The organism is Sphingobacterium sp. GW821-FHT03E03 (genome assembly GCF_059420745.1).
This window is the reverse complement of the sequence record NZ_JBWKUH010000024.1, coordinates 1-57671: the sequence shown is the minus strand read 5'-3', so window position 1 is coordinate 57671 and position 57671 is coordinate 1. Positions and strand designations below refer to the sequence as shown.

The 57671-nt window shown below is 40.6% G+C and carries 47 protein-coding genes and 1 tRNA gene; 30 read left to right on the top strand and 18 right to left on the bottom strand.

Annotated elements, in window-relative coordinates; all coding sequences use genetic code 11:
- Positions 1-245 precede the first annotated feature (245 nt).
- Together AC07UV_RS20540 and AC07UV_RS20535 are read right to left on the bottom strand one after the other, a co-directional pair.
- On the bottom strand, positions 246-896 hold the full coding sequence (locus AC07UV_RS20540) for a hypothetical protein (protein ID WP_495185099.1): 651 nt from the start codon (positions 894-896) through the stop codon (positions 246-248).
- Between the two features lie 94 nt (positions 897-990).
- Complete coding sequence (locus AC07UV_RS20535; RefSeq protein WP_282254771.1) at positions 991-3912, bottom strand: FAD-binding and (Fe-S)-binding domain-containing protein; 2922 nt, start codon at positions 3910-3912, stop codon at positions 991-993.
- 272 nt (positions 3913-4184) lie between these two features.
- Between AC07UV_RS20535 and AC07UV_RS20530 the strand changes: the two genes are divergently transcribed.
- The 6 genes from AC07UV_RS20530 to AC07UV_RS20505 all read left to right on the top strand — a co-directional run bounded on the left by AC07UV_RS20530 (position 4185) and on the right by AC07UV_RS20505 (position 9598).
- Entirely contained in the window at positions 4185-4628 is a 444-nt protein-coding gene (locus AC07UV_RS20530) for an FUSC family protein (RefSeq protein ID WP_282254772.1), read from the top strand.
- Positions 4629-4810: 182 nt separating this feature from the next.
- Positions 4811-5284 (top strand): Lrp/AsnC family transcriptional regulator, encoded by a 474-nt coding sequence (locus tag AC07UV_RS20525; RefSeq protein ID WP_223585270.1) that lies wholly within the window; start codon positions 4811-4813, stop codon positions 5282-5284.
- Between the two features lie 19 nt (positions 5285-5303).
- Positions 5304-6371, top strand: coding sequence for an EamA family transporter (locus AC07UV_RS20520; protein WP_282254774.1), 1068 nt, complete (start codon positions 5304-5306; stop codon positions 6369-6371).
- Positions 6372-6526: 155 nt separating this feature from the next.
- Complete coding sequence (locus AC07UV_RS20515) at positions 6527-7288, top strand: 5'-nucleotidase C-terminal domain-containing protein (RefSeq protein ID WP_282254775.1); 762 nt, start codon at positions 6527-6529, stop codon at positions 7286-7288.
- Positions 7266-8225, top strand: coding sequence for a bifunctional metallophosphatase/5'-nucleotidase (locus AC07UV_RS20510; RefSeq protein WP_282254776.1), 960 nt, complete (start codon positions 7266-7268; stop codon positions 8223-8225). Before AC07UV_RS20515 ends, AC07UV_RS20510 begins: the two co-directional genes overlap by 23 nt.
- Before the next feature lie 155 nt (positions 8226-8380).
- The gene (locus AC07UV_RS20505) at positions 8381-9598 is read left to right on the top strand and encodes an MFS transporter (protein WP_120257846.1); all 1218 of its coding nucleotides are present in this window, start codon (positions 8381-8383) and stop codon (positions 9596-9598) included.
- A gap of 65 nt (positions 9599-9663) precedes the next feature.
- Here the strand turns inward: AC07UV_RS20505 and AC07UV_RS20500 are convergent, their stop codons facing one another.
- The 4 genes from AC07UV_RS20500 to AC07UV_RS20485 form a co-directional block, all read right to left on the bottom strand.
- On the bottom strand, positions 9664-11667 hold the full coding sequence (locus AC07UV_RS20500) for a M13 family metallopeptidase (RefSeq protein ID WP_495185098.1): 2004 nt from the start codon (positions 11665-11667) through the stop codon (positions 9664-9666).
- A gap of 105 nt (positions 11668-11772) precedes the next feature.
- Positions 11773-11982, bottom strand: coding sequence for a hypothetical protein (locus AC07UV_RS20495; RefSeq protein WP_257090206.1), 210 nt, complete (start codon positions 11980-11982; stop codon positions 11773-11775).
- Between the two features lie 67 nt (positions 11983-12049).
- The gene (gene metA / locus AC07UV_RS20490; RefSeq protein WP_259179007.1) at positions 12050-12994 is read right to left on the bottom strand and encodes a homoserine O-acetyltransferase MetA; all 945 of its coding nucleotides are present in this window, start codon (positions 12992-12994) and stop codon (positions 12050-12052) included.
- 114 nt (positions 12995-13108) lie between these two features.
- Positions 13109-13642: a TlpA family protein disulfide reductase gene (locus AC07UV_RS20485; RefSeq protein WP_282254779.1), complete on the bottom strand. Its 534-nt coding sequence runs from the start codon at positions 13640-13642 to the stop codon at positions 13109-13111.
- A gap of 374 nt (positions 13643-14016) precedes the next feature.
- Here AC07UV_RS20485 and acnA point away from each other — a divergent pair, with 374 nt between their 5' ends.
- From acnA to AC07UV_RS20470, 3 genes are all read left to right on the top strand, one after another.
- The gene (gene acnA / locus AC07UV_RS20480) at positions 14017-16785 is read left to right on the top strand and encodes an aconitate hydratase AcnA (RefSeq protein WP_282254781.1); all 2769 of its coding nucleotides are present in this window, start codon (positions 14017-14019) and stop codon (positions 16783-16785) included.
- A 278-nt stretch (positions 16786-17063) separates the two neighbouring features.
- Entirely contained in the window at positions 17064-17630 is a 567-nt protein-coding gene (locus AC07UV_RS20475; protein ID WP_120257851.1) for a pentapeptide repeat-containing protein, read from the top strand.
- A gap of 209 nt (positions 17631-17839) precedes the next feature.
- Complete coding sequence (locus AC07UV_RS20470) at positions 17840-19225, top strand: WG repeat-containing protein (RefSeq protein ID WP_282254782.1); 1386 nt, start codon at positions 17840-17842, stop codon at positions 19223-19225.
- A 74-nt stretch (positions 19226-19299) separates the two neighbouring features.
- Here AC07UV_RS20470 and AC07UV_RS20465 read toward each other — a convergent pair whose 3' ends face one another.
- On the bottom strand, positions 19300-20184 hold the full coding sequence (locus AC07UV_RS20465) for a DUF808 domain-containing protein (protein ID WP_282254783.1): 885 nt from the start codon (positions 20182-20184) through the stop codon (positions 19300-19302).
- A 132-nt stretch (positions 20185-20316) separates the two neighbouring features.
- On the opposite strand from AC07UV_RS20465, the gene AC07UV_RS20460 reads away from it, so the two are divergent.
- From AC07UV_RS20460 to AC07UV_RS20445, 4 genes are all read left to right on the top strand, one after another.
- Entirely contained in the window at positions 20317-20874 is a 558-nt protein-coding gene (locus tag AC07UV_RS20460) for a DUF4256 domain-containing protein (protein ID WP_282254784.1), read from the top strand.
- Positions 20875-20918: 44 nt separating this feature from the next.
- Positions 20919-21779, top strand: coding sequence for a DUF6265 family protein (locus AC07UV_RS20455; protein WP_495185097.1), 861 nt, complete (start codon positions 20919-20921; stop codon positions 21777-21779).
- Between the two features lie 121 nt (positions 21780-21900).
- Positions 21901-22359: a GyrI-like domain-containing protein gene (locus tag AC07UV_RS20450; RefSeq protein ID WP_282254786.1), complete on the top strand. Its 459-nt coding sequence runs from the start codon at positions 21901-21903 to the stop codon at positions 22357-22359.
- Positions 22360-22525: 166 nt separating this feature from the next.
- Positions 22526-23812, top strand: a complete 1287-nt coding sequence (locus AC07UV_RS20445; protein WP_495185096.1) for a chloride channel protein — start codon at positions 22526-22528, stop codon at positions 23810-23812.
- A 122-nt stretch (positions 23813-23934) separates the two neighbouring features.
- Here the strand turns inward: AC07UV_RS20445 and AC07UV_RS20440 are convergent, their stop codons facing one another.
- The 3 genes from AC07UV_RS20440 to AC07UV_RS20430 all read right to left on the bottom strand — a co-directional run bounded on the left by AC07UV_RS20440 (position 23935) and on the right by AC07UV_RS20430 (position 27031).
- On the bottom strand, positions 23935-25356 hold the full coding sequence (locus AC07UV_RS20440) for an RtcB family protein (protein ID WP_282254788.1): 1422 nt from the start codon (positions 25354-25356) through the stop codon (positions 23935-23937).
- A 113-nt stretch (positions 25357-25469) separates the two neighbouring features.
- The gene (locus tag AC07UV_RS20435; protein WP_495185095.1) at positions 25470-26567 is read right to left on the bottom strand and encodes a slipin family protein; all 1098 of its coding nucleotides are present in this window, start codon (positions 26565-26567) and stop codon (positions 25470-25472) included.
- A 401-nt stretch (positions 26568-26968) separates the two neighbouring features.
- Positions 26969-27031, bottom strand: a tRNA-Thr gene (locus tag AC07UV_RS20430).
- Positions 27032-27557: 526 nt separating this feature from the next.
- Between AC07UV_RS20430 and AC07UV_RS20425 the strand changes: the two genes are divergently transcribed.
- The gene (locus tag AC07UV_RS20425; RefSeq protein WP_495185094.1) at positions 27558-28154 is read left to right on the top strand and encodes a hypothetical protein; all 597 of its coding nucleotides are present in this window, start codon (positions 27558-27560) and stop codon (positions 28152-28154) included.
- A 160-nt stretch (positions 28155-28314) separates the two neighbouring features.
- On the opposite strand, the gene AC07UV_RS20420 is transcribed toward AC07UV_RS20425, so the two are convergent.
- On the bottom strand, positions 28315-29568 hold the full coding sequence (locus tag AC07UV_RS20420; protein ID WP_495185093.1) for an amidohydrolase: 1254 nt from the start codon (positions 29566-29568) through the stop codon (positions 28315-28317).
- A gap of 187 nt (positions 29569-29755) precedes the next feature.
- Here AC07UV_RS20420 and AC07UV_RS20415 point away from each other — a divergent pair, with 187 nt between their 5' ends.
- The 3 genes from AC07UV_RS20415 (at position 29756) to AC07UV_RS20405 (ending at position 31979) form a co-directional block, all read left to right on the top strand.
- Positions 29756-30376 (top strand): hypothetical protein, encoded by a 621-nt coding sequence (locus AC07UV_RS20415; RefSeq protein WP_495185092.1) that lies wholly within the window; start codon positions 29756-29758, stop codon positions 30374-30376.
- A gap of 3 nt (positions 30377-30379) precedes the next feature.
- Positions 30380-30742, top strand: coding sequence for a hypothetical protein (locus AC07UV_RS20410; RefSeq protein WP_495185091.1), 363 nt, complete (start codon positions 30380-30382; stop codon positions 30740-30742).
- A gap of 61 nt (positions 30743-30803) precedes the next feature.
- Positions 30804-31979: an oxygenase MpaB family protein gene (locus AC07UV_RS20405; RefSeq protein ID WP_495185090.1), complete on the top strand. Its 1176-nt coding sequence runs from the start codon at positions 30804-30806 to the stop codon at positions 31977-31979.
- Here the strand turns inward: AC07UV_RS20405 and recR are convergent.
- Complete coding sequence (gene recR / locus AC07UV_RS20400; RefSeq protein ID WP_120257865.1) at positions 31976-32590, bottom strand: recombination mediator RecR; 615 nt, start codon at positions 32588-32590, stop codon at positions 31976-31978. The two genes, AC07UV_RS20405 and recR, sit on opposite strands and share 4 nt — an antisense overlap.
- Before the next feature lie 116 nt (positions 32591-32706).
- On the opposite strand from recR, the gene AC07UV_RS20395 reads away from it, so the two are divergent.
- The 6 genes from AC07UV_RS20395 (at position 32707) to AC07UV_RS20370 (ending at position 41973) form a co-directional block, all read left to right on the top strand.
- Entirely contained in the window at positions 32707-33411 is a 705-nt protein-coding gene (locus AC07UV_RS20395; RefSeq protein ID WP_167457254.1) for an LOG family protein, read from the top strand.
- A 736-nt stretch (positions 33412-34147) separates the two neighbouring features.
- A complete protein-coding gene (locus tag AC07UV_RS20390) occupies positions 34148-34705 on the top strand; it encodes an RNA polymerase sigma-70 factor (RefSeq protein WP_495185089.1) in 558 nt (185 codons plus the stop codon).
- A gap of 66 nt (positions 34706-34771) precedes the next feature.
- Complete coding sequence (locus AC07UV_RS20385) at positions 34772-35911, top strand: FecR family protein (RefSeq protein ID WP_495185088.1); 1140 nt, start codon at positions 34772-34774, stop codon at positions 35909-35911.
- A gap of 36 nt (positions 35912-35947) precedes the next feature.
- Positions 35948-39217 carry a TonB-dependent receptor gene (locus AC07UV_RS20380; RefSeq protein ID WP_495185087.1) on the top strand — a complete coding sequence of 1090 codons (3270 nt, stop codon included), beginning with the start codon at positions 35948-35950 and terminating at the stop codon, positions 39215-39217.
- Between the two features lie 18 nt (positions 39218-39235).
- Positions 39236-40786 (top strand): RagB/SusD family nutrient uptake outer membrane protein, encoded by a 1551-nt coding sequence (locus tag AC07UV_RS20375; protein WP_495185086.1) that lies wholly within the window; start codon positions 39236-39238, stop codon positions 40784-40786.
- Positions 40787-40851: 65 nt separating this feature from the next.
- Positions 40852-41973: an acyltransferase family protein gene (locus tag AC07UV_RS20370; protein ID WP_495185085.1), complete on the top strand. Its 1122-nt coding sequence runs from the start codon at positions 40852-40854 to the stop codon at positions 41971-41973.
- 619 nt (positions 41974-42592) lie between these two features.
- Here the strand turns inward: AC07UV_RS20370 and AC07UV_RS20365 are convergent.
- Positions 42593-44038, bottom strand: a complete 1446-nt coding sequence (locus AC07UV_RS20365; protein WP_495185084.1) for an exonuclease domain-containing protein — start codon at positions 44036-44038, stop codon at positions 42593-42595.
- Positions 44039-44269: 231 nt separating this feature from the next.
- Between AC07UV_RS20365 and AC07UV_RS20360 the strand changes: the two genes are divergently transcribed.
- Entirely contained in the window at positions 44270-44551 is a 282-nt protein-coding gene (locus AC07UV_RS20360; protein ID WP_120257873.1) for a GNAT family N-acetyltransferase, read from the top strand.
- 108 nt (positions 44552-44659) lie between these two features.
- Here AC07UV_RS20360 and hutG read toward each other — a convergent pair whose 3' ends face one another.
- The 4 genes from hutG to hutH are packed head-to-tail and all read right to left on the bottom strand — an operon-like array spanning position 44660 to position 50491.
- Positions 44660-45649, bottom strand: coding sequence for a formimidoylglutamase (gene hutG / locus AC07UV_RS20355; RefSeq protein ID WP_495185083.1), 990 nt, complete (start codon positions 45647-45649; stop codon positions 44660-44662).
- A complete protein-coding gene (gene hutU, locus AC07UV_RS20350) occupies positions 45646-47667 on the bottom strand; it encodes a urocanate hydratase (protein WP_282254806.1) in 2022 nt (673 codons plus the stop codon). The genes hutG and hutU overlap by 4 nt, the downstream gene beginning before the upstream one ends.
- Positions 47664-48917 (bottom strand): imidazolonepropionase, encoded by a 1254-nt coding sequence (gene hutI, locus AC07UV_RS20345; protein ID WP_282254807.1) that lies wholly within the window; start codon positions 48915-48917, stop codon positions 47664-47666. Before hutI ends, hutU begins: the two co-directional genes overlap by 4 nt.
- 11 nt (positions 48918-48928) lie before the next feature.
- Positions 48929-50491 carry a histidine ammonia-lyase gene (hutH, locus tag AC07UV_RS20340; protein WP_495185082.1) on the bottom strand — a complete coding sequence of 521 codons (1563 nt, stop codon included), beginning with the start codon at positions 50489-50491 and terminating at the stop codon, positions 48929-48931.
- Positions 50492-50567: 76 nt separating this feature from the next.
- Here hutH and AC07UV_RS20335 point away from each other — a divergent pair, with 76 nt between their 5' ends.
- The 6 genes from AC07UV_RS20335 (at position 50568) to AC07UV_RS20310 (ending at position 57356) form a co-directional block, all read left to right on the top strand.
- A complete protein-coding gene (locus tag AC07UV_RS20335; RefSeq protein ID WP_282254810.1) occupies positions 50568-51482 on the top strand; it encodes a LysR family transcriptional regulator in 915 nt (304 codons plus the stop codon).
- Between the two features lie 62 nt (positions 51483-51544).
- Positions 51545-51835, top strand: coding sequence for an antibiotic biosynthesis monooxygenase family protein (locus AC07UV_RS20330; RefSeq protein ID WP_120257879.1), 291 nt, complete (start codon positions 51545-51547; stop codon positions 51833-51835).
- A 107-nt stretch (positions 51836-51942) separates the two neighbouring features.
- Positions 51943-52449 (top strand): S-ribosylhomocysteine lyase, encoded by a 507-nt coding sequence (locus AC07UV_RS20325; RefSeq protein ID WP_120257880.1) that lies wholly within the window; start codon positions 51943-51945, stop codon positions 52447-52449.
- Positions 52450-53094 (top strand): 5'-methylthioadenosine/S-adenosylhomocysteine nucleosidase family protein, encoded by a 645-nt coding sequence (locus AC07UV_RS20320; RefSeq protein ID WP_282254811.1) that lies wholly within the window; start codon positions 52450-52452, stop codon positions 53092-53094.
- Positions 53095-53359: 265 nt separating this feature from the next.
- Positions 53360-55555 (top strand): bifunctional alpha,alpha-trehalose-phosphate synthase (UDP-forming)/trehalose-phosphatase, encoded by a 2196-nt coding sequence (locus AC07UV_RS20315; protein WP_495185081.1) that lies wholly within the window; start codon positions 53360-53362, stop codon positions 55553-55555.
- The gene (locus AC07UV_RS20310) at positions 55542-57356 is read left to right on the top strand and encodes a glycoside hydrolase family 15 protein (protein ID WP_495185080.1); all 1815 of its coding nucleotides are present in this window, start codon (positions 55542-55544) and stop codon (positions 57354-57356) included. Before AC07UV_RS20315 ends, AC07UV_RS20310 begins: the two co-directional genes overlap by 14 nt.
- Before the next feature lie 72 nt (positions 57357-57428).
- Here AC07UV_RS20310 and AC07UV_RS20305 read toward each other — a convergent pair whose 3' ends face one another.
- Entirely contained in the window at positions 57429-57614 is a 186-nt protein-coding gene (locus tag AC07UV_RS20305) for a CsbD family protein (protein ID WP_104382022.1), read from the bottom strand.
- Between the last annotated feature and the right edge of the window lie 57 nt (positions 57615-57671).

Below are 57671 nucleotides of genomic sequence, written 5' to 3'. Positions count from 1 at the left end.
TAGCACAAATATAACTCTTTTTATTTGCTAAACGAGATTTTCAGAGAATTGGGATTTATCATTTACAACACCAAGATCCTATACATGCCTAAGGAAATCAGCAGCATGTAAAACCAGAAAATCAGACTAATAAAAGAATCAATATTAAAAAAGGCTGTATAATCGTGTGATTATACAGCCTTCTCGCTATTTCAATATATTGCCGGCCAACGCCGGCTGCTTACTATCTATCCATAGTTAAAGATTTACTTTCCAGTCAAAGCCGATATAAATCCAGCACGGAATGATGGATCTTTTTCGGAAAATTCAATCGAGTGTTTATAGGTATCCACATTAAAAAACAATTCCGCAGGTTCCGCCTTTTTATTCTCTAAAAACAGTTTGAAACTATAGGCAGTTTTCTTTGATAGATCTACATTCACTTTATTGGATGAAAATACATTTGGCAGAACAACCTCTTTCGTAAACCCATCAGTACTTGGCATTTGAAATAATTCACCTAAAGCTTTAACTAAGTTGTCAGATTGCGTTCCTAGGGTAGTAATTTTAATTTTTCCTTTCGTAAAGCCTACATCATCACTTGGCTGACCATCGATAATACCTGCTGGGATAAAATCAACGACTTCAATTTTAGCACCTACTGTATCCTTATTGTAAATTGATTTCGTTGTATAAATGCGACTTGAATCGGTTTTAACTTCGTCGGTAATACGCAGAAAAAAGTTCTTTTTTTCAGGTCCTGGCGTACCATTCGTCAGTTGTTCGATGCGTACCCGCTCAATGGTATTCGCTGTCGCAGTATCACTTCCATCAGTTTTCTTCTGATTAGAATTTCCACAAGCAGCCATCATCATCGTAGCTGTTGCAAGAAGGGCTATAGATTGAATTTTGTACATGGTGAATTGTTTATTATCAGTAATAGTAGTAATATTGTTCCTATAATATTACTACTATTACTGATAACAAACAACTATTCGCAATGTTTTTATTTTATTTCAATAAAGCGTCGTATAAAATTTCAACGGGGTGAAAAGATTTTCTTCCGGTACCATCTTTGATCTGATGACGGCACGAAGTACCCGCAGCAGCAATTAGAGTCGCCGTATCTGTGCTACGTACAGCTGGCAATAAAACCAGTTCGGCTACTTTCATTGAGACATCATAGTGTTCGGCTTCGTAACCAAACGAACCTGCCATGCCACAGCAGCCCGACGGAATCACTTCAACGGAATAATTGGACGGGAACGCTAAGACTTGCTGGGTAATGCCTACCAGATGAAAGGCTTTCTGATAGCAATGTCCATGCAGCTTGATCTTCTTTTCCACAGCTGTAAACTGCTCCTGATGAATACGGCCCGCCTCGATTTCCGCCAATAGAAATTCGTCAATCATAAGTGCATTTTTAGCCACCAACTGTGCATCAGTACGAAGATTTTCATCAACCAGACTTAAATATTCATCTCTAAATGTAATGATGCCAGATGGTTCAATACCCAACAACGGTGTTTCGTCGGTAATCAGACCTTTTAGGAAATTAATGTTTTGATTGGCAATCTTTTTTGCTTCTTTGACAAATCCTTTGGAGAGATATGTCCGTCCGCTTTGTACATGTTTTGGAATAATCACTTCATAGCCCAATGCCGTTAGTAGCTTGTAAGTTGTAATACCAATCTCAGCATCGTTATATTCTGTAAACTCGTCGGAGAATAGATAGACCCTGCGTTTAGTTTGCGGTACTATCGTTTGCTTCCTGGCCCATTGGCTCAACGTCGTTCCATTCACCGTAGGAAGAGAGCGTTTTGGTGCAAAGCCTACAGTTTTCTTTACCAAACCGGATAAAAAGTCATTCTTCACAACAAAATTATAGATTGGGGCAACGAGTGATCCCAGTTTCTGGGAATCAGTAAAATTCGCGATCAATTTGGTCCTAAAGCCGGCCCCATGTTCATCGTAATAATGCTGTAAAAACTCTGCTTTCATCTTGGCAACATCCACACTCGACGGACATTCCGTTTTACAGCCTTTGCAACTTAAACACAGATCCATCACTTCCTTGATTTCCTCATGGTCAAAGCGATTTTTTTTCGTGGAGTTGGTTAAAAATTGACGCAACATATTCGCTCGTGCACGCGTTGTATCCTTCTCATCCCGTGTCGCCATAAAAGATGGACACATCGTCCCACCGGTAATTTCTGTTTTCCGGCAATCACCCGAGCCCGAACATTTTTCAGCCAAACGGAGAATGGATTCATCTTTGGAAAAATCAAAATAAGTTTTTATATCCGTCCTATTTTTGTCATTGTCATAACGCAAATGGGCATCCATTGGTGGAGTGTTGACAATCTTATTTGCATTAAATACTCCTATTGGGTCGAAGATTACCTTTACTTCCTCCAGAAGTTTATAAACCTTTTCTCCGAGTACTTTACCAATAAATTCTCCCCTCAAACGCCCGTCGCCATGCTCTCCACTCAACGATCCATTATACTTTAACACAAGGTCACTTGTTTTTTCCAATATGGAGCGGAAAGTGCGCTTACCTTCTTCTGTTTTCAGATTGACAAAAGGCTCGATATGTAGTTCACCCGCTCCAGCATGTGCATAGTAAGATGCATGCACCCCTTCTTCAACCAAAAGTTTCTGGATGTCACTGACATAGGCCGGAAGATCCTCTGGAGAAACCGCACAGTCTTCGATTAAATTGACCGGTTGGCTGTCCCCAGGAAGATTACGGATAAGCCCTAATCCAGCTTTTCGGACATCCCAGACAAGATTAGTCTGCTCGACTCCAATAATATAAGGATAGGCATATCCTAACCCTTTCTCAATCAGTTCTGCCTTTAAAGCCATCGCCTTGGCCTCGGTCTCCGCAGCAGTATGACCTCTAAATTCTACGATCAACAGTGCCTGAGGATCACCCTCAATAAAAAAGCGATTGTATTTATAAGTCGGATGCCCGACCGTAAAATCCATGATATATTTATCGACCAGCTCAGATGCCTCAGGCTGATGATTCAACGCGATGACATTTCCATGCATACATTCAACCATATCAGCAAAATGAACACATAATAGTCCAAGTTCCTGCGGTGGTAAATCCATCAAGTGAAGCTTTGCCTCCGTTACAATCGCCAAAGTTCCCTCCGAACCCGCCAAAAGGTTACACATATTAAAGGGTTGCGTACGGTCACTCAAAATATCTAAGGCATATCCAGTATTTCGTCGGGTAATCGAACGCTTGGGGTAGCCTGTTTCAATCGCCGCCAAATTTTGAGGATCTGTCAACAAATCATTCATGTGACGGTAGATATCCCCTTCACGATCTGCCTGTAAAAGTTTTTTAAAATAACTTGCCTCATCCAGCGAAGCAAAGCTCACCTCTGATTTATCATCTAAAAGTACATTTGCTGCAATTAGATTATGACGGGTATCGCCCCAGACAATGGAATGGAGACCCGAGGAATTATTACCAATCATACCACCAACCATAGCCCGACTTGCCGTGGATGTCTCCGGACCAAACATGAGCCCAAAAGGCTTCAGGTAACTATTCAGATCATCACGAATCACGCCGGGTTGTACCCGCACCCATTTCTCCTCCACATTCAATTCCAGGATGCGGTTAAAATGACGGGATATATCCATAATGATACCATTTCCGACAACCTGTCCTGCCAACGATGTTCCAGCGGTACGGGGAATTAAGGTTGTTTGGTTTGCTCGGGCAAAATCAATCAAATTCTTTATATCGTTTATATCAGATGGAATGGCCACCGCCAACGGTTTTTCCTGGTACACCGAAGCATCTGTTGAGTAGGCAAGTAACATGGTTTGATGCGATGCCTCATCTGAATAATACAACTCCCCTTTAAGTTGAGTTGCCAATACGGCTAACTGATTCTGATCTTTCACTGAATTTGCTTTTTTATATAGAAAACAAATTTAGTCAAATTTCTCCTTTGGAAAAAGGAAGAATTGCAAGAAATACACAATTTCTTTTAACAAAACGCATAAAAACGCAATCACAAAATGCAACAAACCGGAATTTTATTTCGCATCTTCATGAATTGCTTGTATTTTTGCAGCAGCAACACGGTTTAATGAATTAACATCCGCTCTGTTATATGCGTAATCTTATCCTTCGATACACATTACATTCAGATTTTATTATATATTCGATACGAGTGCTAGTAGGATTTTTACTAGGCTACATTCTATTTGTGTCCTTTCCGGAATACTCTGTTTCCTGGACACTTATTTCAATTATCCTAGTGATATCCCCGCAGGAAAATGAGTCCAAAAAAATTGCCATTGACCGTGCCAAATCCAATTTCATTGGCTCTGCCATCGGTCTCAGTTTATACTTCGTACCGATTCCACAGCTATATGCAATGATTATCGGGATGCTTGCCTCCCTCATCATCTGCAAGGCACTGAATATTATGGCTGTGGCCCGCACATCTATGGTGGCTTTAATTATTGTCTACCTACATGAGCAGGAAAGTCGTTCATATTTTGCAGCCCTCGACCGTTTCGGTTGTGTTTGCGTGGGATGTTTGATCGGCTTAGGTGTCATCCTATCCACCCGGAATATTATTATTAAATTGAGAAATCGGTATAATTGTTGACCATCACAAACTGTAGACCACCTGCAACTCCTTTTCAACCAACAAATTAAAGCAAACAAAGAAAATCAGCAGAAAGGCAAATCGAATAAAATTCACAACAACAACTATTCTTTCAGAATAATATTCATAATTAATACTAATATTTTGAATATTCTACTTTTTTCTTTACCTTTGCAGTCGAAATGACAAAAGTAGAATATAATTTAGATCAGGTAGATTACAAAATTCTTCGTTTAATGCAGGATAACGGGCGTATCAACAATGCTGATATCGCTAGAGAATTAGGTATGGCTCCTTCAGCAATACTGGAGCGGGTTAAGAAGCTTGAACAGAAAGACGTGATCCTAAAATACAGCGCCAAGATCAATCCAGCGGCTGTTGATCAGAAACTTTTATCATTTATTTTCATCAAATCCAATGATATCATTGGCGAACAACGTGTAGGTCTCGCCCTCGCGGAAATCCCGGAGGTACAAGAAGTACACGACATTGCTGGAGATGACGGTTATCTTATCAAAGTAAGAACGGCAGATTCAACAGGTTTGGTTGATTTAATGCGCAATACACTGGGTAAAGTAGAAGGAATAATTTCTACTCGTACCACAATTGTACTTCAAACGGTAAAAGAAGATCAACAGGTTGTTATACCTGAATAACAGAAAGGAGGTTTTAATTATGTTGCAAGGACACAAAAAAGCTGCAAGCCCTTTAATGGTTGTGGTTGCTTATTTTATTATTTATGTGGTATGGGGCTCTACCTTTTTCTTTATAGAAAAAGCATTGCATAGTTTTCCACCATTTATATTAGGCTCGTTTCGGTTTGTTACCGCAAGCGCCATCCTGATGAGTTATTGTGCCATAAAAGGTTATAAACTGTTTAACAAACGCTCCATATTGGAAGCTGCCTTTGTAGGCTTCTTACTTCTGTTTGTGGATATGGCCGGAGTCATCTGGGCCGAACAATATGTTTCTGGTGGGGTAGCCGCGATTATCGCCGCTGCAGCTGCAATCTGGTTTATTTTACTTGACAAACCCAAATGGAAAGAGAATTTTAGCAGCGTTACCACAGTAGCCGGTGTTGTGCTTGGGTTCATTGGGGTTGTTATGTTATTTGCAGAACAGATCATGGCTTCCAACGACAATGCCAATGGAAATTTGAAAATCATCGCGCTATGTATTTTGGTATTGGGCTCCATCTCCTGGACAGTAGGTTCATTAGCGTCTAAATACTTCAAAAAATCAGAAGCACAAGAAAAAGAAGATCTGCACGTTATGGTCAAAACAGCCTGGCAGATGGTCACTGCAGGTGTTCTTTTTAATATCACCGCGCTGTTTACAGGCGAGTACGCATCATTTGAATTAAGTAGTGTCGCTCCTGTCGATTGGTTTAATTTAGCATATTTGATCACATTTGGTTCTATCCTTGCATTTAGCTCCTATATTTGGCTTTTACAGGTGCGCCCAGCGATGGAAGTAAGTACATACGCTTATGTAAATCCGATCATTGCGTTAATATTAAGTCATTTTTTCACTTCACATGCCGTGACTTCCTTACAGATTGTAGGTTTGGCAGTTATTTTGTTCTCTGTTTTACTGATGAACTGGAAGGCTTACCGCACCAAATTGTCAACTAAAAATAAAAACAAAAAGATCCTGCAAGGAGGTACATTGGATACTTTGCCAAAGCATGATGATCGTCAATCAACTATAGATGATCTTCCCGAAGCAGAATTAGTACACTAGGTTGTTATTTTTCTAATTATATGATAAAGCTTAACGTAGATCTATGTTAAGCTTTTATTGTTTTTATCTTTTTAGCAAAATTAGACGAGCAGGAATAAGATTTCTTCATATTTAATTGGCTAACTTTGCCCCAGTATTTGGCTAAACTAACTATAATGAATATATCAAAGCAAATTGCCTTTATTGGTAGTTTTGGAGTCGCTTCGCTTTTGATGGTCACAGGTTGTTCAAAGCAACTCCACCCTACACAAAAGGACTTCAAACAATACCATATCAACAAGGATGTACAAGCAGATCCTACCGTCGTTTCCATCTATGAGCCATTCAAGCAAAAAATGGAAACCGAAATGAACCGCGTTATCGGACATGCCAATAAGGCGTTGACAAAAGAGAAGACGCCTGAAACATTAATGGGTAATTTCTTTTGCGAAGCCTTGTTGTGGATGAGTGACCATTACGCCCACAATCCCGCAGACCTGGCCTTTGCAACAAAAGGAGGAATTCGCAATGATCTCAAAGCTGGAAATATCACAGTAGGACATATCTTTGAAGTAATGCCCTTTGAAAATACATTGACGATTATTGAGCTAAAAGGCAGCCAAATACGCCAGCTTGCTGACTATATCGCGACAACCCATGGCCAGCCTATTGCGGGCATGACCTTAACGATAACAGGCAATAAGGTACAGGATATCAAAATCAAAGGACAGGCAATAGATGACAATAAAGCATACAAACTCGTCACCTATGATTATCTGGCCAATGGTGGCGATAATCTCGTCCTATTGACACAATCGATCGCTAGAACCAACTATCCCCAACGGATGCGTGAAGGTTTGATAGAATATGTAAGTGAATTAACAAAAGCAGGTAAACAAGTAAATGCGGAATTAGATGGAAGAATTAAAATCAATTAATCGGAGAACCTTTATCAAGCAAGCCGGTGGATTTTCTGCAGCACTTGCTTTGGGTTCATTACCTTTTCAGGCGGCAGCAAAAAGTAAAAAGATCAAATTGACCATTTTACATACCAATGATGTGCATAGTCGCATTGAGCCTTTTCCAATGGACGGTGGTAAGTATCAGGGACTGGGTGGTGTAGCTCGTCGTAGCACACTGATCAATAAGATCCGTAGCGAGGAAAATAATCTACTATTATTGGATGCAGGAGACATGTTTCAAGGAACACCGTATTTCAACCTCTTTGGCGGTAAATTAGAGCTCGACCTGATGACCAAATTGCGATATGATGCCGGGACATTTGGTAACCATGAGTTCGATAATGGCCTGGATGGACTCGTGAAATACCTAGATCACGCCAAATTTCCATTTCTGACGGCCAACTATGATTTTAAAGGTACCGTACTTGAAGGGAAAACCCAGGATTATACGATATTTCATAAAGGCGGTATCAAGGTAGGTGTATTTGGACTGGGGGTTGATATCGAAGGTTTGGTAGATCCCAATAATTACAAAGGGATGAAATATCTGGATCCGATTGAAATATCCAACAAAGTTGTTAAAATCCTGAAAGAAAAACATAAGTGTGACCTTATTATCTGTCTTTCACACCTTGGGTATCAATATGAGAATGATAAAGTTTCAGATCTGGTTCTGGCAGCCAAAACATCAGATATCGATTTGATCATTGGCGGACACACCCATACTTTTTTAAATGAACCGACCTTGGTCACAAATTTAAAAGGAACACAGACAGTGGTCAACCAAGTTGGTTTTGCAGGCATCAATCTTGGTCGCATTGATTTTATTATGGAACCGGGATCAGACAAAAAGCAGATGATAGCAAGTACCTATCAGGTCAACCCCTCAATAGCAGAATCGCAACTGGCATAATATTATCCATTTATAATAGATGCCAAATTGACCAAATCAATTTGGCATTTTTTTGACAGAATCCGTTAAAGTTTTTGTGAGCCAAAACCAGCCCATACCGGAAAGATGGAAACGCTCATAATAAATGACAAGCTTTTAAAAAGCAAATTATTTGCATGAAAAAAATCATATCCATATACTTGGATTCCTTCAAAGGCCTTTCACAGGCCGCATGGCTCTTGGCAGTTGTTATGTTGATCAACAGAATGGGAAGTATGGTTATCCCCTTCCTAGGGCTCTATATGACACAGGTCCTTCATTTTGATATCAAACAAGTTGGTATTGTGCTTATGAGCTATGGCATAGGCTCAGTTTGCGGCTCCTACATCGGTGGATGGTTGACAGATCGGATTGGTAGCTTTAAGGTGCAATTCGGTAGTTTAGTATTGGCTTCGCCACTATTTTTATTGATTCCTTTATTTAAAGAGGTTCAATCACTGTCTATCATGATCTTTACACTAAGTCTAATTTTTGATGCATTTAGACCTGCAAATTCTGTTTCTGTTGCGAGTTACGCTAAACCCGAGAATATTACCCGAGCGTTTTCGCTCAACCGTTTAGCAATTAATCTAGGATTTTCAATCGGTCCTGCCGCCGCAGGCTTTCTGGCTACAATCTCGTTTAACTGGATATTCTATGGAAATTCCTTTGCAGTGATGTGTGCTGCAGTAATTTTCTTTATCTTCTTTAATAAAAGACAAAAAAGAACAGATGTAAAAGCAAAAAAAGAAGCATTGGCAAACAGCAATATAATCGTAAAACAAAGTCGCAATCCTTATACCGATATTCCCTTTGTATTATTTAATATATTTTGCTGCATTTTCTCGTTCTGCTTTTTCCAGCTAATTACGACATTACCGATATTTTATCGTGAAGTACACCACCTGGATGATCATCAGATCGGATTTCTCCTAGGTTGGAGTGGTTTTGTGATTGTGCTATTGGAGATGTTTGTCGTCCATGTCGCCGAAAAGAGGTTCTCACTGATTAGTACATTGGTGTTTGGTACAGTTTTATGCGCCCTCTCCTACGCCATGTTAAATTACATGGGTGGACTAGGCTGGTTATATTTCACATTTTTTATCTTCGGTCTTGGCGAAATGCTGACACTTCCCTTTATGGCGACCGTATCTGTCAATCGTTCTACACCCAAAACTCAGGGAGCATATATGGGATTCAACTCCCTAGCTTTCTCTGCCGCAAATATCTTTTCACCATTGCTAGGAACTTCTATTGTTGACTCCTTTGGTTTTACAACATTGTGGTGGGCCACAGCACTGACCCTGTCCTTTACAGGACTCGGCTTTTACCTTGTGCTGAAATGGATGCGCTAAATAATAAAAGGGACATTTCATTTGAAATGTCCCTTTTATTATTTAAATAAGATCGATGGATTTTCTTACCAGATCTTAATACGCTTATCTGTAGGGATAAACATTTTATCGCCATCTTTCGTTTCCCAGGCAGCATGGAATGCATCCAAATTGATGATCGGAGCGAATGCCCTATATTGTGCAGGAGAATGTGGGTCCGTCTTCACCTGATTCACAACAAATTCATCCGTTGTCTTCGTTCTCCAAATGGTAGCCCAAGAAAGGAAGAAACGTTGATTCTGTGTAAAACCATCGATTAAACCAGGATTTCCTTTGTCTTTTAAATACAACTGTAGTGCATCAAAAGCGACCGAAGAACCACCCAAATCACCAATATTCTCACCTAAAGTGAAACGGCCATTTACAAAAACTCCCAGAACGGGCTCATAAGCTTCAAATTGTTTGACCAACGCATTCGCTGCGGCTTCAAATTTAGCCTTATCACCATCAGTCCACCAGTTGTTCAAATTGCCATTACCATCGTATTTTGCACCCTGATCATCAAAACCATGAGACAACTCATGTCCTATGACTGCACCGATGCCACCAAAATTAACCGCTGCATCGGCTTTGTAATCATAAAACGGAGGCTGAAGAATTGCTGCCGGAAATACGATTTCGTTAAACAATGGACTATAATAAGCATTGACAGTCTGTGGTGTCATTCCCCATTCAGATTTATCAACTGGCTTACCTTGTTTTGCAAGGTTCTCATAAAAAGCCCACTTGCTGGATGATAAAACATTCGCGTAAAGCGATGTTCCAATATCAAGCTTGCTATAATCCTTCCATTTGTCCGGATAACCGATCTTCACTTTAAACTTCGACAACTTTTCGAGCGCCTTCACTTTTGTATCTGCGGACATCCATGTTAGACCATTGATATGTTGCCCGAATGCTTTTACAAGATAACTTACCAGCTCCTCCGCATCCGCTTTGGCTTTTGGTGGAAAATTCTCCTTCACATATAACTTACCCAAAAGCTCCCCAGCGATAGAATTAACAAACTCTACCCCTCGTTTGTCCAGTGCACGTTGTTCTTTCTGCCCTTTTAACTTACGACCCCAAAAATCAAAAGAAAGATCATTTAATTCCTGAGTTGTATACGAAGCAGCGGTGTTTAATAAGTGAAATGTCAAGATATCTTTAATAATCGGAAGGTTCGCCGGATTGAAGATTTTATCTAAATTTTCATAGTATTTTAGTTCTGGCACAATAACGGTATCAGCTTTGAATCCAACGTCGCTCAGATATTTAGCAATGTCAACGTTTTTTACCATCTTTTTCAAATCAGCAACCGCCACCGGATTATAGCGGCCATTTGCATCACGCGACTGTTCGACAGTTTTTAGATTAGCAGCCAATTCTTTTTCAAATGCAACAATTTTTGGACCTTTTAGATCTCTTGTGCGTTGCCCCGATTTGGCGTAAAGCGCAGAGATATATTCCGAATAATCCTTTAACGTCTCTTCATTCTTTTGATCCTTAACTTGGTAATAAGAACGGCCTAAGCCTAGACTTCCACCACCCAAATAAACCGTATTGACATTAGAATTTTTGAGATGCGCATAAACATATCCGCCAAAGAAAGGGTTTCCTCCTATAGGAGCCACTTCTACCAGATATTTATACAGATCATCAAAATTCTTTATCGCATTAATTTTTGTCAAGTAGGGCTGAACAGGTTCTAATCCCAATTTGTCACGCGTCTTCGTATCTACAAAAGACCGGTACAGATCACCTATTTTCTGATTATCTGTTCCTTTTGTAAACTGGCCCGATAACGATTCCTGTAACACTTTCAGTGTAGCGATGTCTGTATTTTCACGCAACTCATCAAAAGAGCCCCAACGTGCCTTATCCGACGGAATTTTAACCGTTTTCATCCATTGACCATTCACAAAATTATAGAAATCATCCTGCGGACGAACACTTTTATCCATGTAATTTACATTGATTGCATTATTTTGCGCATGGCCGGCCAAAGAACCACATGCCAACAAAGCAGCCAAAAGTATATTTCTCTTCATATAAATTTTAGTTTGTTATGTATCTACACAAACTTAAGAAAAGTTTCGCTATTGTTCCTAACACAAAACATAGTTTTGCAGACAACTGAAATAGTAGATATTACACTATGTCTGTCTTTTGTTTTGAGTCGATTTACGGAGCAGGAGAAAGAAAATCACCAGGAAGAGTGCCACTCCACCCAACCAAATCCAGGGGTTGGCATACCACAACGTGCCGTTTGCCTCCTTGAGCTTTTGATTTTCCTCAATCGGCACCTCCGCATGAAGTATAATAATTGAAAACAGCAAACAAAACAGTAAAGACATTCTTTTCATATGATCTACTTTATATAGATAGAATGCTCCGCAAGCCTATTTTGTTTGCTTAGGATAAAATTTGTGTTCAGTCTTTTTGTCTGATCTCCCCCAGATGAACGACATCTTTTAAATCAAAAGGCGTTTCTTGGTACACAAAATAGTTGAGCCAATTGTTAAATAACAAGTTAGCATGGCTCGTCCAACGCACCAAAGGTTGATTTTCTGGATTGTCATCTCTATAGTAGTTTGCAGGCATGCGAATGGCCTGGCCTTTTTCTAAATCCCTTTTATACTCTTCATCCAAAGTAAATGGTGCGTATTCAGAATGGCCGGTCAGATAAAATTCCCGACCACCGCGGGAAGATGCGATGGCAATACCTGCCTCAGGAGATTCGGAAAGAATTTCTACCCCGCTTTTAGCAAGTAAATCGTCTTTCTCCATAGTTGTATGCCGGCTATGAGGAATAAAAAACTCATCATCAAATCCACGAAATAACGGATGTCTTTTGTCGAGAGCAGTATGTTTGAATACACCAAAAAGCTTTTCGTCCAACGGTTTTTTCTCCACATCATAAAAATGATACAAGGCTGCCTGTGAAGCCCAACAGATATACAAGCTTGACGTTACATGTGTTCTTGCCCAGTCAAAGATCGTCTGAATTTCATTCCAATAGGTCACCTCCTCAAATCTGACCATCTCAACCGGAGCGCCTGTGATGATCATACCATCGTAGAAGTTTTCCTTCACTTCACTTAGGCTTTTATAAAACATCTCCAAGTGTTCCTCAGGAGTGTTTTTTGAAACGTGGGTTTCCAATCGAAGAAACTCCATCTCAACTTGCAAAGGATTATTGGAAAGTAAGCGGATAAAATCGGTCTCCGTTGTAATCTTAAGAGGCATCAGATTGAGGACCAAAACACGTAATGGTCTAATATCCTGCTCGTTTGCTCTTAGATCACTCATAACAAAGATATTTTCCTTTTTTAAAAGCTCTATCGCAGGAAGGTTATTAGGAAGTTTGACTGGCATATATAAATTTCTCCTTATACAATTAGCATGCAAAATTAACAAGAAAATGGCAGAATACTAAATGAAACCGCAAATTTAAGTTTGCACCAAAACATAGCTTTTTTCCCTTTCAGATCACTCTTCGGTTAATTGCCTTAGGGCTTTTTGAAACTTCGCCGAGCCAAAATTCATCCCGCCAACGTGCTTATTGACCAGTTTGCCCGCTTTATCTATGATAATGGTCGTGGGAATACTTGTCGTACTAAGATCTTTTGGTAAGGCGGAGTTCAGCTGATAGACCGGAAGACTATATTTTCTTTTCTTAAAAAACTTCTCTGAGTACTTCAGGTTACCGTCTACGTCCACCGATAAAAACACAATTCGGCTATTCCCTTGAAAGTCTTTATAGAGTTTGTCCAAAGAGGGCATTTCTGCTAAACAAGGTGAACACCATATCGCCCAAAAATTGATCAAAACAACTTTACCTTTGAGCTGATTCAACGAAATCACCTTGCCTTTACTATCTTTAAAACTAACTTCGTCATTTTTGAGTCGCAAGCCAGCAGACGTTGTCGGATCATTTCCATACGCATAACCCGATGTGTATGCAAATAGTAATAGCAGTAAGATGCTGATCGTAATGGATCCAACGCTGTTTTTTCTTCTCATATTGTTTCTTTCATGAAGCACACACAATCAACGTTTATTGTATAAATTGATTGTGTTCATCACTACACAAACTACAATAAAATTACATTTAATCTAGCATTTTAATTCAATATCCATGTCAGCAAATTGACCAAACTTGATGGTTTAAATACATCCTACTGATCCAATGCAGTCTATGAACACAAGAAAAAACTGCAAAATCAGAACATAATAAACTAAGCAGCTGGGAATTAAAGCTAACAAAAACAAATTGCTAATTAGTCACCATCCCATTTTTTGGAAAACGATCAATTGAATGCAATGATTTGTCTAAAAGTTATTACAAACAAATTGGCGGCTATGATTATTATATAGTATATAATAAGTAAATCAATATGAGCAAGGAAAAATCAATCCAGAAAATTGAGATCTATGGAAAAGTTTATCAGTATAGTTCCCTAAGAAATCTACCGGAGGGTGATATCGAACATCTGCCCTTCAGTATTCGGATTCTCCTGGAAAATGTCTTACGTAACCATGATGGATTTAGTATCACGGATGAGCATATCGGCACATTAATCAATTGGTCTCCTCAGCCGGTCGACAAAGATATTCCATTCAAACCGGCACGCATTCTCATGCAGGACTTTACCGGTGTCCCTGCAGTGGTAGATATGGCTTCTTTACGAGCAGAATTTGTTCGACATGGCAAAGATGGTCAAAAAATTAACCCAGCGATCCCCGTTGATCTGGTTATTGACCACTCCGTACAGGTAGATTATTTTGGCACCGAATATTCTTACGACAAAAATGTAGCATTGGAATATGAACGTAACCGTGAACGGTACGAGCTTCTGAAATGGGCTCAAAAAGGCTTAAAAAATTTCACTGTTGTCCCTCCGGGAATGGGAATCTGCCATCAGGTAAATTTAGAATATCTTGCCAAAGGTGTTATTCCCCGTGATAATTGGTTATTTCCCGACACCTTAGTTGGCACTGACTCCCACACCCCTATGGTCAATGGTATCGGTGTCCTGGGCTGGGGTGTTGGCGGTATCGAAGCCGAAGCAGCGATGTTAGGACAACCTATCTTCTTTACCTGTCCGGAGGTGATCGGACTTAAGCTCACAGGTCGTATTCCCGATATCTGTACAGCGACTGATATGGTTCTTTCCATCACGAAAATTCTACGGGATAAAGGTGTTGTCGGAAAATTTGTTGAAGTCTTTGGAGACGGATTAGATACACTGTCCGTCACAGACCGGGCCACCATCTCCAATATGTCACCTGAATTTGGCTGTACGGTCACCTATTTCCCGATAGACGACCGCACACTGGAATACATGCACAGCACCAATAGAACCGAGCAGGAAATCAAGATTGTAGAAGAGTACTGTAAACAAAATCTACTCTGGCGCACAGGAAAAGAACAGATCTTATACTCCTCCGTTGTCGAATTTAATCTAAGCACGCTCGAGCCCACAGTTTCAGGCCCCAAACGTCCACAGGACAAAATTTTGGTCAAGGATTTAAACAATAAGTTTTCACAACTACTCGATAGTGAGCACCATCGACAATACATCCCGATGCCACAACGTTCGGAATCAGCCTGGTTAGCAGATGGCGGATCGGGTACCGAATTTACTTTTGGGAAAGTACCTGTTGAACATGATTCACCACATCAAGTCATTTCAGAGTCTATACATGCGGTAAGAATAAAACACAATCATAAGGAATATATTGTTAGTGACGGTAGTATCGCTATTGCTGCAATTACAAGCTGTACAAATACCTCTAATCCAACAGTCATGATCGGTGCTGGCCTATTGGCCAGAAATGCTATTGAACGTGGGTTACGGACAAAATCCTGGGTAAAGACCTCCTTGGCGCCAGGTTCAAAAGTGGTCACACAGTACCTTGAACGATCGGGGCTCAATGCAGATCTTGACGCGCTCAGATTCCACACTGTAGGCTACGGATGTACCTCCTGTATCGGAAATTCAGGCCCACTCCCACCACAAATTGCCGAAGCAGTTGAGAAAGGTGAGTTGATTGTCGCCTCAGTATTGTCAGGGAATAGAAACTTTGAAGCACGGGTCCATCCACAGGTAAAAATGAATTTTCTGATGTCTCCCATGCTGGTTGTTGCCTATGCCCTTGTTGGTCGCGTGGACATCAATTTGATGGAAGACCCTCTTGATTATGACCCGAATGGACAACCCGTTTATTTGAAAGATATCTGGCCAAGTCGCGAAGAAATTACCAAAACAGTCAACGAATGCGTCAAACAATCTGATTTCCAGGAGGTCTACGACGTTATCTTTGACGGTTCCACGGATTGGCAGGATCTAGCAGTCAATCTTGATCAGAACTATCAGTGGGATGACACATCGACATATATCAAAGAATCCCCATTTTTTGAGAACTTACAGGCTGCTCCGGCACCTATTCAGGACATTCAGAATGCAAGAGTCTTACTTTATTTGGGAGACTCAGTCACAACGGACCATATTTCTCCTGCCGGATCTTTTAAAGAAGAGACCGCCGCTGGAAAATACCTCAAGTCTCACCAGGTCAATAAAGAAGACTTCAACTCCTATGGCTCCAGACGCGGTAATCATGAAGTCATGATGCGTGGCACCTTCGCCAATGTGCGGATTAAAAATAAAATTACCGACCAGGAAGGCGGTTTTAGTAGGTATTTCCCGACGAATGAAGTAAAAACAGTATACGATACTGCAATGGAATATCGCAAAACAGATACGCCTTTGATTGTCTTAGCGGGAAAAGAATATGGATCGGGCTCATCCCGTGACTGGGCAGCCAAAGGCACTTTTCTCCTTGGTGTACGGGCTGTGATTGCCGAAAGTTTTGAACGCATACATCGCAGTAATCTTGTCGGTATGGGCGTAGCTCCACTCGTTTTTATCAATGGAGAAAATGCTGAAACACTCGGACTTGATGGCACTGAAATCTATACCATCACTGGCTTAGCAAATGAGCTAACACCACATAAACTGTTAGATGTAAAAGCTGTCCACGACAATGGGAAGACAACAACATTTCAAGTCAAAGCGAGACTGGATTCAGCCATAGAAATAGAATACTTCAAGAATGATGGTATCTTACAATATGTACTAAGACAATATTTAAAAAACAATTAGTGTTGACCTTGCTGAAGAAGCATGAATGAACAAATAGAAAAAGGGCGCCATTAGACGGCGCCCCTTTCACAACCTATATAAAAACCTACCAGAGTTCTATTAGACGATATTTCCAGCCACCGCATATACAACGATGCAACTACGCCAAAGTTACACCCTTTAACACCTGTTTTTCCTCCCTGAAGTCAGCCATTTTTTATCAACTCCCCTTTCATTATCCATGATAAAAATGTATTTTCGCAGGTAATCAATCCCAATATTTACGCAGCAGAAAAATCATGGATGAACTTGTAGAACAGACGATTTCTAAAGTAAGCTTCAATAGCGAATTGCAGCAAATTAAAGAATTTTATAAATGCACGTTTGAATATTGCGATTTCCAAAATGCCGCATTGGTAGATCTGATCTTTACAGATTGTGAATTTAAATCCTGCAATTTATCCAACATTAAGCTCAAGGGTACTCAATTGGATCACATCCTTTTTCAGGACTGTAAGATGTTGGGGATACAATTCAACGAATGCAGTTCATTCTCTTTCCATATAGAAGTGAAAAATAGCATGCTCGACTATGCTTCTTTTTTTGAACGAAATATGAAGAAATTCAAATTTGAACAGTGTTCATTACAGCATGTCGATTTTGAAAAAGCGAACCTTCAACAGGTAATCTTTAAAGATTGCGACTTTCTGCGTGCCCGATTTGAACAATGCAACCTGGAAGGTTGTGATTTTCGTACCTCCATGAATATCCAGCTGGATCCAGAAACAAATCGTATGAAAAAGAGCAAATTTGAATCAGAGCAATTACCCGGTTTGCTCGCCAAATATCAATTGCTGATCGACTGATAAGATTTTATATCATCAGGCTCCAGAAGAAATCTTTAGCAGGAAATTACGAAATAACGGATTTCAGGGATAAAAGAGCCTATTCTAAATCATCATATTTGCCTATCAATTTTAGGTAGATGAAAATATCATGCCCCTACAATAGCGAATATACCTTGCGCATATGAGCTCATGATAATTTCCTCACCAAAAAAAGCAAATTTATACAGATGAAAAAAACATTCTTATCATTCGCCGTATTAATGGCTGCCAGTACGGTATCTTTCGCGCAGGTCAATAAGGCATTTAAAATTAGTTATGCTATTGTATTCGCAAACAACAGTGGCGGCACGGAGCAAGAAGGCCCTGTTTCCCTTTATGAAGCATATGTCAGCAACGACAAGATAAAAGTTATATCTTCGGCGGAGGGACAAGAGTCCATTTTTCTTGCGAAAAAGAATGAAGATAAATCAACGATCCTTTATCCCTCCCTATCGAAATACACCGTACACGAAGAGGACGCAACCTCCTTCTCCATAAAATTAGTTCCCGGTCAAACTAAAACCATTGCGGGTTATCCTTGCAAATTGGCACAGATTGAGCTCCCCAATATGGAAGATATCGAAGGTAATACCAACTTGTCCATCTGGTATAGCGAGAAGCTACCTGTTATCTATTGGGAAGGTTTTGATATCTTCAAAAAAATTCCAGGCGCTGTACTTCAGGTAACCACACCTCTTGGTGTAGATATTGTCGCACAAAGTGTCGCAAACAGTCAGTTAAATGACAATGACTTTATTGTTCCCGAAGACTATGATCAAGTGGAATCTATCTACGAAGAAAGCCAAGAAGGTGAGGAAAGCAATCAAATGGCCGAAAACCTTTACCTATTTGAAGACAGTACCTCAGGTCTTATGGGATTGCAAGATAATACGCAACAAATCATCGTGCCTGCCCAATATCATTACATTACACCATTTGTAGGTGAAATCAGTGTGGTCCAGTTTAAAAATGAGAAATATGGTGCAATCAACCTTGCAGGAAAAGCAGTTATCCCCTTTCAATACGAATATTTAAGCTATGATGATAATTCGGGACAATTTCTATTCGGTCTAAAAGAAAAATATGGGATACTTGACAAGGCAGGTAAAGTCCTTATTCCGGCAAATTACGATATGATCTCCTTTATCAATGGTGGTTACGCTGTTTTTCAACAAAATGAAAAATATGGCATTTTAAATCAAGCAGGGAAAATCATTGTACCGGCTAGCTATAGTTTCATTTCCGAGAATAATGGCACACATTTTATTAGTGTCGAAAATGACAAATACAGTCTCGTTGATATTAAAACAAACAAAACATTGGCTCCAGCTTACGATTTTATTTCAATAACCGAAGAACCGAATCTTTTCCTTGCGAGTAAAGACGGCAAATACGGCTATTTAAATGGTCAGGGAAAAATTGCCATTCCTTTTATCTACAGCGGTGCAACAGCATTTAGCGATGGTGTAGCATCCGTCTCGAAAGAAGGCTCAGATGACGTCATTCTAATCAATACAAAAGGTGAACAGGTCGAATTGGATGCAGCTGCTGAAGCGGTAGCCGAAGAAATCTAAAGCATAACAGGCTATTCAAAAAATAATGGCTGGTAAAGATTACCAGCCCTATTTTTTTTTATCTATTTACGCTATTAATTCGCGCTTACCGTCTTCTTTTTGCCGAAAATTTTCTTACCTACTGTAAAAAGTAGCACCGCGATAATACCACCGCCCAAGCCGAACAAAAATTCCTTAGCCATAACTGGAAAATTAGGTAATGCATGGTGTAGAAAATCTATATAATGCGAAAAGATACCACCCGAAACCAAAATCAAGGCAATCGTACCTACCACAGCCAATAATTTGATAATAAAAGGCAAAGCGCGAACCAGCAATCTGCCTAAACTGGCCAATGGTCCTTTTTCCTTCGCACTTTTAATCAACTTATATCCAGCATCATCCATCCTGACAATCAATGCTACAATGCCATAAACACCAACTGTAGCAAGTAAAGCAACCACACAAACAGTAATGATTTGCAAGGTCAGACTTTTATCAAGTACCGTTCCCAATGCAATAATCACGATTTCCACAGAAAGAATAAAATCAGTCGTAATAGCTGCCTTGATTTTTGACTTTTCGGCCTCCGTATTATTCTCTTCGATAACCTCCTCAACATTGGGTTCACCAGTCTGATGTTTACGGTGGAACAAATACTCAATAATCTTTTCAACCCCTTCAAAGGCCAGATAAAATCCACCCAAGATCAAGATATATTTGATGGCTATTGGAAAAAAGACATTCAGTAGTAAAGCTATGGGAACGATAATCAGTTTATTCACTAAAGATCCCTTTGTAATGGCCCACAGAACGGGCAATTCCCTAGATGCTAAGAATCCGGTAGCTTTCTCCGCATTCACGGCCAAATCATCACCCAAAATTCCAGCTGTTTTTTTTGTTGCTATCTTACTAGCAACTGCAACATCATCCATTAAAGCCGCAATATCATCTAATATTGCAAATATTCCTGAAGCCATATTTATTAAAAATTTGAACGTAAAAATATAAATTTAATTCAATTCCCAAATAAGTAATTTAATTGGATTACAATAATCGACTATAAACAGATTTATTTTAATTGTGTATTTTAGATTCAAATTATACCAAATATGAAAAAGTCACTTTCAGCTACGGATCAGGCAGCATTATACAAAGTGCTGAAGCAGCGGTTTGATACGAATATGAACAGACATCAGGATCTTGTATGGGAGCAGATACAACATAAACTGGAAGAAAACCCGACCAAGATCTGGAGCCTACATCAAATGGAGCAGAGTGGTGGCGAACCTGATGTTATCGGAATAGATCCCGTTAATGCTGCTTATTTGTTTGTTGACTGTGCCGAGGAAACCCCAAAAGGAAGAAGGAGTTTGTGTTTCGACCAGTCCGCATTGGATTCCAGAAAGGAAAATAAACCGGTAGGCAGTGCCATGGAAACAGCTAAACAGATGGGAGTCGAATTGCTAACGGAAGAACAATATCGACAGTTACAAACGCTGGGGCAATTTGACCTGAAAACATCAAGCTGGATACAGACACCGTCCGATATCCGTAAACTCGGAGGCGCCCTATTCTGTGACCGCCGTTATGATCATGTTTTCACCTACCACAATGGCGCTATCTCCTACTATGCCGCGCGTGGCTTTCGAGCAGTATTATACGTTTAACCAAAAAGGAATAACAAGCTAACTTAAAATAGATTACATCAAAAATGAAACAGTCTATCATCTTATGGCTTAGCCTCATCTGCATCTTGTTTTCGCGATCAGTATTCGCGCAAGCCCCCTTTCCCGCGTTTCTCCAGGGCACCTGGAAAGTAGCCGATAAAGAACGCTATGAACACTGGGATCGCATGAGCGACGGTGAATTAAAGGGTGTTTCTTACAGCATTAAAAATGACCAAAAAATCGTCAGTGAGTATCTGAAAATCAAAAAACTCGGCGACAAAGTTATTTACACCGCTTTGGTAATCGGTCAAAATAATGGAAGAGAAATAGACTTTGAATTGACTTTTAAGGATAGCACCTATTCGTTTATCAATGAGCACCACGATTTTCCCAACCGAATACGTTATAAACAGCTTGCCGGAGACCGTATTCATATTTCAGTTGAAGGGAAATCCGGAAAAGCACATGCTTTTTATGTCCACAAAATAAAAAATGACAGTCTGAGTGAAAACCCCAATTATGATCGCGACTTAGCTGCCAAGTTGGGCGCTGACGACTATGGTATGAAAAGTTATATTTTCGTGCTGTTAAAAACTGGCCAAAATAAAACCACAGATAAACAACTGATCAGCGAAAGCTTTAAAGGACATATGGAAAATATTGGCCGTTTGGTCAAGAATGGGCAGTTGATTGTAGCTGGCCCATTTGGAAAAAATGACAGTGGATTTCGAGGTCTTTTTATCCTCAATAAGGTTGCAACAATTGAACAGGCCAAAGAAATACTTCAAACAGATCCAGCAATTAAAAATGGTCTTTTGGAACCCTTATACTATTCTTGGTACGGCTCAGCAGCATTATCCGAATATCTACCTTTTTCTGAAAAAATATGGAAAAAAGAACATTGATTTACTACCATTCATAAGATTTGGGATCCATTGGGAAGAATCTATTTTTTTCACTCCAGCATTCCCTAATGACAAGCTGTTGTCAGCTGTCAAATCTATTTTTGAGAAAAATATAAAACGCATGGAAAATAGATCTATACCTTCTTTCAATATTATTGGAATTGCTATACGTACAAGCAATCAGAACAATCAAGCCGCCAAAGATATTCGTGAACTATGGGCCCGGTTTTTCGAAAATGATATCATGAACCGGATTCCAAATAAAGTATCCAATGAGCTCTATTGTGTTTACACAGAATACGAAAGGGATCACACCTTGCCCTACACAACTTTATTAGGTTGTAAGGTTGCTCATCTTGATGATCTCCCGGAAGATATGGATGGCATACGCATCGAAGAAAGTCTGTATCACCATGTTGAGGCTGAAGGAAACCTGGCGGCAGGTATTGTTTACGATGCCTGGTTAAACATCTGGGAAGCCGATCTTCCAAGAGCATTTTCAGCAGATTTTGAAATATACGGTGAGAAAGCACAAAACCCAGAGCAGGCAAAGGTTGATATTTTCATTGCACTCCAATAGCCAAAGATTTCGTTACATCATTCAGGGCAAAAACAGTCAAGCCTGTTAAAGCCCTGACAACTTTTATTTACTTTCTAGTGAATGTAACAAAACGTATGTCAGACCTCTCTTGCATTTATTTTAGCCAAAATATCTTTTACCTTTGTGCCGATTTAATTAAACTAAAATGCAGGACACCACAGCCCACCGTAAGAAAATCGTACGATACAGCTACATAAAATTAATCGGAAGTTCAGTTTTCGTAAGCCTGCTATGTTGCCTGCTCGCTTACAGCCTGAAACATATTACCGGATATGTACAGGAAAAAATAGCTGAAGGCGTTTTAAACTGGGATCCTAGACTATTTATCCTATTACCAAGTGTAGGAATTACAGCGATATATTTTCTACGAAAGTATGCTTTTCAAAACCGGAAAAACAAAGGAATCAAGGAGATTTACACAACGCTGGAAACACGAAAGGATCATTTGCCTTTTTTCAAAATACCATCCCACTATATCAACGGCTTTTTGACCGTTATTTTTGGCGGATCAACTGGTATTGAAGTTTCTACTGTAGTAGCCACAGCCACTGTAGGAAACCAGGCCTATAAGCGTCTTCACCCTGCTTGGGCCTATAAAACAGAACTGATCTGCGCGGGCGTTATTGCCGGTGTAACACTATTGTTTGGCAGTGCGCTTGGTGGCTTGTTATTTGCCTTTGAAGTCATCGCCAGAAAATACAACAAAACACTATTGATCAGTGGCATCAGTTCCATGTTGGTCGCCTCGCTATTCGTACACTATATGGATGACAGTCCTTTGTTCAACTTTGCAGCGAAGCAATGGCAATGGCAGGCCGTCCCTTTTATCGTCTTACTAGGCCTAATCGCTGGTCTATTAGCCTTGTATTTCACTAAAATTGTGATCTATGCAAAATCTTTCTTTGCCGGAATAAAGAATAATTTTATCCGGGTCAATTTGGGAGCCATTACAGTGGGAATCTTGATCTTCTTTTTGCCAGCCCTATATGGCGACAGCTATCACGGTCTCGGAGAAATCCTGGAAAGTAGTTTACATGGATCTATCAATTGGCTCTACTTTCTTCCGTTACTGCTATTAGTCCTATTAAAACCGCTTGCAGCAGCACTTACCCTAGGGGCTGGTGGTGATGGAGGTGTCTTCGCCCCCAGTATTGTAACAGGCGCACTTTTAGGTGTATTTTTTGCGCAACTGTGCAATCACTATCTGGGCACCCATCTTATTGTCATTAATTTTGCACTATTTGGAGCCGCAGCGATGCTTTCTGCTGCCATCCATGCACCATTTACTGCGATTTTCATTATTGCCAGCATCGTCCCTTCAGGTTATCTACTATTTGCACCCTTATTAGTGGTAAGTGTCATCGCCAAAATACTTTCCAAAAGGATCTATCCTTATAATGTATATACCTACAAGGAAGTCGCCCATAACTAACAGCCAGCATTGACTTCAAGGGGTCTGTCTCCAAATTGAAAATACTAACAGACAAGAAAAAGGATCAAAATTCATTAAGAATTTGATCCTTTTATTTAATTTAATAAAGCTTCAAAATACCCCTAATCTTCGCGGCTACCATCATCAGCCATACGGACAATTTTTGGTGAGAACTTTGCGACGACGTCCACCAACTCCTCTTGCGAGGCCATGACGGTATGGATGTCTTTGTAGGCCATGGGTGCTTCATCCATCCCGGCTCCCAAAAGTGTAATCCCCCGATCAGCAAGCATATCTTTCAACTCAGCAGCGGAAAGCGTCTTGATTGCTTGTGTACGGCTCATCAATCGTCCTGCACCATGAGATGCCGATTGGATAGCAGCCATCTCCCCTTTTCCGCGCACCAGAAATCCAGGAGTAGCCATGGAACCCGGGATAATTCCCATTACGCCTTTTGCCGCAGGAGTAGCTCCTTTTCGGTGTACCACAACCTCCCGGTCATTCCAGGTCTCTTTCCATGCAAAATTATGATGGTTTTCAATTTTGGCTAGTAACTCCGCCCCCAAAGCATCTTTGATCTTGTCATGAATAACTTCATGGCAGGCCGAAGCATAATCACCAGCCAGATTCATTGCCAACCAATATTCTTGTCCTTCCATTGTATTTAAATCCAGATAAGCCAGATTTTGAGCTTGATAGGGTAACTTACATAAAGTCTTCGCCAATTTGGTGTAATGAGCAGCCACAGTTGCGCCTAGACCCCGGGATCCCGAATGTGTCAACAAACCCAGGTAAAGTCCTTTCTCAATGTTCAGCACCTCGTCCTTTTCAACAAACTCCACAATCCCAAATTCCACAAAGTGATTCCCTCCACCGGAAGAACCTAACTGTGTCCATGCCTTATCTTTTAAGGATTTAAGCAGATCATTTTCTGCAAACAATTTATTGTCCAGGACGGCATGATCCACACGTTCATGCTTCAGATAGCCATTTCCGGCACCAAATCGCGTATGTTTCAGAATAGTCTCTTTTAATGTCGCCGCATCTGTATCCAATAAGGATGCTGGCAGATCAAAGATGGACAAAGCCATTCGGCAACCAATATCAACGCCAACTCCGTAAGGAATTACAGCATTATCAGTGGCCAATACACCGCCGATCGGCAGTCCGTACCCTTGATGGGCATCGGGCATCAAAGCGCCAGCAACAGTAACCGGCAGCTTCATGGCTACTTTCATCTGTTCTTTAGCTCCTGCTTCTATTCCGGACGCGCCATAAATCGTATACTCCACAGGATCTTCATTCAAAGCAATTAATGTGGCATCAACAACATCCTGTCCTAATATGGCCTCTGCCAACACACTGAAAATAGTATCTTCAGTATACGCTGTTGGATTTTCCAGCACAGATTTAAATTTGGCTAACATTTCTGCTCGCGTAAAACCATGTCGCTTGCTGTTGATTTTCAACGCAGCACCCAATGTATGGTTCTCTTTATATCCTAATGCAATCAGATCATTGCCATTAATTCTTTTATTTTCCATTTTCATCTTTTTTAACAAGGGGGATCTTTCCAATCCCAAGCAGGTAGCAATACCTCTTTACAATTGCTACCCGCACCTCTTTTATCCTCAATTTTATTAACTTACCTTTGTTGTTACTTCACAAACAACTGCTTTAATTGATCTACAATCTGCCCATTTCCCGAAATAGAGATGTTATTGATCCTTTCGGCAATTTTCTCCACATACTCCATTTCCTTCAATTTAAACAACATTGCATTCTCCTCCATAAGTTTTGCCGTATTCAGCAAACTTCTAGTCGAAGCAGTTTCTTCACGGCGCATAATAATATTTGCCTGAGCGCGCTTTTCAGCGATCAACACCTGGTTCATGATATCACGGACATCCCCTGGCAGAATAATATCTTTGACTCCGCAAGTTAATAGACGTAAGCCTAATCCAGCAATATACTCCATCGTATTTTGCAAAATATAAGTGCTTATCTCTGTCTTCTTTTCCATCAGTTCATCCAGCGTCATCTGACCGATATATGTCCGGAGATTTAATTGCATCACAGCATACAATTGCTTCTCATATTCCTTATTATCCAACAGCGCTTTGACGATATCAACGATTTGATATTGCAACGTGAAATTGATCCGTATTTGCGCTTTGTCCCGCGATAGAATCTCCTGACCTACCACATCCAAAGTTAACACACGCATATCTGCTTTTGACACCGCAATAGTCTTTGCGTTCTTCCACCAATAATACATTCCTGGATCCAAAATTTCTGTAAACACGCCATCAACAAAAAGTAATCCTTTTTCATTTGGTTCAACTTTGTATTGACGGATATAATAAGCCAACGTTTGCTTTTCAAACAATTGACGGTTGACAGAAACTGGTATTTCGATCTCCGAAATATCCTCCAGCTGAAATTTACGCACTTGCAACCCTTTCCAGAACACATGTCTACCTGCTGCCAAGGTCTTTTCAAAATTATTGTTTAAGAAAACCAGCGCAATTGCCGTATCCGCCACTTCGACAATATCCACCAGTTCACGAAAGCCCTCCACCTGTAAGAGCACATCAATGTTATGGATAGACGGAAACGAATTTGCCCTATTGTATACCTCCAGTTTTTCACCGAAACCCAACCAGTACTTACCGGCTTCCAATACACGGATAACTTGGTTATTTTTAACCACCAATCCAATTTCATTGACATTTACTTGTACTCTTTTCATCATATTTATTGTTTATACTATTTTCCAATGACAAAATTTGCTATGAGCTGCCCATCAATGCCGAGCGGGATCAAAAAGAGCCCATACGGAGCTTTACCGTAGAAGCGTTCGAAATGGTCGCCTTAGCGATCCACGACAACGCTCATCCTGTATCGTCTCTGTATGAGATGTTCCCGATCACGGGCTCCACACCGACTGCCATGAAGAAAAACGAAGTTCTCCTCAGTGCCGGACAGACTATAGCAAGCTTTATTTAAATAACCTTTTTAAAGAAGGTATAACTTTCAAAACCAGAACCTAAATTCTGTGCAATACCCTTATGCTATTCCATCCGAAAATGGAAGTGGGATTCGAACCCACACGATTGAGTTGTTGTTCTAACCAAGCTGAACTATCCTGATTGCTCAGGAGCAGGAGTCGAACCTGCGACCTACAACGGAACTGCCGTGCTCTACCCTTGAGCTACCTCTTTCGAGGGAAGGATTCGAACCTTCAACCCTGGTGGCAACATTCTCTCATGCTCTTCTTCTTATCAGTATATTGAGTCCCATCGGGAACAATACTATCCTGCTATACAGAAACAGGAGACTAGGATGCAAATCAAAGAATGAGAGTTTTTTTATACTTCTCCTAAAAAGAAGTACATATCTTAAAAGCATTTTGCTAGTTTCATCAAAGAACGTTTATCATTGCTGACATTACAAAGATCGCTCTGTTAACGTGCAGACCATTTGCGCAATAAAATAAAACACAAATAAAATAACAAAAACAAGCACAACATACTGATAATAAGCTATAAAAATTTAAAAACAAATGTTAGCATTAAAAATTAGAGCCCAAATTGCGCATTTATATTGCGTAGATTAACAGTGACTAGACGAGAGATTTGCCTAGATGATCATTAGATAACAATAAATATCACTGATTTCCATGAGAAAGCTATCCGATAGAAGTGCTATTTTTACACAGTCATAAATAAAATGAATTTATTAAATGAGAACAAAAACATTATTGGCTATACTGGTTATCTATTTTGCCGCTACAGGTTGCACGGGTTCAAATCCTAAAAATAATGCTGTAAAGCCCGCTGGCGACAGCCTAACAACAAAAAGTAGCGCTGATACTGCGAAAGCCAGCGATCAGGTAAAGTCAACAACAGATCTTGATCCAGCCAAAGTATGGCTGGAGCGCATTTTTCACTGCAATGATGATAAATCTGGGAAGTATTGTTATTATCTGGACAAGGAAGAAGCCCTCTGCACGGCACGTTTTATGAAGTTTTTGCAAGATGCCAATGAAATCTATGGTCCCTCCAATCTAACGGACGCAGAATTACCGGAGGCGGAAGCGCGATACAAAGCGAAGTGGGGAAAAATTTATCCCCTCTACACGCAAGAAATGTGGTTATTCGGCCGAGGTAACGATGATGCCCTGGCCATTAATACCGTCGAGATCAAGAAGCTAAGCACAGGCAAGTACAGCGTATTTATAGATTATGGTAACAATATAAAAACGCAAAATGAGGTTCAGCTGGTTCTTGAAAACAGTAACTATAAAATTGATTATTGCAAGACAAGCTTTGTACAATAAAATCTTCGTACTTTCCGCAGTACAGCCAGGATAATCAATGGAAGGTTTTTTCTGACCAATATACCGAGCTGACAGACAATTCAAAAAAAAAACCACTTTTTATCACTAACGGATAAAAAGTGGCAATATAATAAAACAATAAATGGGGCGTGTAAGCAGATCAAATTGGAGACGAATTGCTCCACTTGACGATATTCCCTTTGTGCAGTAGGCCATCGACAGCTGAGATACGTGATACAGCTTCAGCAGAGCAGCTTGCATCCACCAATAGGAAACTCGCTTCATCTCCTACCTTTGGCCATACTTGTTGACCACTATCGTCCAAAGGTAATTTTCCATTTGTCGCATAGTGTAGGCAACGGGACAGATCAAATTCCGTCTCATAACCATAGAGTTGCGCAGCAAGGTTTGCTTTTTGCAACATATTCCCACTACCGAAGGTCCCCCAGTGATCCTGTACATTATCATTTCCGGTAAGTACCTCCACTCCTGCTTTCCGCAGTTGAGGCAATGGCATCAGCATATTGCGAAACGGGACTGAACTCGCAATACCGACCTTGGCGGAAGCCAAGCGTTCAGCTGTATATTGAAGATCTTTTTGAGACATATAGCCCAATGCAAAAGCATGACTGATAAATGTCCGTCCCTGCAGTGCGGGATTCTCAAGTACTTTATCTATTAAGTAATGGATCGTTTTGACACCAGATTCACCCCCCTCATGCAGATGGATATCGATTCCCTTTTTGTTGTCCAAAGCTAACTGAACAGTCAAATCCATAGGTTTTTCGATGCTTCCATCGATACTATAGGGATCTAGACCGCCTATAAAATCAACCTTATCCCAAGCGGCAATTTCCTTCATCAGCCCAGCAGAGTCCGTATAATATAAGCCATGTTGTGGGAAAGCTACCAATTCTGCGCCAAAGGAATCTTTCACATGTTCCAATGCCCGCAATAGATTTGCTAATGATTTGCTGCCAGAGGTTGGATCGACATTAAAATGTGTTCTTGCAAAATTAGTTCCGTAGCCCTGTAGCAACATGATTAGCTTTTCAGCCCTTTCCACCGAGGTTTTAAGCAGTTCCGGAATAATTTCCTGCTCGCGGGCAATCATATCCTTCACGGTTCTATTTTTAGGAAATACAGCCTTCCAAGGTAGACCATAAAGGGTTTTATCCAAATGGATGTGCATATCCCTAAAGGCAGGTAAGGCCAATTTTCCCTTCGCATCAAATCCACCAGAGCCAACTGTAGTTTGACCCGGCCGAATTTCCTTTATCTTTCCGTCCGCTATTGTTACCGTAAAGAGTGCCGTATCAGTTCCAACAATTTTCCCTTCACTATAGAGAAAACCTGTTTCCAATCGTACATTTTCTAATGTATACTGTTCGTTGTGCTGATTGAGTTCATTCATGAAAATATCATTTTTTTCAAAGCTAAGCTATTTAGCCCCTTTTGCTTTGTAGATATTATCACAACATTTGTAAATATTATGGCTGTGGCCTAAAATATGAAGTCTGCATGAATTTTCTCTTAATCCTGTGTTTAATACAAAAATATAGTTACTTTGAACTCGTTTTATAAAACACCACTTTCGTAATATGCAGATTGAAATTGATCACAATTTTTATGAAATAGTCAGTTGGGACAAAGATTATATCCAAATTCAAGGGACAGATTCCCCCTTTCGTGTGTATGCCCCGCCTTTTTATGATATTGCCTCCCTCAAGCAATATATCAGACTCAATCCGCCAACACCTTCCGGACATGATCGGTCCTATTCCTACCTGGAAAATCCCTATCATTTATTTACAAAACCCTACCTGGTTAAGGTTTTTCATACCTCAGCGGCACCTGTTATTGAACTTAAATCAAGCAGTATCTGCGTTCACCAACGAAAGACTGTAAATACACTCAAGTTGCTCAAGCCCTGGAGTCAGGAATTGTTATACAATGAACTGATCAAAAGGATAACTTATTGGGAAGAACAGCTGGACAACTACGCAAGTTCAGCAATCCGTATAGGCAAGCTATCTACCAGGAATTATAAAATCAAGGGCAATGAAATCTATTTTTCATCCCGATTGATTGATTTTGATAAAGAACAGATTAATCTGGTTGTTTTAGCAGCATTTTGTAAATTTTCCAAAAAAAACAAGGATGAGTCAGAAGCGATCTATAACTTGTACATCCCCAACTGGAGAACATTTAATGTATATTAAGACATGGCAGACATCAGCATACAATTAACAATAACAGAAGACAGCAACTTTGAATCGCTGCGAAACGATCCAATACAATTCTCAAAATTATTAGGCACCGAACAGCAGCGACTCATTGATGATCATGTTGTTGGTCAGCTCGATGATCAAGATGGTGCTCCGACACTGACAGATTTTAGCATCAGCAATATGCTCTTTGATCGCATGACGTTAAAGGGTTCCTTTCGCCTTCATTTCAAAATTTCCCGACAATTCTGCTGTAGCGACATCTCTTCATGCCAGACAGATTATATGGATTTTAACTTTATAAAAGAAGATAAAAAAATCTATGTAACAGGAAGTTATACGCTATGGACAATTCAATAAATTTACCCATTTAAAATCGACAACAGATCAGTTGATTCCAAGTTAGGTATACCATTTAAAAATGAAAAAACCCGAGCGCTATAAAATTAACACAACCTCCTTTTCCTATTATTGGACCAAGGGTATCGGTGCTAAGTTACTAGATAAGTTGCCCAATAAACCAAATCTGGTTGATGCGGATCAATATATTCCATTGTTATATCAATACGATGAGGCCTGTGACCGATTGGTAGAACATTTACATCTGAAAATTGGCTTTACAAAAGGGCAACAATTGATTCGGGACTACCTGCAGGGCAAAGCCATCGAAAGCGTTTACGATAAACTGATTTCGGATTTTATGAACACCTTGGCTATAGAGCCTCAATGGCTCAATTGGCAGAAAGTACAACAGGGAATTGCGCTCAGTCAGCGCTCAGGATTGACCGGACTCATTGTATTACGCGATTATTGTCTCATGGGTGGTTACGAATCCAGCGCGATCAACAAACCCTTGATTTTTACTGGCGCACTTAAAAAAGGTGCCGTCAAACGCTTAACCGAGACGGTAACATTTTGGGTCGACATCACCGCTGACCAGGCATTACGAAAAGGTGGTATTGGCTTTGAAGCCATTCTATTGACGCGATGTATCCATTCCTTCGCTCGCTTGAATATATTGAAACATGGTGATTGGGCCACTGACAAATGGGGTATCCCTTTAAATACTTGGGATATGTTGGCAACGAATTTAGGTTTTTCATTAGTTTACTTAATTGATCTTAAACAAATGAAATTCAATTTATTAGAAATCGAAATAAATGGAATCATGCACCTTTGGAAGTATATCGGAAGCTTATTGGGTATTCCATTGGATCTGCTTCCAGACACTGAGGGAGAAGCCATCAAAGCCCTATACTATTGGACCATGACCCAAAAAGAAGGCGATCAGGACAGCATTGCATTAGCCCAGGCCCTTATGGAAGAACCCGTACATGCAGCTTACCCGACAAGCAAGTTTGGCAGAAAATTAATGCGGGAGGTACATTTGTACTATAACAACTATCTCCTGGGCAATTACTCCTGCAAACTTTTGGGACTGGAAAAGACAACGATCGGTAAGATTGCCTACTTCAATATTCTTAAAAACAAAAAGGAAAATAGCCAGATCCTAAAGGATGAGGTTAGGCAGCAACAAATACGGAAGGGCCGAAAAGTCCATGAGGAAGTCAAAGAGATCTATTTGAAATACAACTAGCCAACATGACGTTCGTAAGGCACCCTGGTAGCGATTGATCGACCCAAGGTGAGCTCATCGACATATTCCAATTCACCCCCAAATGCGATACCGCGCGCGATTGTTGTAATCTTGATATTAAACTCGCGCAATTTCCGGTACAGATAAAAGATGGTTGTGTCCCCTTCCATCGTTGCTGAAAGCGCTAAAATAACCTCCTCAACACCACCCCGTTGAATACGGTTGAGTAATCCTTCGATTTTAAGGTCAGCAGGACCTATTCCGTCCATTGGCGAAATCAGCCCCCCTAATACATGATAAACACCTTGGTAAGAATTTGTGTTTTCAATGGCCATAACATCACGTGTATCTTCCACCACGCAGATGAGGCTCTTTTCACGTTTAAACGATCCACATATTTCACAGGTCGCATGATCGGAAATATTAAAACATTCCTGGCAATATTGAATATCTTCTTTCAACCGGTCGATGGACGCCGTAAATCGGGCCACCTCGGGATCGGATTGCTTCAATAAATGCAAGACCAGCCTTAGGGCTGTCTTTTGTCCCACACCCGGTAATTTACCAAATTCCGCAACCGCGTTCTCAAGAAGTTTAGAAGAAAAATTCATAATGCAAATGTAAGAATAATCGCAAAAAGTAGCTAGTATTAAAAAAATAGCTATATTGTATTCCTTTTTAAAAAAAATGGGTTTTAGAAATTAAATGTATAACGTTATATATGGACATTACAAAAGAAGATAAAATTATCCGCGCTTTTGAGAACAAAACATGGCAGGAAATTAAGGTTAAAGATTCATGGCAGATTTTTAAAGTCATGTCAGAATTTGTGGACGGGTTTGAAAAATTGGCTAAAATTGGCCCCTGTGTATCCATATTTGGTTCGGCACGCACACCACGTGAACACAAATATTACCAAATGGCTGTAGATATCGCTGCGCTACTAACTGAACGTGGATATGGTATTATATCTGGAGGTGGCCCGGGGATTATGGAAGCTGCAAATAAAGGTGCTTATGAGTCTGGCGGAAAATCTGTGGGTTTGAATATTGAACTTCCATTTGAACAATTTCACAACAAATATATTGATCGGGATAAACTACTTGAGTTCAAATACTTTTTTGTACGAAAAGTAATGTTTATGAAATACTCCCAAGGTTATATCGTTATGCCTGGTGGCTTTGGAACAATGGATGAACTCTTTGAAGCGATTACCTTGATTCAAACAGGTAAGATTGCCCGCTTCCCAATTGTATTGGTTGGTTCAGAGTACTGGAAAGGCCTTATGGACTGGGTGCAAAATACCATGTTATCAAACAAATATATCAGTGAAGAAGATCTCAAACTTTATCGCATCGTTGATACAGCTGAAGAAGCAGCAGATCATATTTTCCGTTTCTATGATAAGTATCTGTTGAAACCAAACTTCTAATCGCTATAACATTAAATAAAACAGAAAAAAGAGTATCTAAGCAATTTGGATACTCTTTTTGTGTTTTTGTGCACTCGCCATCTATTCGCAACCTTCCATCTTAATGAAAATCAGGCCTATTCTAGCATTAAAGCTTTTTTTACGCATTGATACGACTACTTCACTTCGTGTTTGTCAGGCATAAATAAACAGCATTTTAACCTTAAACAAAAAGAAATATTTCAAATACATCAGTTAAAAAAAAGCACAACCTATCTGTTCGTTCGATGCAGGTATATAGCGGTCTCGCTTCCCCAGTACAGATATAGCACCTCTTAAGTACAGATAAAGCACAGATAAAGTACTATGTTGTTACAAAACGAAATGTACTTTAACAGTGCTTTAAACGAGCTATTAGACTACTGAAAACGGATAAAATACAAAAATTGATATCTTGATTAATTTTAACTACTAGACAATCTAACCTGACACCATAAAGCGCATATAGCTGTACAAAAGAGCAGCGCTCACCGCTACGATTATTCATCCTTGCAGATCTTCTAACCAAGCTCAACGTCTGGCTTATTTACTGAAAAACGAACTTTAGTCCTGGAGACCAAAACAGACAATGCCTTATACAATTGGGCTGGCAATATTAATTTTAAAAATTGGAATATTCCTAATTTAGTAACTACATTTACAACACGAATTATATAGTCAGATAACATAACCGAAGAAAAACAGATTATTGTCTCAGATGAAAGATAGTGGGAGCCATTCGGATGAAGAGTTGATTCTATTGATTCAACAGGATGATAATATCGCTTTTGAAGCATTGTATGAGCGCTACTGGAAGAAGCTCTACTATCAGGCTGCCCGAAAAACAGATTCGCTGGAGGATGCACAGGAAATCGTTCAGAATATCTTCACCTCTATTTGGATCCGAAGACAGCAATTGCATATAGAGAGCAACGTCTCCTCCTATCTCGCAGTCGCTGTGAAATACAAGGTCTTTAAATATCTGGCACAGCGTTATAAACGAGAAACCTTTCAGCAGGATAATGATTGGGTAGATTTTGATAACTCCACCGAAGATTGGCTTCAATTTGAGGAATTGCGGGCCCGGTTGGAACAAGTTGTCTCAACCTTACCCGAGAAATGCCAGCTTATTTTCAAACTATCCCGTGAACAAGGACTGACTTACAAACAAATTGCGAATGAACTTGATATCTCCGTGAAGACAGTTGAAACTCAATTAAGTCGTGCCTTAAAAAAAATACGGGCTGGTATTCAGCGCTTTCTGATTACTTTATAATTTTTTTCACCCGGCTGTCAGGGTACTGCCATATTTCGGGAACTATATAGAAAATAACCCCTAAATATGGTTGATAACAATCAATTTGAAATTAAGCAATTAGCTTATAAATGGCTTCAAGGCACCTGTACTGAAGAAGAGGAGGTGTATTTACAGCAATGGTATAAAGAAAATAGTGAAGAACCCCTCCCTATTCCTGAGCAAATCGCAACGAGTGAACAAGAGCTTAAGGAACGTTTATTTTCGAATATCAAGCAGCAAATAGAAAGCTCTAAAATCAAACCGATTTCAAGATGGTACAAATTGGCTGGAATTGCTGCTGCATTGTTACTCCTATTTGGACTTCCGCTTTATCTCGTACAGCACACGGACTATGAGCAAGTAACGAAAATAGCTACAGTTCAAAAAGAGGTTCATCCTGGGACAAAAGCTGCTGTATTAACCTTAGCAGATGGAACCAAAATAGATCTATCCGACAATAAACAGCATATTCTACATCAAGATGCAAAGGTAAAGATCACGACGACTGCGGAAGGTACGGTTCAATATCAGTTTACAGCCGGTAACAGGAATCCTGGTCATAGAACAAATACCATAGAAACACCGATTGGTACAGAATATAATATCATACTTGCAGATGGCAGTAAGGTATGGTTAAATGCCGGCTCCAAACTGACCTTTCCCGAGACTTTCGCATCCAACAACAGGGAGGTAACATTGTCCGGTGAAGCTTATTTTGAGATTACACCAGATAAGAAAAAACCCTTCTACGTCAATGCAGAACAGCAGATCATCCGGGTTTTCGGAACGCATTTTAATGTACAGTCTTATCCGAACGAGAACAACAGGACCACCCTTGTCGAAGGTTCAGTACAGGTGACACAATCTGGTCGATCCAAGATGTTAAAACCAGGACAGGCCGCATTCAGCAGGAATAACAATTTGCTTGTCCAGGACGTGAACATTGAAGAAGCGATAGCCTGGAAAAATGGCTTCTTCTATTTCGAATCTACACCGGTCAAGGAAGCCCTGTCCGCTATAAAACGTTGGTATAATGTGGATATCATCTACAAAGGAACCAATGAAAAACGTGAACTGACCGGAAAAATAAAACGCAACTCCACCGCGCAACAATTGATTGAAACACTCAACTTCCTCGATATTAAATGCCAATTAAAAAACAACAAAATTGAAGTAGAACTCTAACGTATAAAAATATAGAACACATTTACCAACTAAATTATGTATAAAGTTACAACGAATCATTTTGCGCATAAACGGGCAAAACTATTTGGTGCCCTACTGGCCATCCAGTGCCTAGCGACTGTAAATAACAAGGCTATCGCCTTGATGAGTCAATCTAAAATTAAATTACATGACAAAGAATACACATTGGCAAAGTTCGCGCGAGAAATCGAACGGCAAAGTTCCTACGTATTTCTTTACGACAATTCTCAGATCAATGACAATCAAAAAATTCTGATCCATCATACAGACGGCTCCATTGAAGAGATCTTGAATGATAACCTAAAAGAACTATCCTATTCGTACAAAATCGTCAACAACACCATTGTTCTAAAGAGAAAAATAGATATAGCCCAGGCAAATAATCAGACTGTCCAACAGCTGATCAAAGGGAAAGTCGTTGATATGGACGGAAAACCGCTAGCGGGCGTCACCATCCGAAATATGGATAATGGCCGTCAGACCGAAACCAATAGTAAAGGCGAATTTAGCATAGAAGGCGCGCCGACACAACAGCTAAGCTTTAGTTCTGTCGGTTATGAAACAGTAAATAATACGATCAGCAGCAGCAATCCCCTAACTGTTCAACTAAAAACGGCAAATAACCAACTGGAACAGATCGTTGTGATAGGTTTTGGAACGCAGAAGAAGAAAGATATTACCGGAGCGATTGCTACCATGAACACAAAGGATATTGAAGATAGACCGGTCACCCAATTAGCTAGCGCCATGGAAGGGAAAATGGCCGGGGTAGAAATCGTCAAATCCTCCGGTCAGCCACAGGCTGGTTTTTCTATCCGTGTACGCGGAACGTCGACAATCACGGCCGGTAGCAACCCTTTGTATATTCTGGATGGTGTTCCTACAGAAAATATCTCCGAACTCAATCCTTCAGATATACAGAGCATCTCGGTATTGAAAGATGCCGCATCCGCAGCTGTCTACGGTTCATCGGGTGCCAATGGCGTTGTTCTCATTACAACCAAACGTGGAAATAATGGCAAAACATTAGTAAACTTCGAAACTTATCAGGGTTTTTCAACAATCTGGAAAAGACCAAAGGTATTAAATGCTGCGCAATACAAATATCTGATGACCGAAGTTGGAGAAACAGCCGATTGGTCCAAATATTCAGCAGATACCAATTGGCCAGATCAATTGTTCCGCATGGGGCATAGCCAAAAATATCAGGCCTCCGTACGAGGTGGCGATGAAAAGACCGGATTTTACATCTCAGGATCGTATCAAAAGGATAATGGTACCGTCATTACAAATACGGTTAACAAAGTCAACTTCAAAGTCAATCTCGATCACCAGATCAACAAGATATTCAAAGTAGGAACAAGTATGTCTTATAACCGCTGGTATGATGTGGATATTCCTGAAAATACGCGGAACGGCGTTATTATGAATGCTTACTTAGGTTCGCCAGTCATTGGAATCTATGGTGATAAAGGTGCATTTACTGTAGATCCTTTCTATACAGATCTCGACAACCCTGTTGCATTGGCTACCGGAAATGAGCATTCCTATGTCAATAATAGATTCACCGGAAACTTCTTTGTAGAGGCAAATATCCTCCCTGAATTGAAATTCAAAACTTTATTTGGCTACGAGAAATACAACAATCAATACCGCAGTTTTGTCGATCCATTTCGTACCACCGAAGGTCGGAAGTACAAAGGAATGGCCCAGCTTAGCCAACAGGATAATCAGTATTGGATGTCTGAAAATACCCTAAACTATGATAAGACCTTTAACGAAAAACATCACTTCACCGGTTTATTGGGGTATATTACCACCAAAACACAAACAACGGGTTCAAGTATAAGTACGCAGAACTTTGCTAATCCAGCGATCCATACGGTGAATGGCGGATCGATGATTACAGAAATGCCAAGTGCAAGGGATGCAGCAATCACGACCGTGTCCGGTATCGCAAAAATCGGTTATGATTATAATGGCACTTATTTATTCACGGCCAATTTAAGAGCAGACGCATCTTCGGTGTTTGGTCCCAATAACCGCTGGGGTTATTTCCCCTCCTTTTCAGCAGGCTGGCGTATATCAAATGAGCGGTTCTTCGAAGTCTGGAAAAATACAGTCAACGACTTCAAGATCAGAGCGAGCTGGGGTAAAGTCGGGAACAGCCAGATACCGGCCTTCGCTTATCTTGGCTTAATAGATGTGACAGGATCGTACGTCATTGGCGATCAGGTTGTACCGGGCTACACACCAATCACACTGGACAATCCTAGCCTGAAATGGGAAACAACTAACCAGACCGATATTGGTATTGACGCAAGCTTTTTAAACTCCCGATTGACTATCGCGGCAGACTATTATGCAAAAAAAACTGTAGGACTTTTACTTGATTCACGTGTACCTTATAGTTCGGGATATGCCAAAGTCCTAAGGAATCTTGGCGATCTACAGAACAAAGGTTTTGAATTTGAATTAAGTAGCCGGAATTTTGTCCAGGACTTCAAATGGAATACAACCCTCACATTTGGTCTCAACCGGAACAAAGTCCTGAATATCGATGGTGGCACCTATTACGATGGTAATATTGACGGGCGTGGAAACAGCACTATCGCCAAAGAGGGGCTTGCTTTAGGTTCCTTCTGGGGCTACGTAGCCAAAGGTGTTAATCCGGAAACGGGCGATATGATCTATCAGATGGCTGATCCCGATTCGGGCCTTCAGACGAGCGATATGACTGTTATTGGTAATGCCACACCTAAGTTTTCTTATGGGATGACAAACGATTTCAGCTACAAGAATTTTAATTTATCTTTTTTCTTGCAAGGTGTACAGGGTAACGACATCCTCAATGCAACACGTATTTATACAGAAGGTATGTGGGAGCCCCGAAACCAAAGTGCGGCAGTTCTTAACCGTTGGAGTCCAACAAATAAAAACAGCACGATACCACGTCCAGATTTAAACACTACGGAAGATAACTACAATACGCAGATCTCTTCCCGATTTGTAGAAAAGGGATCCTATCTCCGATTAAAATCACTAACACTGGGCTATACCATACCCAAACAGATCCTGGAGAAATGGAAAATTAATAAACTGCGTTTCTATGTGACCGGTGAAAACCTATTGACTTTTACGAAGTACTCCGGTTTGGATCCCGAGGTCAGTATGTACAGTGCAACCAATCAATATGCTGTGAGTTCCAATATGTCCCCGGGTATTGATTTCGGTACTTCCCCACAAGCACGCACCTTTATTGTTGGTTTAAACTTAACCTTTTAACCATTTAATTTGAATAACATGAGATCTAATCTATATACGTCACTCACAATAGCCTTAATGGCATTCCTATCCTTCACTTCTTGTAAGAAGTTTTTGGACGTACAACCAACATCTACCGTAACCAGTGAAAATGCTTACCTGACAGGTGATAATATCGAAAAAGCGATGAATGGTGCTTATAATTCATTCATCGGAAATGGTACAAGACCAGGAAGTAATGCCAATTACTACCAATGGGAGATGATTTTACAAACTGATATCCGCTCTGACAATGCACACGCTGCGGGTGGTGGCGAGATTGACTTTGGGCAAATTGATTTCAACACCATCACCAATACTAATGATATGGTACGCAGGGACTGGGAAGAATTATATGGAGCCATTTCAAAATGTAATATTGTCATTGACAATGTGGGAAAAGTCACTGACCCTACTTTTTCAGAAGAGCGGCGTAAACAAATTTTAGGGGAAGCCTCCTTTTTGAGAGCTTTCCATTACTACCAGCTGGTCAAATTGTATGGTGGTGTTCCGCTGGAAAAACACTCGAACAGCACAGATCCAGAAGTCATCCGTATAAAAAGATCAACTGTAGAAGAGGTTTATGACTTTATAGATTCGGATTTGCAAGTCGCCGTAAACAATCTACCAGACGGATTTGGCCAACCTTCGATCGACAAAGTTCGCGCAACAAAAGGTGCCGCAAATGCCCTCCTGACCAAGATATGGGCACAGCGCCCGGATCGGGATTACAACAAGGTTCTCCAATATGCAAATGCAGTAATTAACGGAAAAGGTGGCTATCAGCTGCTTCAAAACTATGCTGACCTCTTTGATGGCGCACACAACTACAACAATGAGTCAATTATAGAAATCCCATATGTTGCCGGAAGTCCCAATTTAAGTTGTTGGGGAGGTGCCTTCTTTTTCCCCGATCTGGATGGGAATGGACTGATCAATGAAAATGAATGGCGCAGATATGGCACTCCTTCTAAAGATCTTGTAGATGCTTATGACAAAGCGGGTGACACCAAACGGAAAAATGCCAATATCTGGTTCTTTTCTGTCCCTTGGGCTGATGAATTCTGGAACCCTTGTGCTGATAGCAATACCAAAATCCCCTTTAATGTCAAGCAAAAACACGCCAATAGTTTTCAGAGTGGAGACCACTTTTACTTACTGCGTCTAGCAGATATTGTTTTGTTAAAAGCTGAAGCTTTAAATGCCTTAGGCAATTCAAACGAAGCAATGAATACGCTTAACATCATCCGCCACCGTGCCGGGCTGCCCGATATCACAACAGGCAACGCAAGTCAGCTGAAATCTATTATACTCAATGAGCGCCGATTGGAACTTGCTTTCGAAGGACAACGTTGGGATGATCTAAATCGTTATGGTGTTACCGTGGATGTTATGAACAAGCTGAACGAGCTCAAGTTTACCTGTAGCGAGGGAAATCTAAGTACTCCTACTCCAATAAAATATAATTTTAACCAAAATAGCCTCCTACTACCAATACCGTTATTGGAAATGCAGGCAAATCCTAGCCTGACTCAAAATCCAGGCTATTAATGTCCAACCCGAGGCCGCTTTAGTTGAACTGGAACTTCCTAAAGCGGCCTTTTTTATATCAATTTATGAACCGCTTTAAATCATTAGACATATTTCGTGGATTTACAGTTGCAGCCATGATACTGGTCAATAATCCAGGAAATTACCACCATGTATATCAGCAGCTGGAACATTCTGCCAGGCATGGCTGTACATTTACAGATCTTATTTTTCCCTTTTTCCTGTTCGCTGTAGGAAATTCAATGGCTTTCTCTTTAAAAAAAATGGATGAAATCCCATCTGCGGTATTTCTAAAAAAAGTCAGCAAAAGATTTCTACTATTATTTCTGATCGGCTTCTTATTAAATATCTTCCCTTTTGTGGAATGGAATAGCCAGCATCAGCTGGAGTGGCTGCCCATGGAAAAATACCGTTACTTCGGTGTACTGCAGCGTATTGCCTTATGCTATTTTTGCAGTGCACTATTAATCTATTACCTCAAAGACAAGGGAGCCGTTATCACGAGTATCTTTCTACTGCTTTTCTATTGGTTAATCTGCTATATTGCCAATCCCAATGATCCTTATAGCTTGGAAGGATGGTTTGGAACAGCTTTGGATGTCAAGCTTTTCGGTGCATCTCACCTTTATCATGGTGAAGGTAAAGCATTTGATCCCGAAGATATCTGGAGCGCACCCGCTGCAATCAGTCAAACTGTTTTTGGTTATATTACCGGAAAATATATTATTCAAAGATTAGCGGGAAAGAAAGAGCTGATCAGGCTATTTGCCTGGGGACTGGCCTTGATTGTAGCCGGATATTTATGGTCTTTTGCCTTCCCCATCAATAAAAAGATCTGGACCAGCAGTTATTGCCTATTCACAACCGGGATAGCCTTAGCTTTTCTGAGTCTGTTAATTTATCTGATTGAATTTCTAAAGATCAAAGGTCCGCTATACAGTGTGTTTGACGACTTCGGAAAGAATACACTTTTCATCTATTGTCTGAGTGGAATTGTTCCCAGCCTATGTACCCTTATTTTGATACCAAATACAAAACAAAACCTCTGGGATTTTAGCTATCAGGCGATATCTGGAAACTGGACAAACCAAACACTAGGGTCAGTACTATTTGCCCTAGTGTTTGTTTTCCTCAATTGGTTTGTAGCCGTATTCCTCAGAAAAAAGAATATCTATATCAAAATCTAGGTCTAGGTTTATTGAAGCAAAAAATTCGGCATTTTCTACTGTCTACAAAGTAGACACCTCCAGCAGAATGACACAAAAAAAGGGCCTAGGCCCTTTTTATATATAAAGATATGGATAAGATATACCGTAGCTACTTTTAGAAAACGCCCCATATTTGTTTACTAATTCCGCCATTACAGTATGCATGTACTAAAGTAAGTCAAATTAACCCCGTAGAGAAAAAAACAAGGGGGACAAAAGGGGGGACAAATCACAATAATTTGATATACAAACCATTACTGCTACAAGATAAAATAGCCAAAAAGTAATTTTTAGACAAAAATAGCCGGATTCAATTTTATATTAGAAGCACTTTCCATCCAAACGAGCAACGACACACGCTGTCTCTATATATAAAAAAGAAGACCTGAGGTTGGGAGCCCCAGGTCTTAACTAACCAATTATTAACCTAAATTATGAAAAGTCTTTTTTTATTATTCTACACAAGGAATATTTCAACTATTAGACCAAAAAGAGTGACGATTTTATATTTCACATTTTTTTAACAAATTGCTGAGATTGATATGACGAATCTCCCCTTTCTGGATCCGCTGACTATATTATCGAATAATAGATCAACTTATTGGAAGAGCTTGTCCGTGGTAATTTTGTCATAGTAAGTATTAGGCTCAGCAGCTATAAGGCCAGCCGGATTTTGAGTCAGAAAATGCACCTTATTGGGATAGCGTTCAGCCATTTGCCTGACCAGCTCCATCATATAATGATTGCTTGGATAAACCTTTACCTGGGTTCTGATATCTGCTAAATCAGCATATTGGCCATATAGATCAATATACCCCATGCCATAAAACCGGCCATTTTCAATGACAATACAACTCTTTTCTTCTATACTCCGCCCCTTATCTATAAATACATAAGATGGTCTTTGCTTTAACCATTCATCAATACAACGCTCCACACGTGTATTATGCAGTGCTTTGTCAGGCAAATCAGCTCGACTGACGGATTTAGCTGCCAAACTAGCAGTGCCAAAATGACAAAACTGAGCGCTAATCTCTCCTTCTTTCATAAAGGACTGTAATAATTGAATGGCATCATATTCCCGTTGAAATAATTGAATGCAGTCTTGGATCCGATTCATTTTACCTATTGCCAAATGGAGATACCCATTTTGATCCTCATAGCAAAACAAACCAAATTTTGGTTCATACCGTTTGAGTGCCCGATTATATTTAGGCCAAAGTCGTTTAATCTCCGCACATTCCAGTAGCAGGGACATCAGTTCTGTGCCACAAGACTCGTAACTAATGTGATAGATCTCTTTTAAAAAATTTTGTCGCTGCGCCTGAATATTGTTACCTGTAAAGTGGGATAACACCCTTTTCTTGATATTGACCGCCTTCCCCACATAGATCACCTTCCCATTTCTATCATGAAAATAATAAACACCGGCGGTATCTGGCAATTGCTCAAATTCCTTCCGATCTAAATGCGGCGGAAACCGCTGATCGATCGCCTTATGTTTGATCATTTCCTGAAACACCTGCGTTGTATCGAGCGCACGAAGATAAGCGAAAAGAATCGCTGTTGCATCGGCATCACCACCTGCCCGATGCCGATTTTCGATGGGTATATCGAGGTAATCACACAAACGTCCCAAACTATAGGATAAAAGCCCCGGTTTGATCTTACGGGCATAGCGTACGGTACATAATTTAATGGAAGACCAGTCTATTCCGGCCTCCTGAAGCTGAAAACGAATGAAGGAATAATCAAAATTAACATTGTGGGCAACAAAAACACGATCTTTCAATAATGCATAAATTTCCGGTGCAACATCCTCAAATAATGGCGCATCCGCAACCATGTCATTGTCGATACCCGTAAGTGCAAAAATAGAATTCGGAATTTCAACCCCTGGATTTACCAAAGTCTCCCAACGATGCAGCACGCGATTACCGTCGTGTATAACGATTGCAATTTCAGTAATCCGGCTGGATTTTGCATTACCCCCTGTGGTTTCTATATCCACAATGGCAAACTCTTGTTTTTTGCTCCGATTCATAGTCATTCCTAAAACAAATATACTAACATATTTAGTATATCTATATATTTTAGCATTTATTTGGCAAAAAGAGCAGACATCCCTTAGCACAACGTTGATTAATCCCGATCAGCCTAACATCACTTGGTCAATTTTCAGCAATATTCGATAGGATAAACAATTCAAGGATAATGTTGACCAGATTTTGTTTATTTTGGATATACTTTTATATAACACATCAAATTATCATCAATGGAAGTAGTACATAAAAACGACGAAAAACATGGCAGTTTTGAGGTAGTAGATCAAGGAAAATCAGCTGCACAAATGACATATACCTGGGCTGGACCAACAAAGTTTATCATTGACCATACCGAAGTCAACGAAAACTATACCGGCAAGGGATTAGGCAAACAACTATTGATGGCTGCCGTAGCCTTTGCCCGAAAAGAACATCTCAAAATCCTCCCCCTGTGTCCCTTTGCAAAGTCAGTCTTTGACAAAGAAGCGGAGTTGGCTGATGTACTTTTCTAGTGCAACGAAAAAACATAAAAGCAGGTTAGATCTTTCATAGAAAGATCTAACCTGCTTTTATTATTTAGACAAGTCTTATTTCACCAAGACCTATCCAAATACAATCGATTAAAACCTATTTAGAAATTTAAAGATAAGATCTGCCGCTAGTTTTGCTGTACGGGCATCGATATCAAAATATGGATTTAACTCTGCGATATCCATGGATTTCAAATTAGGCAGCCCCATAATAGCGCTGTACAAATCGAAAAATAGATCATCCGGAACAATGCCATTAAAGGCTAGTGCACTTACACCAGGTGCATAAGGAGCCGCGAAAACATCCAGGTCGACAGTTAAGTATATATAATCAACCTGACTGGCAAATACTTCAATTTGCTCCTTAATAGCATTAAGCTTACCTGGAACCAGATCTCTTCGTTCGATAATCTGCGTATGCTTGGACTTTGCATAGTTGATAAGACCATTTGTATTGCTGATCTCCTGTATACCAATCGCCATATAATGAAACGATTGGCCTATACCTTCACGGTCCGCTTCAATCTGGTAAAATCCTGTTCCTGAATTCCCCTGCCCTCCAGCAAGCGCACGCATATCCAAATGAGCATCCAGGTTGATAATACCGACCTTATGTCCACCATCAGCCACAAAATCTTTTATTCCGAGATAATGCCCATAAGTCACCTCGTGTCCACCTCCCAATACGACAGGAAATCCACCTGCTTTAAGAATTGAAGACACAGCATAACCTAGCGCCAATTGAGCAGACTCTAAATCGCTATCTTTAAGAAAAATATCACCAGCATCTTTAAGTGTTAGTTTAGATGAAAAATGAACTGGCAGATTAGCAAGTACGTTTCGTATTGCACCAGGTCCATCCTTCGCACCCACCCGTCCCTGGTTGCGGGCGACACCTTCGTCACTGCAAAACCCCAGGAACACCACTGACTGATTCAAATTGGGATCGACCAACAGGTCTGTACATTCCATCAATTGATGCCAGCGCATCCAATCCCTTTGTTCGCCGTCGATTCGCCCTTTCCAGACGGCCTGGTCTCCCCTTATATATAAGTCCCGCTGGTTAAGTAAAAGATTCATTCGTTGTCATTAAACAATTCATCAATAATATGGTCGTCCACCAGTTGTGCGCGGGTAACCTGTAGCGTTGGATTACTTGCCATTGCACTATCCAAGGCTTGATTTGCCTCTTTATTACGCGCCCAAGCACGCCTAGCGATACCATTATTCACATCAAAGTACAACATTTTCTCCAGTTTACCATCTGCGGCTACCGAACCATCAAGCAACATTCCGAAACCACCATTGATTACTTCGCCCCAGCCAACACCGCCACCATTGTGAATGGAGACCCAGGTCGCACCACGAAAACTATCACCTATCACATTATGTATCGCCATATCCGCGGTAAACTGACTTCCGTCGTAGATATTGCTCGTCTCCCGATAAGGGGAATCCGTTCCACTGACATCGTGATGATCTCGTCCCAATACAACTGGACCAGCAAGTTCTCCGTTTCGAACGGCTTCGTTAAATGCTTTGGCAATAGCGATACGGCCATTAGAATCTGCATACAGGATACGGGCTTGTGAACCTACAACCAACTTATTCTTTCCGGCCTCCTTGATCCATTGGATGTTATCCAACATCTGCTGTTGGATCTCCTTTGGCGCTATCGCCTGAAGCGATGTCAGTACATCCATTGCAAGCTGATCTGTCTTTTCCAGATCTGTAGTCTCTCCGGAGGTACATACCCAACGAAACGGACCAAAACCATAGTCAAAGCACATGGGCCCTAAAATATCCTGAACATAAGATGGATATATAAATTTGTCCCCCTCTGAGTCCAATATTGCCGCTCCGGCACGACTACTTTCTAACAGAAATGCATTGCCATAGTCGAAGAAATATGTACCCTTGGCAACATGATTATTAATGGCATCTACATGACGAACTAAAGTTGCCTGAACAAGCTGCTTAAATCTATCCGGATCGGTGGCCATCAACACATTGGACTCATCAAACGATAAGCCCATTGGATAATAACCTCCAGACCAAGGATTATGAAGCGATGTCTGGTCAGATCCAACAGTCACATAAATATGCTCGCGGTCAAAGGCCTCCCAGACCTCCACAATATTACCAATATAAGCAAAGGATATCGTCTGCTGTTTATCCATCGCTATGCGAACCTGCTCCACCAATTGGTCAATATCTTCCACCAATACATCTACCCAACCCTGCTCGTGTCTTTTTTTCGCGGCTGTAGGATTGACCTCAGCACAGACGGTAATGCAGCCAGCAATATTGCCTGCTTTCGGCTGTGCACCACTCATCCCCCCGAGGCCGGAGGTCAAAAACACTTTTCCTTGGATAGACTCTCCAACTGGAAGCTGCCGACGGAAGGCGTTCATGACCGTAATTGTTGTTCCGTGCACAATACCTTGTGGGCCAATGTACATATAGGAACCTGCAGTCATCTGCCCATATTGGGTGACACCAAGCGCATTGTACCGCTCCCAATCATCAGGTTTCGAATAATTCGGAATCATCATACCATTGCTGACAACAACCCGGGGAGCATGTTCCGAAGATGGAAATAAACCCATTGGATGACCACTGTACATATGCAGCGTCTGTTCATCCGTCATCTGGGAAAGATAATGCATTGTCAGGCGATATTGTGCCCAATTTTGAAATACAGCACCATTACCACCATAAGTAATCAGCTCATGGGGATGTTGGGCAACAGCAGGATCCAAGTTATTCTGAATCATCAGCATAATGGCCGCTGCTTGTTTACTTTTTGCCGGGTAGGCTGCTATCGGACGTGCATACATTTCATAACTTGGCCTAAAGCGATACATATAGACCCTTCCGTACGCTTTTAATTCGGCCAGAAACTCCCGTGCCAATTCCGCATGCCATGATTTTGGGAAGTAACGCAGGGCATTTCTGAGCGCAAGCTTTTCCTCTTTTTTAGAAAGAATATCTTTGCGTCGTGGTGCATGACTTACAGTCAGATCACGCGCTATCTTCGGGGGTAGCTGCGAAGGGATACCTTCTGCAACTACACGACTAAATACATTGTCCATCATCGTTCAATTGAAAACACTTCCTTACCATTTTTCCAGACAGCCGAAGGCTGCATACTTCCTTGATAATAAGTGATATTTTGATAATTATTGGTCTGAAATAAACTAAAATCCGCTCGCATTCCCTTTGCTAGTTTCCCGCGATCATGCAGATTCAAGGCATGTGCTGCCCGGAAGGTCAATGCTGACAAAACCTCCGCGTTGCTGAGCTTTTCCATTGTTGCCAATATACAGGCACTGGTCAGCAATTGGCCAATCGGTGCGGAACCTGGATTCCAGTCACTTGCGATTGCTAAACTTGCGCCAGCGTCCAACAGTTTGCGTGCAGGTGTGAAAGCACAACCGATACCAATAGATGCCGCAGGCAATGCCACAGCAACAGTATCAGACTGTGCCAAAAGCTCAATTTCGATTGCAGTAGACGCTTCAAGGTGATCAGCGGATCGTGCTCCTAATTCCACTGCAACTTGACTTCCGGAGGTGCTGAACTGATCTGCATGAACCGTCAAATCGAAGCCCATTTCTTTGGCCCGTTGCAAGTACGGTCTGATCGTTTCGGCGTCAAATGCTGTTTTTTCAATAAAAGCATCCACCCGATTGGCCAACTGCTGTGCTTTCAATTCTGGGAAGAGAGCTGCCTCCATCAAATCAAGGTAATCTTTTGCCGATCCCTTATAGTCCCGTGGTAGCATATGTGCTGCTAGACAAGTCGGTATTAAATCCGCAGCAGTTTGGTCATTTGCCCTCTTAATAGCGCGCAAAATCTTAAGTTCTTCTTCAACCTGAAGACCATAACCACTTTTAACTTCGATAGTTGTAATACCTTGCCGAAATAAAAAACCGGAACGATCGATAGTCAGTTGTACCAGTTCATCTTCAGCACTGGCTCTTGTCTGGGATACCGTACTCCAAATTCCCCCGCCGGATTCCGCAATTTCCAGATAGGAAGAACCTGCGTTACGAAGCGCAAAATCATTTGCCCGCTGCCCTGCATAGCTAATGTGGGTATGGCAATCCACGAAGCCTGGTAAAGCAACCTGATCACCGTCAAGATGAATAATGGCAGCTCTTTCCTGCCATTGTTGACATAAAAGGTTAAAATCAGCTATCTCTTGAATGATTTCTCCTTCAATCAAAATGCCAGCATGATCAATGATCTGTAATTCGTTATCCTTTATAGCACCTTTCAATGAAATATGATCCATTGTCAATAATTGCCTGAAAGGACCTATAAGTTTTAAATCTTTTTCCATGATATGCCAATCTAAAATGTATCAAAACGTTCTACCAACGCGGTCTCAACATCTTGCTGCGGATTAGTCTGCTGACGTAGGGTAATCAGTTCACCCGATTTGACCAATTCCAATGCATTCGTTAACAAAGCTTCCATTGGCTGATCGGATTCAATATGTGGAATAAACTGCCGTATGCGTTCATGAACCGCTTCCAATGCCGGAGTAGACCGCAGCGGGTGATGATAATCCTTCGCCTGTGCTGCGCATAACAATTCAATACTTAGTATTTTATCCACATTGTCGATCACCTGTAGTAACTTTCTACCCGAAATGGAACCCATACTCACATGATCTTCTTGTCCCAGTGATGTTGGGATACTATCCGCACTTGCTGGAAAACACAAACCCTTATTCTCACTTGCAATAGCAGCCGTACTATATTGGAGAATCATAAAACCAGAATTAAGTCCTGTCGATTTCATCAACAACTTAGGCACCCCATTGGTTTGCCCCTCCAGGGATAAATACACCCTCCGATCTGATATATTACCTATTTCCGATACGGCAAGTGTCGCATAATCCAAAGGCAAAGCAATGGACTGTCCATGGAAACTGCCGCCACTGATCGTTAATTCATCGTTTATAATAACAGGATTATCTGTTACCGAGTTGATTTCAACCTCGATCGTGTCCTTTAAGTGAAGCCATGCATTACGTGAAGCGCCATGCACCTGTGGGATACAACGTAAAGAATACGGATCCTGAACACGCGAACAATCTTTATGACTTTCTAAAATAGCTGACCCATAAAGTAAGGAATGGATATTTGAAGCAACATAGCGATTGCCAGCATGTGGACGCAGTTGATGTAATTCGGAAAAGAAAGGTTTAATGGATCCATTCAGCCCTTCGATCATCAACGCAGCAATAATATCCGCATTTTGAAGTACTCTGTTGAACTCGCTAACAGCTTTCACACCATGAGCAGCCATAAACTGTGTCCCATTGATCAAGGCCAATCCCTCCTTAGCACCTAATTGAACAGGCTTAAGACCATGTTGCGCTAAAATATCCGCCGTTGTATAAATCTCACCCTTGACATTCACTTTGCCAAGCCCAATCAGGGGTAGGAAAAGATGGGACAATGGTGCCAGGTCCCCCGAAGCACCAACTGAACCTTGTTTGGGTACAACAGGAATAACATCCTGCTCGATATGCCATATTATACGTTCCAATGTACTGTACTGAACACCCGAAAAGCCCTTGGCCAATGCATGAACTTTCAATATAAGCATCACTTTGGCCAAATCATTTGCAATGGGCTCGCCCATCCCTACAGCATGGCTCTTCAGGATATTCTCCTGCAGCACCTGCGTCTGATCTGCATCAATCAGTGTCGTACAAAGCGGACCAAAGCCGGTATTGATACCATAAACCACCTGTCCCCCTTCGACAATCTGGCGTACATAGGCTGCACTCTGATCGATAGCTGCCTTCACTTCTGCTGAGATCTCCCCTTTAACCTCCCCTTTTGCTATTGCCAAGGCAATGGAACTGGTTAAATGTCCACTACCGTATAAAAATTTTTCCATTGTTATAAAGCTTTTATCAAATTTAGCCGCTATATTTAATAATTAGAAATACCATTTTTATCATCAATTGATAACCATGAATTATCAAATAGAACTTAGACATCTTCTTTATTTTAAAGTATTAGCCGAAGAGCTCCATTTCAGGAAAGCTGCTGAACGGCTTTTCATTGCCCAGCCGGGTCTGAGTCGACAGATCAAGCAACTGGAGGAAAACTATCATGTAACGCTGTTTGAGCGCAATAAAAGAAATGTCTCCTTAACGGAGGCCGGAGGTTATCTCTTTGACGAGGTGAAAGAACTGTTTAGGCATCTAGATCAGATTGACACGCAGCTCCAGAGTTTGGCCAACGGCAAGATCAGCACCCTAAAGTTGGGCTTTATCGGATCGGCAGTACAAACAATATTACCTCAGTTGTTGCTCACCCTCAAACAAAAGCAACCCGACATCGAACTGTCACTACACGAACTTGCCAATGAAACACAATTGGATCTTATTCAAAAAAAAGAACTTGATTTCGGTTTTGTCCGTCTTTCCGAAACACCGATAGGATTGCATAGCCTTCCTATCCATACGGAACATTTCAGTCTGGTACTACCAAACAATCATCCCTTGTTAAAACAGGAGAAACCTGATCTATACCAATTGAAGAACGAATCTTTTATTCTGTTTTCCAAAAATTACAGTCACTCCTATTATGATTTGGTCATGAGTATTTTTCAGGATCATCAGTTTACACCAAAAGTTACACTCCGGACGGTAAATGCATTAACTATATTTAATATGGTGGCACAGGGACTAGGTGTTGCCATTGTACCAGCGTCTTTAAAAAATGGTTATCAGGTTGATGTACGTTTTCTTGAACTGGATACCTTAGCACAACGAACTACCTTATCTTTGGTATGGAATGCCGAAAATCGCAACCCAGGGATACCTTTCGTTTTAGATATTATTGCTTCTCAGGGCCCGAAAGCTATCATTACTGACACTTAGACCTTTTTTATCGTGGAAATATTTGATATATTTACTTGACTATATATTTAAAAAAACAAATTATGATTTTAGAAGTAGCCGTACTACAAATTATCGAGGGACAACAGTCTAATTTCGAACGTGATTATAAAACTGCTTGCCAGTACATTAGCGCTAGCAAAGGGTATATAACACATTCACTCCGCAAATGCCTTGAAAAGGATAACCAATACATCCTATTGGTCGAATGGGAAACTTTAGAGGATCATACAGTAGGTTTCAGAGAATCTCAATTATTTAAGGAATGGGAAAAACTATTACATCACTATTATGACCCCTTCCCGACAGTGGAACATTATGAAGTGTTAAAATAGTTTTTTCATCCATCTTTTTCAATAATATCTACTACCTTTGTAGGAATTATAAATTCAACTTTTAACCCCTGTAAAGTCCTGGACTTTATAGCTATGTACAGAATAAGATGTATACAAAAGAAAAAGCAAAAGTAAATAGTTTCACGGTAGACCATACCAAATTGAAACAAGGGATATATGCTAAAGCTTCCAATACCAATAGTAGCGCTATTGAAAGCTATACGACTTACGATATCCGCATGATCAGACCGAATTCACCGGAACGTATGTTGTCTCCGGAGGTGATGCATACATTGGAGCATTGTTTTGCGACAGAAATTAGAACAATTTTGGGTGATGAAGTCATCTATGTTGGTCCAATGGGATGCTGCACCGGATTTTATGTGGTCTTAGCGGGTACAGACAGAAGTCCCCAAGCTGTAGCCGAATTGATGAAAGAAGTGCTGGAAACGATTTTGACTGAAGGATACGAAGTACCTTTTCAAAATCCGATCAGCTGTGGTAACTACACATTCATGGATTTCACTACATCGAAACAAGCCTGTGTCAATTTCTTGCATTTAATCAATGCTGGAGAGCTCGCTTTCGAATACCCTTATATTGAAGAAAATTAAATGATTCTTAACAAAGAGATTGAAACAATCATTCTGGTAGCAAATAAAAATGAATTATCTTTTACTACCGAAAATAAATCAACCTTCATCTATGAAATAGGTGTTGGAAAAGTAAACGCGCTTTTGTCGTTGGCAACGCTCTATGAAGACATCAAAGCACTGGGCATCAACCCTGTTCTACTGAATGTTGGCACGGTCGGATGCACAAGATACCCAATTGGGCATGTATTGTATCCGAGCTACTATGCTCAGGGCGATGCTTATACAGATGGATTCTTTTTAGAAAATACACTTTTCCTAAAAGGACAAGGAGTAATCGAATCGGTTTCTCTTGACAAATTTGACTACGAAGAGGCACTGCTGACTTCAGATCGTTTTATCAATGTCAATACGGCCTTCTATCAAGATATCAAACACCTGAACCCTTTGGCCTTTGATATGGAATCCTATGCGCTGGCAAATTTCTGCTTGCTCAAAAACCTGCCTTTTCACAGTATCAAGATCGTTTCAGATAACTGCGATGGTACAGTGAAAGATTGGGAAAGTATCCTTGGTGAAATTTCGGGGCGATTGGGGACAATCCTGGATGAGTTTATGAGAGACCGACTGGTCAAGGAAAAAATAGACATCCCGAGCGTTTCATAAGACTGAACACGCCATAAAAAGACCTGTAGCGAATACTACAGGTCTTTTTTTGAAATAATTATCGACTCTATTTACAGCTAAAAGTAAAGCGGAACTAACTATTACCTAAATTTTCTATTTAAGTCCGATAAAAATCACCAATAGACTTTATTTGAATTAATCAAAACGATTTTGAGCTAGGGTTTGTTCAGTTATATGGATACGCACCCATCGTTATATTCATTATAACTCTTCTACACTGCAAATAAATCGATCTAATATTTTTATGAAGAATAAAAAGAAAATAATAATTTCAAATAGACTGCCGATACAAATAGAACGAAAAAAAGACAAGCTTATCATCAAACCTAGTGCTGGTGGTTTGGCTACTGGCCTAAATTCGGCCTTTGACTCTACTGAAATCTGCTGGGTTGGCTGGCCTGGAATAGTTCCCAAAGATGACAGTGAAAAAGAGAAAATCATCGCACTGCTCAAGCCGATGAATCTGCTCCCCGTTTTTTTATCAAAAGAAGAAATCCACAATTTCTATGAAGGTTACTCCAATGAGGTCCTATGGCCGATATGCCACTATCAACCGAGCTATATCCATTTTGATCGGGAATACTGGTCAACTTATGTTGCTGTAAATAAAAAATTTTGTGATGCTGCGCTTTCGGCACAGCATTCTCCCGATTTTATCTGGGTACAGGATTATCAGCTCATGCTGCTGCCACAATTATTACGTCAAGAAAATCAGGAACTCAATATTGGCTATTTTCATCATATCCCCTTCCCTTCAGAGGAGCTATTTATGAATATTCCCCAACGGAAAGAGCTTATTGAAGGTTTACTCGGCGCGGATCTTATTGGATTTCACACCTTTGCAGATAGCCAAAATTTTCTTAATGCCTGTAAAAAAGTATTGCATGTACCTTGTGGTCACAATCAGCTCAAATACAGCGATAGACATATATTTGTAGAATCATTCCCCATGGGAATAGACTACGACAAGTTTGTCCGCACGAGTTCCCGTCCCGAAGTTAATGCAATCGCCACCCAATTTCGCAGTCATTTTCCAAACCAAAAAATAATAATATCAGTAGACCGGCTTGACTATAGCAAAGGCATATTGGAAAGACTACGTGCTTTCCTGACCTTCCTGGAAAAATATCCGGAATGGCATTCCAAAGTCGTACTGTATATGCTTATCGTTCCTTCCAGAGATAAGGTGTCACAATATAAAAAACTGAAAGATGAAATAAACCGAAAAGTAAGCGAGATTAATTCAATTTATGGCAATCTGAGTTGGACTCCCGTACTCTATTTTTATAAATCCCTTCCTTTTGAAGAACTTATAGGACTCTATATTGCATCTGATATATGTATGATTACTTCGACGAGAGATAGCATGAATCTCGTTAGCAAGGAATATATCGCCTGTAAGACCAATTCTGATGGTGTATTGATTCTGAGTGAATTTGCAGGTGCTTCGAAGGAACTCGTAGATGCGCTTATTGTCAACCCATACAACCGAGTTGAAACTGCGGATAGTATCTATCATGCGATTAGAATGCCACCAGAAGAGATTCGCGAACGTACAGAAGCTAATCGCCAGATTATACAGAAGTTCAACGTACATCATTGGGTTCGCCTTTTTCTAGATCGAATGGCAGAAACAAAGGCCATACAACGTGATGAATGGGCAAGGCGAATTTCAGATAAAGTTTTTAACAGTATCGCTGAACGGTACAGACAAAGCCATAACAGGCTCTTTTTTTTGGATTATGACGGCACACTGGTCAAATTTCAAAATCATGCCCAGAAAGCCAGCCCAACGGTTCTTTTGTACAATCTCCTGGATAGTATTATCGCCGATCCGCTCAATACGTTGGTCATCATCAGCGGGCGTTCGCAGGAGAGCTTATCTACCTGGTTTGATGGGCGCTCCTACTATTTGGTCGCTGAACATGGGATATGGTCTAATTTTCCCAACTTTAACTGGGCCTACAAAAAGGGCTTGGCACTACACTGGATGCCAGAAGTCAAAAAGCTGATGGAAAAGTTAGCTGATCAGACACCCGGTGCCTATATAGAAGCCAAACCATACTCCTTGGCCTGGCATTACCGTAAAGTGGAACAAGGACTCGGAGAACTCAAAGCGGCAGAACTGAAGGAAATTTTAAATCCTATGTTAAATGACTATGGATTACAGCTCCTTGATGGAAATGCCGTAATTGAAGTGAAGAATACCGAAGTCAACAAAGGAAAAGCTGCACTAGAAATCGCTGGGCATATTAAAGCCGATTTTCTATTGGCTATCGGTGATGATGTCACCGATGAAGATCTTTTCAAATATCTACCCCGCTCTACTATTAGCATAAAAGTTGGCAACAATAAATCGGCAGCAAAATATTATTTGGATCAACAGGAAGATGTACTTCAATTTTTAAATCAACTTATTATAAATCATGAAGGAAAATAAGACAGCAAACAGACATATGTATCAAGCGGGTATAATCGGCAACTGTTCCTATATAGCGCATGTAGACATTAACAGTAATATCTCTTGGTTATGTTGGCCATCATTTGAAGATAGTTTCGTTTTTGGTGGTCTAATAGATAAAAACCAAGGGGGCTGTTTCGTCGTAAAACCCGAAGAAGAAATTGTAGAAACGAAACAGTATTACATCAAAAATTCAAATATACTCTGTACAGAAATCCATACTGAATCTTTTGCCTATCGCATTACAGATTTCGCACCCCGATTCGAACAATTTGGCCGATATTTTAAACCTCTGATGCTGATCCGAAAAATAGAGCCATTACGTGGTGCTCCCAGTGTCAATATCCAATGTCAACCAACAGGAAATTATGGTCGTAACAGGTTAAAAGCCACACGAGGAAGTAACCATATTCTCTATAGCAGTGCTGATATTGGTGAACGCATCCGATTGACAACCGATGTACCTATTTCACATTTCTTTCAGGACGAAGGCTGGACAATTATTAGTGAGAATAAATATCTGATATTGACCTATGACACAGCGTTTGAATCTGCCATCGCGAGCACCTGTGAGGATTTCCTCCAAAAAACATTGAGCTACTGGCAGCGCTGGATAAAGCATTGTAGCATTCCCAATATTTATCAAAAAGAAGTGATTCGTTCGGCCCTGGTGCTCAAATTACACCAATATGAAGATACCGGAGCCATTATTGCTGCATCGACCACCAGTCTACCCGAATTTCCGGGCTCAGGAAGGAACTGGGATTATCGCTATTGCTGGGTCCGTGACAGCTATTATGTATTGACCGCATTGACACATATTGGTCAGTTTGAAGAAATGGAAAGTTTTGCCAACTATATCGCTGGTATTACGCATCACAACCCGGGCAGGCTTCAACCTCTATACGGCATATTGGGAACCTCTGAATTGACGGAACATATCCTACCTGATCTAAAAGGATATCAGGACAGTGGCCCCGTGCGCATCGGCAACCAAGCATTCGAACATATCCAGAATGATGTTTATGGCCAGGCAATGATAGCCCTGCTCCCACTGTTTACAGACCAACGTTTCAAAATCCACGAGAACAAAAATGTACTGGGCTGGGTAAACTTTATCCTGGAGAAAATCGAAGCAACGATCGATGAAAAAGATGCCGGAATCTGGGAATTCAGAAATTTTGCCAACCACCATTGTTATTCCAACCTTTTTCAATGGGTCGGCTGCAAGGCTGCTTTGCTTATCGCCCGCCAAAATGGTTATCAAGATATGGAACAGCGCGCCACAGTTTTGCTCGAAAAGGCAGCCACCTATATCGAAGCCTGCTACGACAAAGAAAGAAAAGTTTACCAAAATGCATTGGACAGCCAAAATTTAGATGCCAGCACACTACAACTGATTGTCATGGATTACTTAGATCCCAAATCAGATCGAGCTTGGCAGCATCTCGAAATGCTTGAAAAAGAACTGAAAGGTGAAAATGGACTCTTTTACCGTTACAAACACCAAGATGATTTTGGCAAACCCAAATCTACTTTTTTAGTCTGCGCATTCTGGTATGTGGAAGCTTTGGCCTGCGTAGGAAGAGTCGAAGAAGCAAAAGATATACTGGAAAAGTTGTTGACCTACAGTAACCATTTGGGCTTATTCAGTGAGGATGTTACGGAAGATAATGGTAGCCAATGGGGCAATTTCCCACAGGCGTATAGCCACGTAGGACTGATGAACGCTGTATATCGGCTCGCCATTAAATTGGACAAGCCCATCTTTTCATTATAAAGCACAAAAAATGCGGTCAACTAGGTTGACCGCATTCTCTTCTTATATGTAAGTTTACAATTAATCGAATGCTTACATTTTATCTAACCAATCTTCCACCTCTTCTTTTGTCTTACCAGTTTTTTGTTGTAACTTACCCAACAACTCATCTTCTTTACCTTCTGCATATAACAAATCATCATCAGTCAAATCAGCATATTGTTGCTTTACTTTTCCTTTTAACTCGTTCCAACGTCCTTTCCATGTTAAATTACTCATAATACTTCTTTTTAGTTTAAAAATGAAATGATATACTATATATTATATTAAAGTTTT

Bases quoted from the DNA above. Each gene is read 5' to 3' on its own strand.
- AC07UV_RS20330 (WP_120257879.1), top strand. From the start codon at position 51,545: ATGATTTTAGAAGTAGCCGTACTACAAATTATCGAGGGACAACAGTCT.
- metA (WP_259179007.1), bottom strand. From the start codon at position 12,994: ATGCCAGTCAAACTTCCTAATAACCTTCCTGCGATAGAGCTTTTAAAA.
- AC07UV_RS20420 (WP_495185093.1), bottom strand. From the start codon at position 29,568: ATGAATGAACTCAATCAGCACAACGAACAGTATACATTAGAAAATGTA.
- AC07UV_RS20510 (WP_282254776.1), top strand. From the start codon at position 7,266: ATGGAAGAATTAAAATCAATTAATCGGAGAACCTTTATCAAGCAAGCC.
- AC07UV_RS20465 (WP_282254783.1), bottom strand. From the start codon at position 20,184: ATGGCTTCAGGAATATTTGCAATATTAGATGATATTGCGGCTTTAATG.
- AC07UV_RS20540 (WP_495185099.1), bottom strand. From the start codon at position 896: ATGTACAAAATTCAATCTATAGCCCTTCTTGCAACAGCTACGATGATG.
- AC07UV_RS20305 (WP_104382022.1), bottom strand. From the start codon at position 57,614: ATGAGTAATTTAACATGGAAAGGACGTTGGAACGAGTTAAAAGGAAAA.
- AC07UV_RS20315 (WP_495185081.1), top strand. From the start codon at position 53,360: ATGAAGAATAAAAAGAAAATAATAATTTCAAATAGACTGCCGATACAA.
- AC07UV_RS20495 (WP_257090206.1), bottom strand. From the start codon at position 11,982: ATGAAAAGAATGTCTTTACTGTTTTGTTTGCTGTTTTCAATTATTATA.
- recR (WP_120257865.1), bottom strand. From the start codon at position 32,590: ATGAATTTTTCTTCTAAACTTCTTGAGAACGCGGTTGCGGAATTTGGT.
- hutI (WP_282254807.1), bottom strand. From the start codon at position 48,917: ATGGAAAAAGATTTAAAACTTATAGGTCCTTTCAGGCAATTATTGACA.
- AC07UV_RS20415 (WP_495185092.1), top strand. From the start codon at position 29,756: ATGCAGATTGAAATTGATCACAATTTTTATGAAATAGTCAGTTGGGAC.
- AC07UV_RS20370 (WP_495185085.1), top strand. From the start codon at position 40,852: ATGAACCGCTTTAAATCATTAGACATATTTCGTGGATTTACAGTTGCA.
- AC07UV_RS20425 (WP_495185094.1), top strand. From the start codon at position 27,558: ATGAGAACAAAAACATTATTGGCTATACTGGTTATCTATTTTGCCGCT.
- AC07UV_RS20365 (WP_495185084.1), bottom strand. From the start codon at position 44,038: ATGAATCGGAGCAAAAAACAAGAGTTTGCCATTGTGGATATAGAAACC.
- AC07UV_RS20460 (WP_282254784.1), top strand. From the start codon at position 20,317: ATGAAAAAGTCACTTTCAGCTACGGATCAGGCAGCATTATACAAAGTG.
- acnA (WP_282254781.1), top strand. From the start codon at position 14,017: ATGAGCAAGGAAAAATCAATCCAGAAAATTGAGATCTATGGAAAAGTT.
- AC07UV_RS20485 (WP_282254779.1), bottom strand. From the start codon at position 13,642: ATGAGAAGAAAAAACAGCGTTGGATCCATTACGATCAGCATCTTACTG.
- AC07UV_RS20515 (WP_282254775.1), top strand. From the start codon at position 6,527: ATGAATATATCAAAGCAAATTGCCTTTATTGGTAGTTTTGGAGTCGCT.
- AC07UV_RS20385 (WP_495185088.1), top strand. From the start codon at position 34,772: ATGGTTGATAACAATCAATTTGAAATTAAGCAATTAGCTTATAAATGG.
- AC07UV_RS20500 (WP_495185098.1), bottom strand. From the start codon at position 11,667: ATGAAGAGAAATATACTTTTGGCTGCTTTGTTGGCATGTGGTTCTTTG.
- AC07UV_RS20310 (WP_495185080.1), top strand. From the start codon at position 55,542: ATGAAGGAAAATAAGACAGCAAACAGACATATGTATCAAGCGGGTATA.
- hutG (WP_495185083.1), bottom strand. From the start codon at position 45,649: ATGAATCTTTTACTTAACCAGCGGGACTTATATATAAGGGGAGACCAG.
- AC07UV_RS20470 (WP_282254782.1), top strand. From the start codon at position 17,840: ATGAAAAAAACATTCTTATCATTCGCCGTATTAATGGCTGCCAGTACG.
- AC07UV_RS20445 (WP_495185096.1), top strand. From the start codon at position 22,526: ATGCAGGACACCACAGCCCACCGTAAGAAAATCGTACGATACAGCTAC.
- AC07UV_RS20505 (WP_120257846.1), top strand. From the start codon at position 8,381: ATGAAAAAAATCATATCCATATACTTGGATTCCTTCAAAGGCCTTTCA.
- AC07UV_RS20525 (WP_223585270.1), top strand. From the start codon at position 4,811: ATGACAAAAGTAGAATATAATTTAGATCAGGTAGATTACAAAATTCTT.
- AC07UV_RS20325 (WP_120257880.1), top strand. From the start codon at position 51,943: ATGTATACAAAAGAAAAAGCAAAAGTAAATAGTTTCACGGTAGACCAT.
- hutH (WP_495185082.1), bottom strand. From the start codon at position 50,491: ATGGAAAAATTTTTATACGGTAGTGGACATTTAACCAGTTCCATTGCC.
- AC07UV_RS20320 (WP_282254811.1), top strand. From the start codon at position 52,450: ATGATTCTTAACAAAGAGATTGAAACAATCATTCTGGTAGCAAATAAA.
- AC07UV_RS20435 (WP_495185095.1), bottom strand. From the start codon at position 26,567: ATGATGAAAAGAGTACAAGTAAATGTCAATGAAATTGGATTGGTGGTT.
- AC07UV_RS20390 (WP_495185089.1), top strand. From the start codon at position 34,148: ATGAAAGATAGTGGGAGCCATTCGGATGAAGAGTTGATTCTATTGATT.
- AC07UV_RS20410 (WP_495185091.1), top strand. From the start codon at position 30,380: ATGGCAGACATCAGCATACAATTAACAATAACAGAAGACAGCAACTTT.
- hutU (WP_282254806.1), bottom strand. From the start codon at position 47,667: ATGATGGACAATGTATTTAGTCGTGTAGTTGCAGAAGGTATCCCTTCG.
- AC07UV_RS20520 (WP_282254774.1), top strand. From the start codon at position 5,304: ATGTTGCAAGGACACAAAAAAGCTGCAAGCCCTTTAATGGTTGTGGTT.
- AC07UV_RS20360 (WP_120257873.1), top strand. From the start codon at position 44,270: ATGGAAGTAGTACATAAAAACGACGAAAAACATGGCAGTTTTGAGGTA.
- AC07UV_RS20335 (WP_282254810.1), top strand. From the start codon at position 50,568: ATGAATTATCAAATAGAACTTAGACATCTTCTTTATTTTAAAGTATTA.
- AC07UV_RS20405 (WP_495185090.1), top strand. From the start codon at position 30,804: ATGAAAAAACCCGAGCGCTATAAAATTAACACAACCTCCTTTTCCTAT.
- AC07UV_RS20475 (WP_120257851.1), top strand. From the start codon at position 17,064: ATGGATGAACTTGTAGAACAGACGATTTCTAAAGTAAGCTTCAATAGC.
- AC07UV_RS20380 (WP_495185087.1), top strand. From the start codon at position 35,948: ATGTATAAAGTTACAACGAATCATTTTGCGCATAAACGGGCAAAACTA.
- AC07UV_RS20455 (WP_495185097.1), top strand. From the start codon at position 20,919: ATGAAACAGTCTATCATCTTATGGCTTAGCCTCATCTGCATCTTGTTT.
- AC07UV_RS20375 (WP_495185086.1), top strand. From the start codon at position 39,236: ATGAGATCTAATCTATATACGTCACTCACAATAGCCTTAATGGCATTC.
- AC07UV_RS20450 (WP_282254786.1), top strand. From the start codon at position 21,901: ATGGAAAATAGATCTATACCTTCTTTCAATATTATTGGAATTGCTATA.
- AC07UV_RS20440 (WP_282254788.1), bottom strand. From the start codon at position 25,356: ATGGAAAATAAAAGAATTAATGGCAATGATCTGATTGCATTAGGATAT.